Genomic DNA, 43,382 nt, shown 5'->3' on the forward strand with positions numbered 1-43,382 from the left:
GGACAGCCTTTTTAAATAAAATAGAGTTCTAGGGAACCTATTCAGTTTGCCTACAGTTTATTTCGTAGTTCCGGCAGCTTCCACAGGCAAACTGGGTAAGTGAGCAGCGAGTGCTAAAAACTTCAGCTTTTAGCACCGGTTATGTATGCGAGTTTGACGTGAGGCGCAAGCCTTACGCCAAACTCGAGGCGCAAAGGCAAAAGTAACCGACTTTTGCCGTGCGCAGGTTGCTGCCCGACGGGAGTCGGGTATGCCGGGCCGGCACAATCCCTCGTTTCAGGCCCAAAAAAGCGAAAAAAATCCTAAAATAGTGTTTAAAAGTTGAGATTTGAAGAAAAAGGCGTTACAATATTTAATGTGAAAGTCGCACAGCTTGTGTGAAATATAAACTCGGGAAACTAATAGGAAGTTTATTATTTTAAGTTCTTGAGCAAAGTTTTAATAAAGATTTCTCCTGACGGGGATAAGGTTGAAAAGCGGTTTGTACAAAGGAGAAAATTTCGTTTAGGTAACTGTTCATGCAGTTTTAGTTGGAGAATTTCTCCTTCATCGAGATATTGTTCTGCAAATATTTTTGCGACTAGACCTATTCCCAAATTAAACTTGACAAGATGTGGGATAAGGTCGGAAGACGATACTTCAATTTCCGGGGAAAGAACCATATCATAGCCTGCAAAGATAGTATCAATATATTTTCTGCCTGAAGTTCCGACACTCAAGGTAATGAACGGGTACCTATTAAGATCTTCAAGATATAATGTTTTTGCTTGTAGTTGCCGATATTTTTTCCCACAGATCAGGATATTCTCATGAGATGTTAATTTTGTAATTTTCAGCAGAGGATGTTTTTCGATAGGGCCGGGTACTATTGCCATATCTGCAAGTCCTGCCTGTAGATTTGCGATGGCTTGTGCCGACGAGCCTGTTGCTAATTTGATTTTGGTATTCGGATTCTTTTCTTGAAATTTCTCGAGAATAGGTGGGAGTATCGTTTTGATTGTAAGTTGGCTTACCGCAATTGTAAGGTTTTGATTTGTTACACCTTTCCATATGTCAAGTTCGGATTCCGCCTTCTTGATATACTCTAGTCCCTTTGAAATATAGTCAAACAAGATATGTCCTTCAGCTGTAAGCTTTACCCCCTGTTTTGATCGAATAAAAAGTTTCTTATTGGATTGTTTTTCAAGCAACATAATATATCTGCTGATTGAAGGTTGTGACATATTAAGTTTTTGTGCAGTATGTGTTATGTTCCCGTTGAGTGCAACTTGATAAAATATATTATAATATTCAAGATTCATAAGAACATTATATACGATATTTCCCTGTAAAATCAATAAATTTGATAGATAACGTAAAAAATAGTATTTTTCAATTTAATGATTATATGCGATAATAAATCAACAATTATATAGGAGGCGCTAAAAAATGAAAAAAAATGCCATATTAATTCTGATTTTTTTGGTTGTAGCAGGAGGCTGTTTTGCGGGAGGAAAGACAGACTCCTTTCAAGGAGAAAAGATACGGGTTGTATTTTGGCACAGGACCAGTGATAACTTTGAAAAGGAAATAGCTGCATTTGAAGCACTAAATCCTGATGTTACAATTGTTTCAGAAGCTGTAGGTACCAACTATGATGACCTTTATACAAAGTATATGACTGCGATTGCTTCGAATTCATTGCCCAATATAGGTATTGTTGGTCAACGACATGGTATTTCGCAGATGTATGAAAGCGGAAAATTACTGCCAATAGAGGACTTCCTTGAACCGGTTTTAATCAAAGATGTGATGCCCGGATATTGGGGACGATTTATTTATGATGGAAAGAAGGTGTGTGTTCCGTATTCGAGCAGTGTTCCCGTTTTGTATTATAATGCTGACTTGTTCGAACAGAATAAATTGATACCTCCTAAAAGGTTTTCCGAGATACCCGCTATTGCAAAGCAGCTAACACTGGATACCAACGGTGATGGTAAAACCGATGTGTACGGATTCAATTTTAATGCCGATACTCCTTGGTATCTTCAGGCATGGGTTTGGGATTGCGGTTTTCGGGTAACCCTTGCCGGAGATAAAGCTTCCGTCGATAGCGGCGGGTACAGACAGGTATTTGAAACGATTAGTAATATGGTACATGGTGATAAATCGATGCCTGCGAACCAGCACAGTACCAGTATCGATGATTTTATGAACGGCTACACTGCGATGTTCATTACTTCCAGTGCAAACCTGAAACAGCTTTCCGAAGGATGTGCGTTTAAGTTAGGTGTCGCTCCATTTCCCGGTAAAAATACCATCTTAGGCGGGAATTCTCTTGGGTTGTTTTCTGCTGATAAAAAAACAGTTGAGGCCAGTGTTCGGTTTATCAATTATTTATTATCTTTGGATGGAAGCCTAACAAATATTAAGAAGGGGTATCTGCCGATAAGAAACTCATTTTTACAATCCTCTGAGATAAAAGATTTACTCAAAAAGGAACCGGAGCGCAGGGTAAGTATTGACAGTGTAGCTCATTTATCTATGCAAAGTGTAAACGTTGCCGACTCGACGATTTGGATGGAAACAAAGGAAATTGTCAGTGAAGTAGAGGCAAACAGCAAAGCCGATATTCCGGCATTGCTTGCTGAATTCCAAAAGACCGTAAATCGGTTTTATGCAGACTACTATCGCTGAGAGGAAAAATGCTGAATTATGCACATCGAGGGGCATCTTCATATGCCCCTGAAAATACATGGCCGGCGTTTGAACTGGGAATTGAACTGAATGCTAATGGGATTGAAACGGACGTCAGGAAAACAAAGGATGGAGTACTGGTACTGTTTCATGATGATAGTCTGAAGCGAATTGTCGAAGTTGAAGGAGGCGTTGAAGACTATACCTATGGACAGTTGTTGGAATTTGATTTTGGGCTATTTAAGGGAGAACAGTATAGGGGTGAAAAAATTGTTTCCATGGAAGGCTTTTTGTCCCGTTACGCACGAAAGGATCTTAGTCTGGCTATTGAGTTAAAAGAGAAGGGGATAGAGCTTGATGTTTGCAGGATGCTTGAGGATAAACGAGTTCCGAGCTATATTGTTACATCATTCGATTATTCCCAGTTGCTCGAAGTACGGAGAAACGATAGCAGTATCAAAATAGGATATCTAACCGACTGTTTTTCCCGCGAGATGGTTGATAAGCTTGTAAGAGACAAAGTGAATGAAATTTGTCCTAAAGCTGAATTGCTGATTCCATCGATGTGCACATATGCGCATAAAAGCGGATTGAGCATCCGTGCGTGGGGCGTTAAAGATTACGATCTTATGGTACATTGTTGCCTGTGTGGGGTTGATGGTATGACTGTGAATTTTCCCGATCTGCTTGATGCATATCTAAAAAGATTATGCTGATCCGGATAGGTTAAAGAGGGCTGTATGTTAAAACGGAACAACATAATAAATAACCTTACAGGATACTTATTTATATTGCCGGCTTCTCTCCTGTTGCTCATTTTCGTAGTTTATCCATTGGCTGCAAACATATACAACAGCTTTCATTCATGGAATCTTATCAGTTCAGCAAAGTTCATAGGGGCCAGAAATTTTATAACACTTTTCCAGTCATCAGAGTTTTATATAACTCTTAAAAATACGCTTTTGTATCCGCTTATAATTATTCCATCAGTATTGGTGACAGGCTTTATTTTGGCTTATTTTATTCAAAGACCGGGAAAACTGAATGTGTTATATCGAACTGTTTATTTTATCCCCAGAGTAACTTCTATGGTTGCCATGTCGTCCGTATGGCTGTTTTTATACAATCCGCAATACGGGTTTTTAAATACACTGCTTATTCATTTAGGCTTATCTGGTGTCAGATGGCTTAACGAACCTTCGTCTGCATTAGTTTCGGTGGCTATCATTATTATATGGAGAACTATAGGATATGCAACGGTTCTTTTTCTGACCGGCTTGCAAAATATTCCATCTTCCGTAATCGAGGCTGCGGAATTGGATGGGATTTCCGGTATGCGGAGGGTTTTATGCATAGAATTGCCGTTGGTATCGCCAACATCTTTTATGTTATTAATTCTGACTACGATTGATTCTCTAAAATTGTTTACAACGATTGATGTCATGACGCAGGGAGGCCCTGCAGGCAGTACGCAAAATCTTGTTGTAATGTTATATAAATACGGATTTTTGAAGTATCAGATCGGTTACGCCAGTACGGTTTCTATCGTATTATTTTTAATTATTTTTGCTGTCAATCTTATTCAAATGAGGCTTGAAAAGAAAGTTGTCTATGATTAATAAGATTTCCAAGTGTATATGGACACTGTTAAAGCATTTATTTTTGATTTTTATGAGTATAGTGATAAGTTTTCCGTTCATTTGGATGCTTATATCTTCTTTCAAAAGTAATAGTGAAGTGTTCAATAATACAATATTCTTTCCAACTACTTGGCGCTTTGCAAATTATCCGGAAGCTTTATCTTTGGCTCCGTTTGGAATCTTTTTTAAAAACAGCATCCTTGTCACATTCATATGCGTCTTTTTTCAGTTGATTACCTGTTCTCTGGCGGGGTTTGCATTTGCAAAGATTACATTTAAATTTAAAAATGCCATTTTTATCATGTTTCTTGCCTGTATGATGATTCCAAAGGAAGCGACGGTTATTTCAAACTATATCACCGTCTTTAAAATGGGATTTATGAATACATATATCGGATTAGTGATTACGTCATTAACGAGTATTTTCGGAATTTTTCTGCTTAGACAGTATTATATGACCGTTCCAAATGAATTTATGGAGGCTGCAAGTCTTGATGGGTGCGGGAAATTTCGTACCTTTCTGTATGTGTTTTTGCCTATGGGTAAAAGCGCTCTTGCTGCAGTTGGCGTATTCGGCATGATTCAGAGTTGGAATGATTATATGTGGCCTTTAATTATTACAAATAGTACAAAATACAAAACGGTTCAAACCGGCATCAGATATCTTATTTCAGAAGATGTGGGATCTCAATGGGGATATATTATGGCCATATCGACTGTAATTATTTTTCCGATTGTTGTAATATTTATCTTTCTTCAAAAGTATTTTATTCAAGGTATTACCAAGGTCGGTTTAAAATAAACGAATCCGGAGAATCGATAATAAGGACACAATGCTTTTGTCATAAGCTGTGTGTTCGTATCTTTACTGTATTGACATTTGCGTTTTTTTTTATTTAGATTAAATAAATGACTATGATTCGCCGTTTTTCCCTGTACGGCTTTTTGAAAAACTTCGATTTTTCCGAACCCTTTATTATTTTGTTTTATCTTTCGCTGGGCTTAAGCTATGTTCAAATCGGGGTGTTGACGGCCTTTTTGCATATTGTTATCAATATAACCGAAATACCGAGCGGAGCCTTTGCCGATTTATACGGAAAAAAAACGGCTATGCTGGTGTCGCTTTCATCCTATATTGCAGCCTTTGCTTTTTTTTCGCTTGCCCGCTCCTTTGCGCTTTTGATTCCCGCAGTCTTTTTTTATGCGGTAGGCGATTCGTTCAGGACGGGAACGCATAAGGCAATTATCTTCGATTGGCTTAAAATACAGGACCGCCTTGATGAAAAAACGCGGGTTTACGGTTATACACGTTCATGGTCGAATTACGGGAGCGCTTTTTCGGTGATTATCGCGGCCTTCATCGTCGCCTTTACCGACAATTACCGCTTTGTGTTTGTGTTTTCACTGATTCCCGCCGTTGTAGGCTTGTGGAATATGTTCCGTTATCCCGATGAACTGAACTGTTGCTCGCAAAATCGTCCGGGACTTGGAGAGGTGTTTCGGCACAGTGTGCAGACTGTTAAGAGCGCTTTTACCGATAAGGATATACGGCATCTTATTATACAAAATACCGGCTTTGAAGGCTGTTTTAACGTATCGAAAGACTTTTTGCAGCCGCTCTTAAAAGCACAGGCTGCTCTGGCTGCGGCCGCTTTTTCGGTTTCGGATAAAAATGCCCTTGCGCTCATTGTCGCTTCGGTTTATTTTGTGCTGTATATATTGTCGGCCCTTTCCTCGCGCAAATCCCATAGCGTTGCATCCCTGTTTAAATCCGAAAAAAGCGCACTTATTTTTTTGCTCTTTATAAGTGCGGCTCTGTTGAATCTTTCCTGCTTTGCCGTTTATTTTAAACTTTTTTACCTTGCCATAGGCGTTTTTATGCTTTTATTTATAGTAAAAAATATCTGGGTACCGATTAATATTGCCCAATATGATAATTATTCAACCTCCTCCGATCAAGCAACGATTTTATCGATTGCCTCTCAGGCAAAGGCTGTAGGCATAAGTGTGCTTGCGCCTCTTGCCGGTTTGTGCGCCGACCGTTTCGGCATTTATGCCGCCCTGCTTTTTTTAAGCATCGTTTTAGGGGCGACGGCAGTCTATTCGCTTTACAGACGTTAAAATCGTATTGTCTTTGATTATGCCTGCCGCAATTCGAGCTTCGGTTCTTTAAATATTGACTTTTGATTTGAAACCCGATAGAATTTTAACCGATTAATTAAAGCGATACGAAGCTGCTCCAAACTTAAAATAATTTTTTTATTTCGTATCGCATAGGAGTTTTTATGAAAAAAATTACAGTAGCCGTTTTTGCCGCCCTCTTGGTATTTTCAGGGTGCGTGGCGGGAAAATCGAACCCGAACAAAAAAGTGAGCGGCACTTTCCGCGGAACGGCGCAGGGAATGCGTGCCCCGATTGTCGTCGATGTAACGGTTGAAAAAGGAGAAATAAAATCCGTAACCGTTGTACAAAATGAAGACAGTCCCGTAATCAGCGATGTTGCCGTCAACTCTATTCCGCAAAGAATCTGTGCTCAGCAAAATATCGAAGTCGACAAAGTAAGCGGCGCAACGATAACAAGCTTTGCAATAAAAACAGCCGTTGCAAACGCATTGACCGAAGCGGGTGCGGTGCTCGATCCGTATAAAAAAGGAAGCGATGCGGTTAAAAAAACGGAAAAAAGCGCGGCTGAAAGCGTTGACGTTGCCATTGTCGGAGGCGGCCTTGCCGGCGTGAGCGCCGCAATCGAGTTTGCACGCAACAGCAATTTATCCGTCGTTGTGTTGGAAAAAGAAGCGTATACGGGCGGTTCGGCGCGCGTGTGCGGCGGCGGTATGTGGGTTGTCAATTCGGAAATGAACAAAAAGGTAAAGCTTGACAGCACTAAAGAAGAGCTGATTGCCTTTTACGAAAAACGCAGCAAGGGCGCCCCGGTAAACAAAAAATTGATTGCCGCTATTTACGATAAATCGGCCGGCGTGTTCGATTATTTCCTTGAAGGCGGACTTCCCGTCTCCGAAGAGCGCTGGTATTTGGCGCACCCCGACAGTAAACTGCCCGTTCTTGAATCACGCCATGAGGGAAGATATGCGTGGAGAGTCGGAGAAAGTCAAATGTTCGATGCGGTTGAAAAAATAGCCGAAGGTTTGGGAGTTAAAATCCGTTTAAACAGCAAGGTAACCGAACTTATTACGGAAAACGGCGCCGTTACGGGAGTAAAGGTTGAAGACGAAACTTCAAAATACACGCTGAATGCCCAAAAAGTGATTTTAGCTTCCGGCGGTTTTTCGCGTAACCCGGAACTCGTAAAAAAATATGCGCCCGACTATACAAAGGCCATTCCCTTTACCTGTGCCGGCAGCACCGGAGACGGTTTTATGTTGACTGAAAAGCTCGGCGTTCAAATTGTCGGAAGCGGCATGATGGGAATCCGCGGAACAACGCCTTTTTACGGTTATTACGGCCGTATCGGAAACCTTGTATTCAGTGCAAAAACCGTTGTAAACAAAGAAGGTAAAGATTTCGGCTTGAAAAAAGCCTTTTATGCCGACGGGTTAAAATTGATTTTGGACCAAACCGATTCGATGGGTATAAGTATCTATGACGAAACAAACGCAAAATTGGCCGACCGTTTGGAAGAAGCCGTAGCTGCCGGAGTTGCAAAAAAAGCCAACACGCTTGAAGCTTTAGCCGCTTCTTACGGTATCAATGAGGCGGAGTTCAAACGCACTGCCGAAGCAAACGGCATTAAAAACGGACCCTTTTACGGCCTTGTTACCAATCCCGTGTTAATAGGTTCAATTCCCGGTATAAAGGTTGACGAAAACTGCCGCGTATTGAATGCAGAAGATAAAGCCATACAAAATCTGTTTGCCTGCGGCGAATTGATTTTCGGAAACGTCTTTTCAGGTGCCTATGCTTCTTCGGGAAGCGGAGTCGGTATCAGTGCCTATACGGGTGCGATTGCAGCCGATGCGGTAATAGAAGAACTTAAATAAAACAGGACTGCCGGAGCCGATACGCTTCGGCAGTCTTTTTGTTTACTGTTCGGCCAAGCGCGCATGGCCTTTAAATCGCCGGCGGCCAAGACCTTTAAATCGCAAGGCTGCCCATCGGATCCCATGGGGCGAGTTCAATCGGTTTTTGTTCAAGCATATCGCGCTGTTTTTTTGTCAAATACTTTTTATTGATAACAACCTGATAGGTAAACTCGCTGAACCATTCGTCGCTCATTACCCAATAACCTTCTTTACCGACATCCTTACCCCAGCTGTTTTCAACACGCCAGCGGTTGGGCTTTCCGTCGTCTGCGATATTTACGCCCGTAAAGGTCATCGCGTGGGTCATTAAGCTTTCGCGGTAATCAAGGCGCTGTTCTTTTGTAAGCGGGAATACGGTATCGAATAAAAGGTCGGGACGCACCGCCTTTATCGACAAGAGGCCTTCGGTTTTTAAAAACCATTGCTGAACATCGCTTCCGAACCACACCGATTCTCCTGCCGAAAGCTGAGCGCATGCGGCTTTTTTTAACTCATCGATAGGAAGGTTTAAATACCGAACGGGTTTTCCGCCGGCAATATTTCCCAGAAAACGGACGGTGTAGGTTTTATAAAAGGGCTTGTCCTTGGTCGGCGCATTGATGAGGCTTACGTAATCGTCGAGCTTCATCCCCACATATTTTTTGAAAAACTCCTGCGGAGTGGATGTGATACGGATAAACTTGTCGTCTTTGTCGCGGGTTTCCCATGTAAAAGCGGCCGGCGGTTTTCCCAGCGATATGCACAAGATACGGTAGATTTCGTTCATCATGCCGTTTTTCAAAAGACGCAGTTCGGCGGCGCTTTTGCCTTGTGCGTGTTCACCTCGTAAACGCATCGCACCTTCGCGCAGTTTTAAAGTTATGTATTTTGTTAAATCCTTTGTCGCAGAAGAATCGAAACTTTCGGGCATTGCTTCCTGCGGAATAACGCCGTATTTTTGTACCAAATCGGCAAACATATCCCACTGGCCGCCGTCGGCAACGGGGTCTGCCAAAAGGTGGTGCATGATTCTTCCTTCAAGCGGTTCGTCGAGGGTGGATAGAATATTCTCCAAAAACCAGTTCGATTTTTCCAGTTTATCCCAAAACAGGGGATAGCTTTGTGAAAGCTCCATGTTTTTTAATTTGAACTTTTTCATTACCCGCTGCCGCATTGTATTCAGCGCCGCAAACATCCAGCAGCGCCCCGACTGTTTTTGATTTGTTACTTCTCCGGCATCCAACGAAACCGAAAAATTATTTTGACAAAAGCGTGTTTCTTCATAATCGATACAGCTTGCACCGATACCGTTTTTTACCGCCGCATTCATCGCCGATGCATAAGCGCTTTTGCAGCTAAAATCCTGTTCGAATTGTGTAAGCATAGCGGCCGTAAGACTCGGCGAAAGTTCGGCCGGTACGGTTGCCGGGACCCGCGCCGGTTTTTCATTTTTCTTTTTTTGTTCTGTACTCATGCGCTTTATAATAGTGAGCGGCCGTATAATGGTCAATACATTCAATTTGTATAATTTTTCGGAAAAAGTCTTAAAAAAAATGCAAACCTATGCAAATTTAAAAAAGTATGTTAGAATTAACATAATCGGTTTGAGCTTAAACGCCGCAGGCATTAAAGAGGTTGACTGTCTTCCGGAGTTCCAAAAATAATTTATATCAGGGGAGGGACGTATGCACCCGTACTATAAAAAAAGCGAACAAAAGCTGAAAAAAGAGGCAAACGCTTATTTGAAATTGATTGCCGGCGAAATCGAAAGAATATTTCAAAAACCCTATAAGAAAGCTTTCGAAGAGATATGGCGGATTTACTCGGCCGACCTTATGGAAAAGTTTCCGTACATCGGCGGCAGTAGGGTGAGCGGCACTTCCAATCTTACGGGAGCCTATATTTTTGTAGCATTCGGCGAAGCGGCTAAAAAATACGGCCTTTCCTTGGACGAGTGGGGACAGTTGACCACAATTTGTTTTGAAAAATATTTTGACGCCATGCCCGCCCTTGTTAAAAATCTGAAAATTGCCGTATTCAAGCGCCCGAAACTCGTAAATAAAATGCTCAAAAAAAAGGATGCGCAAAATCGCAAAAACGCTTTGAAAAATCCGGGCAGCTTTGAAACGCTCACCCAAGAACCGACGGCGGAGTTCCCCATCAATTTTCACACCCTCGTGTGCCCCTTGTATAATTTCGCAAAAGCAAACGGCTATATGGACTACATGCCCTACTTGTGCAATTTGGATTACGTTATGTTCGGAAAAATGGGAGTATCGCTGTACCGTGAAAACACTTGCGCTTGCGGAGACGGCTATTGCGACTTTAAAATGAAAAAGAACGCACCGATTCCCGCCTTTTGGCCTCCCCATATTTTGGATAAAAACGACCCGTTAAAGTAAAATAAAAAGGCGTGCAAGCGGATAATTGGTAATTGATAACAGGCAGCGGGCGGTTAAGGAAACTTGTCTAATTCCCTCTTTATAGTTAGGCCTTCATAATTAATCAAGCTTTGATTTTTTATGCAGTTTTAAATTTCCTTCATAATCCAAATCACCGTCCAAACCGAAAGCTTTGAAAATTGAATTCTTATCTTTTTTGTTGGCGGGATTATTGAGGCCGCCGCCGGTTGCCGGATAAAGGGGGGCGTTTGATTTTGCTTTTATACATTCTTCCAATTTTTCTATGTTTAAAGAAAAGCCTATTGATTCTGCCCGGTAATTTTTATGATACCATTCTTCGTCTTTGTACAGAGCGTATTCTTTTAAAGACATTTCTTTATATATCAAGCCGTATTGGAGATAAGCAATATCCTTGTCTTGATGATTTATACTCTTGCTTGTCGATATTGGAGCATCATTTAAGTCGTGGTAAGTAACTTTTTTGTTTCCGATAATTTTGTATTCGCCGTAATAGATATTGTTGTCCATGATGGGCTGTGCGGGGAGGGAAGGGCATTGTTCCAATTCGTCAAAATTGATGTTTATGCCGGTGCTGATTTTATGGTATACCTTTACAATTAAAGCAGTCCCCATGAGGTTGTTAAGACCGTAGTTTTTATTCTTTTTAAATTCCGGATTTTTTCTTAACTTGACAATATCGATTACAATTTTTCCGAAACCGTATTGCCGTCTTCCTATTTTAAAAGCAAAGATGTCTCCTTCTTTATATTTTTGGTGAGCTCTTTTTTCGTTTTTAAAATTTTCCAAATCGGCTAAATCTTCTTTTGATGTTTCTTTTATCCATTTTTCAATCCAAGAATTGAGAGCCGAAGCCTTGCTTTCTTTTAAGTTTTCCGAATAGTAGGTTTTTTGTGTGGTGTAGTTTCCGATAAGCACATGTTCGCTTCCGAATGAAAAATACACTCCGATTCCTTTAAATGATTGAGTTGCCGTAAAGTTTAATTTTTTAGGCTTTCCTTTTTCTGTTTTGGGGAGCACAACGGTTTTGTTCTCGGCAGTTTGAATATCAAGTTCGCTTTCTTTATAGTAAAAAGCATCTCCTTCATAGTCAGATACTGAAATTTCTTTTTTGATAGTATCTCCGTCAAAGTAATAGAGGCTGCCCTTTATATCCATCTCTTCCCAGTGATCCTCAATCGGATTTAAGCCCAGATACTTTCTTTGTTCGTTGGTTAAGATAAATTGTTTAGTCAATTTTCTATAAGTTCTCATTTGTTAATCTTTGCAAATCGGGATTTATCTTCTTAAAAATCCGACAAGCAAAGCTTGGGCCGCCGATATAATCGGTATAAGTAAAAAAGGAAATCCTAAAAAATGTTCCGCAATTGCCAGATGTTTCATCCAATTCTTAAATTCATAATCCTCGTGTCCCTCTGTTCCGGGAATGACAACTTTTTGCTTATATTTTCCCTGAAATAACAGGCAGTCCAACAATAAAAAATCTCCTAAGTTTAATAAGCTCCACTGAATATATCCTGTCCAAAACAAGTTCCAAAAACCGACGGTTCCCGTATGTAAAAGGCTCGCTGTCGAATAAACGAAACAAATCCCGACAATGATAACGGTTAATATCTTATTTATTTTTTTCTCTTCTTTTGTCATTTGTTCGGGCGCAGCCTTTTGAATGGCTTTTGGGTAAGAATCAAAAAAGAACCGTGGATTAATGAGTACAAAAGCGGCCGCTGTCCCGTTAAAGATAGCAGCTATGGCAAGTCCGTCAAGAATCGCTTGGATTACATCCATAAAAACTCTCCTTTGTAAAAGTTTAATATATCTAACTGTTTTTCATTTTATTGTATCACTTTCCCCGTATTTTGATAAGAGCGATCTGTTAAAGAAAAATCCATATAATGATGTGCATATCATTCATAAGAGTTTGTTACCTTATTTATACAGCTTTTAATAGTATCACATTTTGGTAAAGTGATGATGCTCTGCAGAATTTTTAGAAAGCAGGTAAACACAATACTGATTCATGCTTATCCCTTCTTTTTTGGAATTTTCTGCAAGAGTTCTATGAAGTGTTTTGGGTAATCGCAGTTTAAACTGTCCGGAATAAGAAGCTGTGTCATCAGGTTCATTTATCGGAACTCCGTCTTTAATAGCCGCAAAAAGCCATTCCCTTTTAGCGTCTTCCGCATTTGCCGCAACAGCACTAAGAGATGAACCGCAGGTTATACAACCGGGAAGTTCCGGATAATAAGCGACAAACCCGCTATCTTCCTTGTCAGGAATAATTTCCAACTTATACGGGAGCTTCATGTATTCTTCCAATGTTTTCATTTCGATTCCTCTTGTGAATTATTTTCTTCGACTTCTACAATATCCCTTACTATTCGAACATAAGCTGTTTTTATCGGTTCATGTTTCGGAATCGTAATCGGATTCAAGCCCTTCTTTCTAAAAGTATAATGGCTGCTACCTGAGCGCGGAACAGTCATTATATATCCATAATTTTCTAAAACTTTTGCAAGTTCTGAAAAGCGCATATTGTTATCAAGAGATTTTATCTTTTTAAGCAGTTTGTCCCATTGACTCACAACAATATTATAAGTGGTGTTATATATGGTGTCAATATGGTATTTGTTTTATATTAAATAAGGTAACAATGATTTGCCAAGCTGTATTGACAACCTTTAAAATTCCGGAATAACTCCTTCATAGTTATGAGCCTTCTCAATTAACGGCCCCTTTGCACCCATCGTAAATGCAATGTTGCTGCTGCGGATAGCAAGCAGGTACATGCCGGGTTTGATGTCAAGAAAATCCATCGTCTCTTTTTTTAAATGAATAATTCCGGTTTCGGATATATCGAGCCAACAATAGAAACGGCCTTTGTATTTGATAAACTCACCGCAGCCGCAAGTGTAGTTTTGTAGGTTTGGGTTATCGGTTAAAATATGTCCAAGTGTTGAAGGTAGGAGCAAGCCTTTTCGGGTGATACAAAAGCCGCCGGTTTTTTTGCTTCCCGTAAAAAGGTATATTTTTGTATCGGCGGTAATGTCGTATTCTTCCATCGCCTGAGTAGGAAGCTGAACCGTTCTGTCTTGCCGCATCAGCGATTTTCCGAAAATAAATTTCCCGTCCTTGGTTATTTGCGGCATATCGTCTCCTTTAAATTCTTTTCTATTATTCTGATGGCTCCGGCACTGTGAATGCGCATTGTTTTACAGGTATCATTTAATTTTTCTTTTAATTTGTCTAATGACTGTGCGACTATTTCAGGTTTGTACTTTCCGATGACTCTAAAAATTTCGGGTGCTTCAGGCCGTACATATTTTTCATCAGGATCATCCAAGAGTTTTTCAAATATTCCGATATGATTTTTAAAAAGTTCCGCATCAGTATTGGCAATGTTTTCGCAGGCCCAAATCATGGACATACGTACCCTCGGTGCGGTATCGGTGTGCAGACTTAATATTTCATCAATTCTATTTACAACAATACCGATTTTTGCCCTTCCCGTCCGTCCGATTGCAAACAAAGCATTTTCGCGTACTTTTTCCGAAGCTGATTGCAAATCCGAAAAAGCCTGATCGATAAGTGCAGCAACCGCATTCGGGTTTACAATACCTATCTGCCCAATCGTCCAATAGGCATAAGAAATAATTTCATCATTGGCAGAAGTAAGACAGCCTTGTATGAATGCAATATCGTCCGTGCCGATTGCTGCAAGTGATTCTTTGGGTCTTCTGGATATTTCTTTTAAACGGAGAATGTTGGCGGCAGGCATGAGGTAGGACTAATCTTCTTCAAAGTAATCAGAATCAATTCGTTTTATAGTATAAATATCTTGTGTGCTCACACCAAGATCATTTTCTATCATTAATTCTGTTAACTGCCTACCGTCAAGCAGTATTATTTTTGCATCAATATCGGTAACATATTCTCTTGCTTCATTTGTAAAATTTGAAGTGGTAATAAATATGCCTTTTTTAGCTTTTTTACCTAGTAAAGCTCCTGCAAATTTTTGTATTTCCGGACGGCCGATATTTCCCTCCCATTTTTTTGCTTGAATATAAATAACATCAAGTCCTAATTTATCTTCTTTAATTATGCCGTCAATTCCTTCATCACCTGATTTTCCAACAACTGTAGCCGCTTCTTTTATTGAACCCCCGTACCCCATTTTTACCAATAAATCAACGACTAATTTTTCAAATCTTGACGAAGAAATATTTTTAATCATAGACAGTAGTTCACTTGATAATTCATTTTTTATACTTAAATAACCGCTTTCAAGTAGTTCATGCGGTGTTATATTTTGTTCCTCTTTATTTATTTTTTTGTCATAACCGGAGGTATCTTTTTCTTTTATAGACTGAAATTCATTAAATGAATCATAATCACTCAACATTTTAGTATTTATAAAATTAGGGTTTCTTTTTAAAAATTCTTTTCCTTCTTCCGATATCTGAAAATAGCCTCTTCTTGTTTTTAGCAATAACCCGGCCTTTGTTAAATATGTTCTTGCCCATCCAATTCTATTATTGATTACAAATGCAGAACCGCTGGGCAATAATTGTTGTTTTTCTTCATCAGTTAAATTGAACCGGGTTATTAATGTATCAATCGTTTCTTTAAATAAATGTTCTTTGCCGTCTTCTGCTATTTTCATTAATGGTAACATGCACTCTTCATATGTTGGAATTGCCATATTCTCTCCTAGTAACACCGGTGTATATAGCTTTAATGAGCTGATTCCTTACTTGCGATTATACCTCAATTACCCACTTTATCCAACTAGGCACTCCCACATTTTATATTTTCATTTTCAGAATAATCTATAAATGCAATAAAGGAAAAATATTGTAACCGAAGACCGTAAAACCGCCCCAATTCCTCATTAAGCATTCCTAATTAACTAAAATCACAACCTCCTCAACACCCTCTGCTGCATGATAAGACCGATAAGTATCATTGTAAAATCAACGGCAGGTTCCGCCCACCAGACGGCAAGGCTTCCGAAGATATGAGGTAAAATCAGCATTGCAGGCACAAAGAGAATGAGTTGGCGTAATAGGACAATCGCTCCGGCTTTTTTGGCATCTCCTATTGATTGAAAAAAGGTAAGCGTCATAATCATAATTCCGTATAAAATAAATGTGGAATAAAACAGTTTGAAATTGATACTGCCTGCTACAATAATTTCGGGGCGCACATTGAAGATTGATAGGAGGCTTTCTGAAAAAAGCATTGCAGGCACCCACGAGAGAGCTGCAAGAAAAGTTGCGCCGTACATAAAAAGTTTCATCGTTTCGCGCACTCTGCCGTACTGCCCTGCTCCGTAGTTCGCCCCGATAACCGGCTGTAAGCCCTGACTCATACCCCAAAGCGGAATAAACGAAAACATATAAAGGCGCATTGTGGCAGACATCAAAATCCCCCAGTTATCGCCGCCTGAGGTAAACGCCTGCTTGAACAAAACCGTTTGCTGCACCGCAAACAAAAGCTGCATAAGCATTGCCGAACTTCCGATACCGAACATTTCACGGTATATTTCTTTGTACTTTTTAATTTTGTGTATTTTGACAAAGGGGCTTTTTTTCGCAAAATAGTGCAGGGTTAAAACCGCCTGCACAATTTGCGAGATTACCGTAGCAATCGCAGCTCCCTCAATAGCATAGTCTCCCATAAGAAGCATAAAAATCGGATCCAGCACAATATTGAGCAATGCCCCCGCTCCCATAATGAACATAGATTGTTTTAAAGCACCTTCACCTCGCATGGTCATGTTTCCGGCTTGAGCAAAGTTTACGAACACCGAACCTAAAAATACAATCCGCAAATACCGCACGCCGAAATCTTTAATCGCTCCTTTTGCTCCCACCATTTCCAAAAAGTACGGAGCGGCAAGCACACCCGCCGCCGTAATCACTGCCGAAAAAAGCAGCACCCAATAACACACATTGCCGAAAATTTTATCTACCGTTTCCGTATCACCTTTGCCGATTGCCCGCGACAAAATGGACGCACTTCCGACCCCGAGCAGTGCAGACACCGCCCCGTTTATCAGCGTCAGCGACATCGAGATACTGATTGCAGACATCGCATAATCGCCGATAATCCTTCCGGCAAATACCCCGTCCATAAACGGGTACAGCCCGATAACAACCATACCGACTATTCCGGGAACCGCAAGCTTAACAAGCAGCCCCCTCAAGTCTTGTGTCAATAACCGTGTTTTCATATCTTGATTCTTTTTATTCCCCCTCATGATTTTTAGATAACATTGTATGCTGGCATTGTTATCTAAAACAGGAAAAAAGTCAAGAGGATGGAGGGACTTTGTAGTAGTAGAAATATTCGGCAATAAATGATATAATAATGTAGTTTGAAGAAACTTCCTTTGATATACTTAATTAGGGAGAAATATATGGTTTATGAAACATTAGTTGAACAAATAAAAACGGTTCCGCAAGAATGCCTTGCCGATATACAGAATTATGTCCAATATATTCTTTATAGATATAATCAATCAGCCGAAAAAGAAAAACATACGGATTTATCAAAATATTTCGGTTCACTAAAATTTCATCAAGATGCATTGAAAATACAGAAGGAAATGCGGAGTGAGTGGAACTGATTTTTTAGCTGATACAAATGCTTTAATTTATCTGCTTGCCGGTAATCCCTGTATGAAACCTTATATTTCCAAAAAAATCGGATTTTCAATAATTTCGGAAATGGAATGTTTATTTTAGCCGACACAATACTGTCGGCTAAAAACACTTCAAGTTTTGTCATGCGGCAAAACTTGTTTCATTGACGGCACTTTCTCAGGCTTCGCCTTGCGAAAGTGTAGCAAATAAGCAATCTCCTAATTTTGATAAATTACTCGATTGCTTATTTGATAAGAACTTTTGTCGTTTTCAGGAATAAGTCATCAAGAACAAAATAATATAAAAGCTTTTTTATCTGAATGTTCAGAGCTACAATTAACAAAAGAAGTCAAAGAAAAAACTATTGAAATCCGTAAACACTATAAAACAAAATTACCGGATGCAATTATTGCAGCAACGGCAATAGTAAATCAAATTCCGTTGATTACAGCAGATAAAGCTTTTGAACAAATTAAAGAATTAAATTTAGTTTTAATAAAACCTGTCATCATTTAAATATTTTTCCAATTCCCTTTTTCTATATCATCTTGGCTCTGCACTCATTACAAAATAAGGCAAAGTCGGTATTATGGTTTTCTTTTATGTACTTTGTAACAGCGGTGTTTTCGGCTTCGTTTTGCATATCTTTGAGGTAATAGTAATATCCCAATCTTCTTCCGACGGCAAAATTAAGTTTATCTTCCGCACTCATCGAAAGGTACTAAAAGATGTCAATTCAGAACCGCCATGGATGGCGGTGGAACTAAAAAGAAGCGATGTTTCGGCTTTGCCGAAACTCGCGTCAAAGAATTGACAAGGATGTCAATTCTTTGACAACTTCCAATAGTAAGTTTACAATATGCTCATTCACATAATAACTTGTAATATCGGTAAGCTGCTCGATAAAAAGCTATTAAAGACCTCTAAAAACTTCAGTTTTTAGAGGTCTTCCTTAAATTTAATTTGCGATGTTTTTAATAAGTAATTTATATATAAAAACTTATTAAAAACTCGTCGGGTAAGTCAAAAATTTAACAAAGTTTTTGACTTACCCTTTGCTCACAAACCATTTCCTCTTCCGATTGCAAATCGAACAAAGGCTTAAAATGAGCGTCTAAAATATCACCGCTCATTTTAATTTGAGTTTTGCCTTTTGAAATTTTTGACGCAAAACTCAAATTATTTACTGTGCTTTCTCACTTGTGTTACGAAAGCACGGAATTCATCAACCTCAACTTTTGATAAAGTTCTCGGTTGATGAATTTTAAGGAAACTTTTCGACATCCCGCCCCAATTTTGTATTCGGTTTAAATGCCGTGTGATGTACGCGGATAAATTCGGGATTAACTGCATTGATTGCTGGGCAACTGAAAAAACTCGATTAGATTTTTTCAGTTGCCCGACGAGTTTAAAATTAAGCCTTTGTATTACGCTGCCTTAATTTTAAACATCGCAATTTTAACTAAAGAAATCCGTTAAAAACTGAAGTTTTTAACGGCCTATTATTTTGCCGTTTCGATTGCATTTTCTTCGGAAAGAGATTTACCTCCGATTCCGAGCAAGGTAAATTCCGATAATGTCATGCCGGCTTTCTTAGCCGCCAAGCCCGATTTTACAATTTGCTCTGCGGTTATCCCCTTGTTGATTTTTTGTAATATCGTGTCCGAGCCCGTTTCAATTCCTCGGTACAAGTGATTTAAGCCCACCTCACAAAGAGCTTGTAATTCGGTTTCGGTCTTTTTCAAAATGCTGTCGCAACGGGCATAGGTAGTAACCGCTTGCAGTGCCGGAAAATACTTTTTAAGTGTATGCAATATCGAAAGCAAATCCTTTGCCGGAATATTAAAGGCATCTCCGTCCTGCAAAAAGCAGGATTTAAAAAAACTTGCGCGCTCCCCGTAATAAGCGGCATATTTTTTTATATCGCCTATAACCTCTTCGGTAGAACGCACCGAAAAGCGCATCCCCTTATACAGTCCGCAAAAAAAACATCTGTTCCAAGAACAGCCTCTTGTCAAACGCAACAAGAGGCTTTGATGTTCGGACGGCGGTCTTATAGGACCGAGTTCAACATCTATCATCTTGTTTTTCTAAAATGATGAGTATTGAACTATCATGTCCATCGGATTCCGCTCATCGTCATAGCGGTCAGGCGATTTTGTCGCTTCTTTTCCGTAACCGATAACCAAAATGTTTACCGGAATCAAATCATCGGGGATATTGAATTCGGCACGCACTACATCGGGCTTAAAATAAGTAATCCAGCAGCTTGAAAGCCCCATGTCTTGAGCGCACATCATCATGTGGCCGGCAGCGATACTCGCATCAATATCTGTCATGCTCGCCTTATCAAAGGGGCGAACCCACACCGCTTTTTTGTCGGCACATACCACAATGGCAAGCGGTGCCCCGTGCGGAGTACATGCTTTTTGCAGCTTACTCATTGCCGCCTCGTCATTTAAAACAAGAAAACGGCAGGGCTGCATATTTGCCGCCGTAGGAGCAATACGCCCCGCTTCCAAAATACTGTTGAGCTTTTCCGTCTCAACAGCTCTCCTTTCATAACTCCTCACCGAATGTCTGCTTTTGGCGAGTTCCAAAAATGTGTTCATACAACACCTCCTTATATAAAAGCATTTATGATAGCATTATATGCTAACAATGTTATCTAAGATAAGAAAAAAGTCAAGAGGATGGGAAAATGTTTTGTAGTAAAAATATCCTGTTTATCAAAATATTTCGGTTCAGTACAGTTTTCATCAAGATGGATTGAAAATTCAGAAAAAATGCGGAATGAGCGGAACTGATTTTTTAGCAGATAAAGCTTTTGAACAAATTGAAGAATTAAATTTAGTTTTAATAAGGTCTAACACCGTTTAAATGTTTTTCATAATTACGCATTAAACCCCATCAATCCTACACCCTTTGCAAAGTCTGCGGTTTTTGGACATAGGGAAAACGGTAATCGGATAGGCTGAACTCAAAGGTTTCTCTGTTTACTATGCCGAGCGGTTTGTCGCTGTCGTACAACTGCATAAGAAAATCTACCGCCTGAGCGCACGAGTGGTAGGTTCCGAATGCTTTGTCATAATCGTAGTCTGTGATGTCATTGGCGATATTGCCGAAGTTTGTTTTTGTGGCGGCGGGGGCAAAAACCTTTGCCTGCATTTTCGCGCCCGCTGCGCTCAATTCGCGGCTTAAGCCTTCGGTAAAGGAGGCGGCAAAAAATTTCGTTGCGCAATAGCTAACCGCAGACGGGACAATCGTATACCCGCCGACGGACGACACGTTGATAAGCTGCGTATTTTCTTTATTTGCAAAATCCCGCACATACAAAGCCGAAAAAAGCGCAACCGCTTCTACATTGAGCTTCAACATATCTTCCAGTTTTGCAAGGTTTTGATTTTCCACGCTGCAATAATCGCCGAAGCCTGCATTGTTGATCCATGTTTCGATATCCAGCTCCTTTACCGAATTGTATAGGGCATAGATATTTTCTTTTTCGGTAAGGTCGTACATCTTAATAATGATCTCCGCCGAAGCATTGCCGGCTCCGGCAATTTCGGTTTTCAGCTCTTCAAGTTTCTCTTTAGTGCGTGCAACGGCAATGATGTTTTTCCCGCGCTGCGCAAACCGCTTTGCCGCTTCGTATCCGATACCTGAACTTGCACCGGTGATAACTACGTATTTTTTCATCTTTTTACCTCTTTAGAGTTAATTTTTTATAGTATTCGATTTTTTCACGGATTTTTGCTAAGCCGCGGGTTTTGGTTTCAAGTTCCGCTAAAAGGCGCTTTTCGTGTTCTTGGAGCATTTTAAGCCGCTCGGGTGCGGTGCTCTCTCCCTTTTCACGAAGTTCGGCAAACTCGGCTATCTGCGCTATGGGCATACCGGTTGCTTTTAAGCGAAATACAAATTCCATCCAAGCGATATCCGTCTCCGTAAATTCCCGATACCCGTTTTTTCTTCTGCGAATGGGTTTTAACACGCCTATTCTTTCATAATAGCGGAGTGCCGAATCGCTTACGCCGAGTTTAGAGGCAAATTCTTTAATCGTCATGGCTGTTCCCTTCAAAGGTAATTTTATAGAGCGAATTATCTCCCCACGCTGCGATGTACAGTTCTTTTGAATCGGCTGCGGCGATGAGTCCGACGGGAGAAATAGGTTTATCGGTAAGCTGTTCGGTTTTTCCGTCCGTAAGCGAAATGCGGTAGAGCCCCTTGCCGCCGTAATCGACGGTCAAAACGGAATCAGGCTGAAACGGATCGGGAATGAGTCCCGCTGCGGGCGCATTCAGCGTTTTACTCAAAACGGTGAGCTCGGCATTTTTTGCTTGGTAGAGGTAGATTGTTCCGGTGATGTCGTTAATGACATAGCGGTCTTTGCCCGCCTGAATAGCCGCAACCGGAGTGCTCAAGCCCTTATCGGCAAGTACCGAGATTTTTCCTTCCGGCGATACGGAAAGAACTCTGCTTTTTCCCCGCTCCGCAACAAGCAAGTTGCCGTTATCATCAAAGGTTATACCGGCAACAACACTGAGCCCTGAAATAAAAGTGCTTTTTTTACCGTTTTGCACTTTGTAGATTACACCCCCGCTGTAGGTTGCTATGTATAAAGCGTCCTTGGTGTCGATTGCAAGACCGGAAGGAGAAGGAATATCTTTTATAACCGTTTCAATTTTTCCCGAGCGGTAGCGGTCAATTCGCCCTGCACTCCAGTTTGCAATGTACAAATAGCCCTTGCTGTCAAAAGCCATTCCGACAGGGGCGGAAAGAGATGAAGCTAATTTTTTTATCCCGATGTGCTCTTTTGCAAAAAGATTGCAGTGTGCCAAAACCGCCGTACCGATTAAAAAAACACCCATGTGAATTTTATTCATATTAAAACCTCCTATAAAAACTTTTTGCAAGGATTATTAAATCCTGAAAAAAGTTTTTTCAAGCGGTTTGTTTACAAACCGCATACAATAACGATAAACAGTGAGGCAGAATTTCTGCCGAGCTGTTTATCATGCCTCCTATAAAAACCTTTTAATAATATAAACCTTGCAGTTAGGTTCAAGGCAAGAGGTTTTGGGAAAATATTTTGAGGAAGAGGGGGAATTTTTGAAAGGATTCTATAAGTTTATAAAAGAGTGGTTCTAATTCTGAATACATATATTTCGGATTAGATTAAATAAATTCTTACGGATTTTCACCGATTATGTTATCAGCTAAACTTATCCTCTAATTTTCCCATTAACCAATGTATGAAAACGAGATTTCCTATCATTATAATGCAGCTCAATATTGAATAAAAAATTATTCTTGAAAAGATAAATTGCTTCCATATATTTACCAATATCGCTATGGATATTGGGGTACATATTAAGCTTGTAGCCAATGAAGGAATATATCTTTTTATAAATAGTGCCTGAAAAATATGAACAATCATATGTAAAACAAAGGCGATAAAACATCCGAGCCATAGATAATACCGATTAGTCAAAAAAGAAATAATACAGATAATCAGAATAAGTATATATTCTTCCGCAACGCCGAATGCAAATGCCGCCGTTGAGATTTTTTTCATGTGATTAATAACAGGTATAAATCTTGACGGTGCTATTGCTTGCAGATAGTTTTCGTTTTTTTGAATCCAATATTTAATGAAAATAATTTCTTCAAAATCGTGAAGTATAAAGAGTAAGGGAAAAGACCATATAATGATGTGCATGTTATTCATAATAGTTCGTTACTTTATTTATCCGGCTTTTAATACTATCACATTTTAGAATTCCTATAAATATCGAAGGTTTAAATAAATGATAAACTGATTTATTTGAAATAGGAAAAAACATATACAATTCATAACTACAGCGATTTTTGATTTTTTTAATACATTCATAATAACTGATACAATTGTTATAAAAGGAACTATAAGTAAAATGAATGCTCGCTGATTAAATGTAAGAAATCTGATTACATAAAACAAATATACATATGAATCGATATATATTTTTATAGGATTTTCATTTTTAAATTCTATCTTATTCCAGATAATAAAGGTGATAAAACCTAAAAGAAAACCGAGAACGGGTATCAATATATTTGTCTTATTAAGTCTTTTCATTTCTGATTTTTTCTCTGCGTTGGTGTCTTACACTCTATTTTGAATAGGTAGAAACGTGATGCTCTGCAGAATTTTTAGAAAGCAGGTAAACACAATACTGATTCATGCTTATCCCTTCTTTTTTGGAATTTTCTGCAAGAGTTCTATGAAGTGTTTTGGGTAATCGCAGTTTAAACTGTCCGGAATAAGAAGCTGTGTCATCAGGTTCATTTATCGGAACTCCGTCTTTAATAGCCGCAAAAAGCCATTCCCTTTTAGCATCTTCCGCATTTGCCGCAACAGCACTAAGAGATGAACCGCAGGTTATACAACCGGGAAGTTCCGGATAATAAGCGACAAACCCGTTATCTTCTTTATCAGGAATAATTTCCAACTTATACGGGAGCTTCATGTATTCTTCCAATGTTTTCATTTCGATTCCTCTTGTGAATTATTTTCTTCGACTTCTACAATATCCCTTACTATTCGAACATAAGCTGTTTTTATCGGTTCATGTTTCGGAATCGTAATCGGATTCAAGCCCTTCTTTCTAAAAGTATAATGGCTGCGCCTGAGCGCGGAACAGTCATTATATATCCATAATTTTCTAATACTTTTGCAAGTTCTGAAAAACGCATATTGTTATCAAGAGATTTTATCTTTTTAAGCAGTTTGTCCCATTGACTCACAACAATATTATAAGTGGTGTTATATATGGTGTCAATATGTTATTTGTTTTATATTATAAATAAGGTAATAATGATTTTCCAAGTTGCATTGACAACCTTTAAAATTCCGGAATAACCCCTTTGTAGTTATGAGCCTTCTCAATTAACGGCCCCTTTGCACCCATCGTAAATGCAATATTGCTGCTGCGGATAGCAAGCAGGTACATACCGGGTTTGATGTCAAGAAAGTCCATCACCTCTTTTGTTAAATGAATAATTCCGGTTTCGGATATATCGAGCCAACAGTAGAAACGCCCTTTGTATTTGATAAACTCACCGCAGTCGCAAGTGTAGTTTTGCAAACTCGGGTTATCGGTTAAAATGTGTCCGAGTGTTGAAGGCTCAAGCAAGCCTTTTCGGGTGATACAAAAGCCGCCGGTTTTTTTGCTTCCCGTAAAAAGGTATATTTTTGTATCGGCGGTGATGTTGTATTCTTCCACCGCCTGAGTAGGAATCTGAACCGTTCCGTCTTGTTTTATCAGCGATTTTCCGAAAATAAACTTTCCGCCCTTGGTTATTTGCGGCATACCGCCTCCTTTAAATTTTCTTCAATTGTTCTGATTGCTCCGGTACTGTGAATACGCATTGTTTTACAGCTGTTATTCAATTAATTTTTTTTGTCTATTCTGCTTGCTTCTACGTCTGCGGCGGTGAGCAACTCTTTTATGCTTGTGCCGGAGCGGATAAATGATTTATTTTCTCCTCATATACACTCAAGAGCGGTTTCAAACATCGGTTCGAGGGCGCTCATGCGCTCCGAATCGGCAAGTCCTTTTCCGGTTACGCAGGAATCGGTGTGCGTTAAAATCGACAAAGCTTTTTTGCCCAAGCGCGCCGCCGTACAGTAGAGGGCGTAGGTTTCCATATCCTGAGCAAGAGCGCCCATCGCCGCCCAGCCCTGCCATGACTCGACCGCTCCGATTGCGTTGTAGTCCGAAAACATATCCGACGAAAAAATCTGTCCTGCATGATAGCGGAACCCCTTGCTTTCGGCTGCCGCTGCGGCTTTTTGTAAAAGTTCGAAGTCGGCACAGGGATTAAAGGTTCCCGGAAGCCTGAATTGATACGCGTAGTTGGAGTCGGTGGAAGCGCTTATCGCAAAAACCAAATCGCCGACCTGTAAAAAGGGCTGCAATCCGCCTGCGGTTCCGATTCGTATAATACGTTCGGCCCCGTAAGACGAATACAGTTCGTATGCGTAAATGCCCGCCGAGGGGCCGCCCATACCCGAAGCCATAACGCTCACGGGTTTTCCCCGAAATGTTCCTGTAAAGCCGAGTACGTTGCGCACGGCGGTTACTTGGCGCGGATTGTCGAAATAGTGCTCGGCAACGTATTGTGCGCGTAAGGGGTCGCCGGGTAAAAGCACCGAGGGTGCAATGTCGCCTTTTGAGGCGCTGTTATGAGGTGTAGCCATAAGGAAATTATAGCACTAAAGAGCTAAAATGTGTATACTTGGATTATGATTCATTTGCGCGCCGAACATGTAAGTTTTATATACCCCGACCGCAGCATTCACGCTTTAAAAGACGTATCGTTTACGGTTGAACGGGGCGAATACATTGCCGTTTTGGGCGCAAACGGTTCGGGAAAAAGTACGCTTGCCCGCCTTATTGCAGGCTTTTTGCCCTGCACATCCGGCAGGATTGAATTGTATACCGCATCGGCTGAAAGTCCGCCGCTTCAAAACGAGCCGCGTGTAAGCGTGCCGCCCTTAACCGTACCTACAGGCATTGTGTTTCAAAACGTGCAAAACCAAATTATCGGAGAAACCGCGGCCGCCGATACGGCATTCGGCCCTGAAAATCTGGGCTTGGATAAGCCTGTAATAGAAAAACGCTGTTTTGAAAGTTTAAGCCTTGTCGGCCTCTTTGATTCCCGTTTTGAAAAAACCGCCTCGCTTTCTCAGGGGCAAAAACAAAAACTGGTGCTTGCCGGAATTGCGGCCATGCATCCCGAACTGATGATTTTGGATGAGGCTTTGGCGATGACCGATCCTTCCATGCGCGAAACCGTCCTCGATTTTTTGGACGAACGGCATAAAGAAGGACTTACTCTGATTCACGTTACGCACGACCTCGATGAAGCGTTGAGGGCCGAGCGCATTATCGTGCTGGACGACGGTGTGCTGAGTTTCGACGGCAGCGTTGCCGAACTGAAACGTAAACGGAACTTTATTAAAACGCTGTTTCCGCCCCTTGTGCGCGAAAATGTTTCGGGTGCGCAAAAAAAGGGAAACGCCCCCTGTGCTCTGCGCTTTTCTTCCGTCGATTTTTCGTATACCGCGAACACTAAATCGGCTTCGGATAGGACATCGAAGGCGGCAGATTCATCGGCAGGGAAAGCGGCTGCCGATTTGTCGGCCGATTTTTCGGCAGTGTTTAAAAACTTTTCGCTCGATATCCGCGCGGGAGAACTTACCGCAATTACGGGGCCTTCGGGTTCGGGTAAATCGACCCTGTTTGAGCTTGCCTGCGGGCTTCTAAAGCCCGACGGCGGAAACATAGATGCAAGGGGAAGGCCGGTGCTGGCCCTTCAGTTAAGCGAAAGCGCTTTATTCGAAGAATTTGCCGCCGACGATGCTGCATTCGGCCCGCAAAACCGGGGACTTTCCGGCGAAACATTGCGCGGCCGGGTACAAGAGGCGATGAACATGTGCGGTCTTCCTTTTAAAGACTTTGCCGACCGCAGGATTCACACGCTTTCCGGCGGCGAAAAACGTAAACTTGCCCTTGCGGGTATCATCGCCCTTGAAAGCGAGGTGTATCTTTTTGACGAGCCGACCGCAGGTCTTGACCCCAAGTCGCGGCTTCAAGTGATGAATATCTTAGCCGCTCTTGCCGAATCGGGTAAGGCGGTGGTATTTTCAACCCACCGTATGGACGAAGCCGCCTTTGCCGAGCGCCGCATAGATATCGGGCGCGTGAAAAAGGAAGGCTTTGCGTCTGCCGTCCGTTCTTCTGCGGGCGTCCGTTCTTCGGCTGCCCCTCGTTCTTCGGGCACTGCCGGTTCTTCCGCAGAAAAAAACTCCGCTCAGGATAAAGGGCTGCAGCCCGTAGAGGAAGCGGACACTTCCCTGCTTGACGGTTTACGGCGTACCTCGTCGGGCTTGTACACAAAGGTTTCAAGCCCGCTTCACAAACTGCCGCCTCCTGCAAAAATTCTTCTTTTTTTAAGCCTATTTATCGCTTCCCTGTGTATACAACATATAGGGGCTTTGGCGGTTTGTACGCTTATAGCCCTTATCTATGCCCGCATTGCCCGTTTTTCGCTTTTACGGCTCGGCGGCCTCTTTTTAAAGTTTGTTCCCTGGCTTATACTGTTTGCCCTGTTTCAGTGCATTTTTTTTCCCGCCGCGGAAGGTGAAGCGGTATATGCTGCGTTTAAAGGCATAAGCCTTACACCGTCAAAACTGCGCCTTTCGGCTGCAACGATTTTACACGCGGCAGCCGCCCTTCCTTTATTGACGGGCTTTATGTATTCGTGCGAAAGCGGAGAACTGCTTGAAGGATTTAAAAAACTGCTTGTGCCCCTGGATAAGCTCGGCATAAAAACAAAGTATCTTTCTTTTACCTTTGTGCTCGTATTCCGTTTTTTGCCGATTTTAGCCGATACCGCATCTCAAATCATCAAAACCCAGCTTATACGGGGCGGTCTTAATAGTGATGAGCGCCGCGGTCTAAAAACCGCCGGCCGCAGCAGCTTAAAAAAATCGGGGCGGGGCACAAAAAAACGTAAGCGGCCTTTCAGCCGCCTGCGCTCAATGCTGCCCCTGTTTGTTCCGCTTATAAGCCAAACCCTGCGCCGTGCCGAAGCTTTCGGCGAAACACTCGACGCCCGCTATTTTTAAGAGGTGTCACTCGCGCTTAGGCGGTGCTGTACGCACTTAAGCGAACAAAAGCAAACTCACCGCCATCACAATCATACCGGCAATAAGGCCGCCGATAGCGATGTGGTGTTCGCCGTATTCTTCTGCGGTCGGAAGCAGTTCATCGATTGAAATGTAGACCATAATACCCGCAACGGCCGCGAATACCAAGCCGAAGGTTAAGTCGTTAAAAAAGGGGCGCAGAATAAAAAAGCCCAACAAGGCCCCGACCGGTTCGGACAATCCCGATGCAAACGAAAGCCAAAAGGCTTTTTTGCGGTTTTTGGTTGCGTAATAAATGGGTGCCGACACCGCCAAACCTTCGGGAATATTGTGAATCGCGATTGCCGCCGCAATGCTGATACCCAAGGCGGGATCGGTTAAACCGCTCATAAAGGTTGCCAATCCTTCGGGGAAGTTGTGAATTGCAATCGCCAGCGCCGAAAAAATACCCATACGCATAAGGCGCTTGGATTCTTCGGTTTGGCGCTCGGATATTTTACAGTGAGCGCCCTCGCTGTATGTTTTGACGATTTTCATTTCGTGGGGGTTTTCGGCATCGGGAATCACCTTATCTATAATTGCGATAAGGGCAACACCTGCAAAAAAGGCTATAACCGTGCCGACATAGCCGCCTTTTGCGCCCAATACCCCTTCCAAAGAATCGCGTGCTTTTAAGAAAATTTCGACAAAGGAAACATAAATCATCACCCCCGCCGAAAAACCGAGCGCTCCGGCTAAAAACTTCGGATTGAACTTTTTGGACATAAAGCCCAAAAGACTTCCGATACCGGTTGAAAGGCCTGCAAACAGGGTCAAGCCGAATGCAAACAATACGTTGTGTAATGAAATATCCATAGCCCTAGTATAATCTTTTTTTTATCGTTATACTAGTGTTATGAATGCCGTAAACCGATTCGACTTTTGCCCGCACTGCGCTTCAGCTGAAATTGCATATATAGACGGGCGTAAATGGCGCTGCCCTTCCTGCGGTTTTACGCTTTACAACAACACGGCTTCGGCGGTAGGACTGATTATAAGCGTCCGCGAAAAAGATAAAACCTGTGTGCTGTGCATAAAACGCGGCAAAGAACCGCGCAAGGGATTTTACGCCCTGCCCGGCGGTTTTTGCGACCCCGGCGAAACTGCCGAAGAGGCGTGCATACGCGAGTGCCGCGAAGAAACGGGATTGATGCCGCTTTCCCTCCGCTATATTTGCAGCGCTCCCAACACTTACGAATATAAAAACATCGTGTATAAAACATGCGACCTTTTTTTTGAAGCCCGCATAAACCTTGCCGAAGGCGGCAGCCTCTACAAAAAGCTTTCGGCACAAGACGGCGAAGAAATAACGGGCTACAAGCTTTTCCCCGTTTTTGACGCCGAATCGGTTGACGCAATTCCCCTTGCTTTTCCGTCCGCCGCCTTTGCCCTTAAAACGTGGCTGGCACAGCTTTCTGCGGTTAATTGAAAAAATTCTAGGTTTTTCATGGTATCGTGTGATCCCGTTTTTTTTATGTTTTTCCTCTCAATCTTGTTTTATACGGAAAAGCAGGTTATAATATTTTAAACAGAAAAATGCAAAACCTAAACCTGTTAATAAAAGAACTGATTTCTCTGCCAACAGAAACGGAATGGCTTGAATTAAAACATAACAATTTTGATCCGCAGATGATTGGTTCCGATATAAGCGCGTTGGCAAATTCTGCTGCTTATCGAGGTAAAAACAAAGCTTACATGATTTGGGGAATTAACAATGAAAACCATGATATTGTAGGTACAAATTATAATAGGTTTTCAAAACGGGTTCATGGTCAAGAAATTGAAAGCTGGCTCAAAAATGCTGTTTCTAAAAATGCAGACTTTGATTTTTTTTGACACGGAAATAAACGGTAAAAAGATTGTTGTGCTTATTATTCAAAAAGCGTCCGGACAGCCTGTAACATTCAAAAAAGAACCTTTTATTAGAATAGGCTCATACACAAAACCTTTGCGAGATTATCCTGCAATGGAAGTTCGGCTTTGGGATAAACTGCGTCTTACAAACTTTGAAAAACTTGCTGCAAAAACAGATTTACAAAAGGTTGAGGTCTTTAAACTATTGGATTTTGCCTGTTATTTTGATTTGCAGAATATTACTTTACCTTCAAATCAGGAAGGGATGCTCCATTATGTTTTGGAAGACGAAATTGTCATAAAACAAGATAACGGACTTTTCACAATCACGAATCTCGGGGCAATTCTATTTGCAAAGAAAATCTCGGATTTTCCTACAGTTGCAAGAAAAGCAATTCGTATTGTCCAATATGAGGATGATACAAAACTAAAAATGCTAAAGGAATATAATGGAACAAAAGGTTATGCCGTAGGTTTTGAGGGGCTTTTAGATTTTTTGGGAGGACTTTTGCCTTCGCAAGAAGTTATCACAGAAACGGTACGCAAAACAGTAACAAAATATCCTATGATTGCTCTCCGTGAAATTATTGCGAATGCTTTGATTCATCAGGATTTTACAGTTTCCGGTTCAAGCCCCTTAGTTGAGATTTTCCGGTCACGAATTGAAGTTACAAACCCGGGAACCCCATTGGTTGATATTAACCGCTTTATTGATAATCCTCCAAAATCAAGAAATGAAGCTCTTTCTTCATTGATGCGCCGTTTAAAAATGTGTGAGGAACTGGGATCAGGTTGGGATAGGATTGCTTTAGAATGTGAATTAAATCATTTACCTGCTCCAAAAATCATGCTTTACGAGGAAAATACAAAAGTTATATTATTTGCAAAATTGGCATTTGCAAATATACCTCATGAAGAAAAACTCTGGTCATGTTATCTTCATGCATGTATAAAATATCTTACTCATGAAGGGCTTACAAACAGTTCTTTGAGGCAGCGTTTTGGATTGGAAGATACAGCTTCTGCCCAAATTTCACGATTAATAAAAGACGCGGTTTCAAAAGGCTTTATTAAACCTTTTGATGCAGAGACTTCACAACGTTATATGAAATATGTTCCTTCATGGGCATAATTCTTATTTGCTCGCCATTTGCTTCAAATGGCATAATTTTCATTTTCTAGTGCTATTTTAAGATGAAATATCAAAAAATAACACTAGATATGAATAAATATTACTATTTAGATTGCCGACAAGCTGATTCTTATTTGCTTCTCAGTTGCTTATAATGTCCTTAAAATTGCAACCTTTATTGTACAGTATCTAAAGGAAGAAGCACATCTTTTGCTATAAGATAAAATGCCTCGGCTCTATCCCATTTGTTAATTCCCCCTATCTTCCGTAGGGAAGGCCAGTTAAAAGTTCGCACACCGCCTTGGTCGTTTCCGGGGCATCTTCTTTTTTGCCGGGGCGAGGGGGTGCCGGAAAAGCTTGTTCGGGATAGCTGAAATCCGATTGCGTTTTTACGATTCCGAACGCTTTTGAAGGCAGGGGAGCCGGGTAGTCTAAAAAGAAGATTCCTTTTTAGACTACCCGACGAGTTTACAATTAAGTTTTTTATCGGGGTGACTTAATTGTAAACATCGCACTAAAATAAAAAAGGCTGTCCGAATATTTCAGTTTTCGGACAGCCTTACGCCTTTACCGGGTTTTTTAACCTGCGGTTATGGCAATCGTGCGGGGTTTGACTTGGGCTCTGCGCGGGATGCGTACCGTTAACAGGCCGTTTTTAAATCCTGCGCACACTTTTTCGCTGTCGATATCTTCGGGCAGCGTAAAGCTTCGCGAAAAGCCGCTGGAAACGCGCTCTTTGATAAGCCATTCGCCGTCAACCTTTTCTTCTTTTTTTTGCTCTTTGGCGGAGCTGATAGAAAGGATGCGGTCTTTCAAATTGATTTCGACGTCTTTGTCGGTTGAGCCGGGAAGTTCCATATCGAGCAAGTATTCGGCTTCGGTTTCGCGGACGTCTACGCGCGGCAGGCTGCACTTTGAAGCGCTTTGCGTGCCGGAAAAGTTGCGGTCGATTACATCGAATAAATCGGATGTAAATCTCGGATTAAAAAAAGATAGGGTATTCATTGTATGCCTCCTGCATTAAAAGTAATATTCGGTGCATGCCGGCTGTGCCGTTTTATGCATCACTTATTATAAAGCAATAAGCGTGCCAACTTTTGATACTATTCTATTTCATTATAATACAATAAAATACGGTTTTTTCTCCGGCGATGTGTCAAAAGAACTCTTTTTGATAGTATTGTTTTGACACACTTTGTTTTTTTAACGTGAATTTTGAGGCTTTTAGTACACAAAGTTTCACCTTTTTTGATTTTTATGATATAATATTGCTATGTTTAAAGGAGATTTTCCGCATGAAGCTATAAATGCTTTTTTGCGGATGCATACCGCCGCTTTTACTCCCAAATTTTTGCAGCGTTATTTGTTGCAGCAAGGGATTCGTGTGCCGGCGCGCGAAATACCCGATTATCTTGATATGCACCCTTTGGTATTCGAGTTGAGCGGAAACGAATATGTAAGCCGCGCAGGTCTTTTTACCGCTGCATACTTTAGTATAAAACCGTCGGCCTTTGAGCTTAGAGAAGGAATTTTGGTTATAGGACATCGGTGCATGCCCTTTGCGGATCCTGAAATGCTGCCGCACGAGCTACAATTTTTTAGCGGAAAGTACGCCATATCGAAAAAATGTATGGAAGTTTTTTCCGACGATGTTTTGGATATGTACCGTTTATTCGGGGAGGAGTATGTCCCCCAATATCTTGCCCTTGATCCGGGAAACGAGCAGCGCGATTTTGCCGGAAACGATTATGAAATTCCGAATCGCATCAATATGACCGTGTGCGATATGCAGCCGTACTACGAGCGCTGGGATTTTTCTTCGGACGATCGGCTGCTTGCACGTGTTGCGGATTGGCATAAAGGGCTTATAGAAATTGTTCCCCTAAAACAAAAACGTTCTCATCGGTTTGAATCGACCCCCGATGACGAGAGGCGCCGGTTTTGGTACCGCTGTATGGATTCGTGTTTGCAAACGGCAATACGTACATACGGTCCGTGCGGAAGTATTGAAGAGCAGCTTGCTTTTGCGTATTTGGGAAATACGGGGCTTTTATGCCGGCCGGACTGCGGTTCTATAGAAGAATATCTTGCGCAAACCGAAAGTATCGATTTTGCCGAATACGGAGTTGAAACACGGTTATGGAAAAAAGGGGAAGAAGTGTATGCTTCGCCTTTGTGGAAGGGGCACATGCAGGCGGAATTCGATTTTTCCGATACCTTATTTGCGGAAATAGGTATTCCCATACCGGAGTTTATGCTTGATGCCTATATCTTTGATTCTTTGTATCGAAAAGACAAAACCGTAAAAAATGTGTATAAACGAATTGTTCCCGAAACCTGTGTTTTGGACGAGTGGCAAGTAAAAACCTTTTTGTTGCATCTTGAATCCAGATATGCTATACTTTCCGAAACGTATAACAGGTTTACCGATTTTACCAAAGCAGAGGTACGCCGTTCTGCCTTGGAGTTGTACTCCGCCCTTGTAAAACTTATGTGTGAGCTCGATTCATGCGGCCTAAGCGTGGATGCTTTTCCCCAGCAGGATTTGGTTATTTTATCTCAATTATTCGCCCATACCGGCAGGCTTATAGAAGTTATTGTATACCAGGAAAATTTGACGGATTCCGATATCGTTTCGGCTTCCGTATCGTTGGAGGGTATGGTCGGCAGTTTTGAAGATATAGAAGAAGTTTTGATTGCCGTTATGCATAGTAAAAAAAAGGATGCTTTTTCGATTATAAAGTAAAAACGGTAAAGTCGTTTTAAACAGTTTTTGTTATAATAAGGAGAATTAAATGATGAATGTAAAAGCGCTCGAAGCTGCCGCTCTTTCCGTGCGCAGCCTTGCGATGGATGCAATCCAAAAAGCTAATTCGGGACACCCCGGTTTGCCCTTGGGTTGTGCCGAACTTGCCGCCGTGTTGTACGGCGAAATTATGAAGCATAACCCGGCCGATTCGCGCTGGGCCGATCGCGACCGTTTTATTTTATCGGCGGGTCACGGCTCCATGCTCGACTATGCCGTTTTGCATTTAAGCGGCTATAAAGTTAAATTAAACGATATAAAAAAATTCCGCCAGCTCGGTTCGGTGTGTGCAGGGCATCCGGAGTACGGTGTTACCGACGGCGTTGAAGCGACAACCGGCCCCTTAGGGCAGGGTATTGCGATGGCTGTGGGTATGGCGCTGGCCGAAAGCATTTTGGCGGCAAAATTCAATACGGCTAAACACAAGGTGGTAGACCATTATACCTATACGCTGGTCGGCGAAGGCTGTCTTATGGAAGGCGTTTCGTCCGAAGCTTCGAGTTTTGCCGGCAGTATGAAGCTGGGAAAACTGATCGCCTTTTACGATAAAAACAAAATAACTATTGACGGCGGAACCGATACGGTTTTTGCCGAGGATGTTGCCAAGCGCTATGAAGCTTACGGCTGGCAGGTTTTGTCCGGTTCGATGTACGATATGGAAAACATTGTGCGTTTGGTTGCCGAAGCAAAACGCGACGAGCGCCCCTCGCTTATTATTTTGGATTCGGTTATCGGAAAGGGCGCTCCTACGGTTGCGGGAAGCGCAAAGGCTCACGGAGCACCGCTGGGAGCGGAGGGTATTGCGGCTGCAAAAAAAGAGCTGGGCCTTCCCCTCGATAAGGAATTTTACGTTGTGCCGGAAGCTTACGATTATTTTGAATCGAAGCGTGAAAACTGGGCGAAAAAAGAAGCCGAATGGAAGGCGGTCTTCACTGAGTGGGCCGAAGAAAATCCGGAACTTGCAAAAGAATGGAAGCGCTTTTTTGCAGGCAAACCCGCTAAAAAGCCTTCAATGACCGCTTATAAAGCCGGCGATTCTCTTGCTACGCGCAATGCATCCGGTGCCGCCCTGCTTGATTTAAGCAAGGTGTATACGAACATTGTCGGAGGCTCTGCGGACTTGCAGGGACCCAACTGTACAAAGTTGGCCGACACTCAAGCTTATTCGCCTTCTTCGCGCTCCGGGCGCTATATTCACTACGGGATACGCGAGTTTGCAATGGCGGCTATATCGAACGGTATTGCACTTCACGGCGGCCTTATTCCCTTTTGCGCAACCTTTTTGGTGTTTGCCGACTACCTTCGCCCCGCTTTGCGCTTGTCCGCTTTAATGCGCAAAAACGTTATCCATGTATTAACCCACGATTCAATCTTTGTCGGCGAAGACGGCCCGACCCACCAGCCCATAGAAACCCTTTCTTCTTTGCGCGTTATTCCGAACGTGCAGGTACTGCGCCCCGGTGATGCCGAAGAAACGGCCGAAGCGTGGAAAATGGCAGTCGCCTCAAAAGAAACCCCCGTTTGTATTGCTTTGAGCAGACAAAATCTTCCCGTATACACAAAAGATGATCCGGATTGGCGCAATACGATGCTGTGCGGGGCCTATATCGTAAAAAAAGGCAGTGCAAAACCCGATGTAACCGTGCTTGCAACCGGTTCGGAAGTTTCTCTTGCGCTTAAGGCTGCGGAGCTTGTTAAGGGTAAAAAGGTTCGTGTTGTTTCGGTTATAGACCGCGAATTGTTCCGCCGCCAGCCTAAAGAAATAAAAGAAGCGATTACGGGTAAAAGCCCGCGCCGTATCGTTGCCGAAGCTGCAAGTCCGATGGGCTGGGAAGGTTTTGCTTCCAGTGAAAAAGATTTGTTTTGCTTAACAACTTTCGGCGAATCGGCTCCGGGCGCAAAGGTAGCCGAACACTTCGGTTACACCGCCGAAAATTTGGCCAAATTGATTGAAGGCTGATATCCGGATATCGGTTTGTTGAACGAGGGGCTGTCTTGTGGCAAATGCTTTAGGACAGTCCCTTTTATTTACAGTCTGCTATCATGCCGGAGTTAAAAACTGTTTCTGTATGAATTTTGGAGATGTCATACGCTCCTCATTCTCGTCTATCCTCCCTAAAAATAATTTAGATATCTGACACCGCAAAAGCCGTAACGGATGCGGTACTTTAACCGCCGTTTATGCCGCGCTTTTTCCTTGACAAGGGGTAAAAACGGGGTATAGAATGGAAGTATCGATTGAATAAAACATCTGTTTTATTGTTTCGTACACTTCTTTTTTGTTTAACTCCTTAAAAAAACAGAGCTGTTTTTATCGATAAAAGGAGTGACATCTGTTTAAAAGCACAGGAAAAAATAGCGGAGTTGCATCCGTACCTCCCGATAAAAAAGTGATAAATTCCTATGAACAACTTTTACAAGTTATAGAACCCGTTTGGTAAAAAGGAGGTATTAGGGTGAAATGCTTATTGGCGGTATGTGTGTTCGGGATGTTTTTTTTCGCCGGCTGTGATAAAACAGCAGAGCCGAATACACAAAGCACTGTGAATCAAAGCGAAGTTTCGGACAGTGCAGTTTTGCAAGCACCGGAAAAAAGCGAATTACCGGGTCGGGAAGTCGGTTTTGAAAAATCACAGTATAAGCTTTCCATGCTTACGCGCTTGCTTCAGTACAGTACGGCACAAGAAGGGACTGTCACCTTTAAAAAGATAGGAAACGGCATATATCAATATACATATAAGGATGATTGCGTGTCGATACGAATCAACAGTTCTCCTAAACAGGATCATGAGTACCTTTTGTTTTATCCGAAAAAACCGGCTATGCCGTTTTTAGGTATAACACCGGGTATGAGTGAAGATGAAGTACGTGCGGTGTTGGGAGAGCCTGCCGGCTACGGTCCTATGGCTGACGGCAATACGGATTATTTTTATCGGGCGACAGGCGGACATTTATTATATTTAATTTTTTCCGAAGGTAAATTGACGCAGATTTCTTTCGGTCCGAATTATTGAAAAGGAACTTTTTGTAGGCTACTATACAGCACAGAATATGGCAAGGAACTTTCATTGAATAAAGGAGGAAACATGCCGTGGTGAGAATAAAATATACAGTAGTATGCAGCACATTGTTTTTTTGTTGTGCGATACTATCGGTCATTTATGCAGCCGATATAAAAGAAGAGAAGGTATCGCTTCCCGTTGTGTATCAAATGCCGTCAGCTTCTGAAATGAGATATATGTTTACCATATCAAATAAAGCGGTCACTTTAGAAAACAATAACTATACCGAAAGAGTTCCCGTATTTACTCAATTAGATGATTATCAAATAAAATGCGAACATAAAATACCGTTTTTATGCGATAGCGCAGGAGAAAAAATATTCCTCATATTGAAGAGTGAGGAAGTATGCTTTCTTTTTAAGAACAACAATGCTTCGCAGTATATGGCGGCGGGAGAACACGTGTTCGGTGCTCTGGAAAAAACACAGCAAACAATATATGAACTTTCGACTCGCCGTACCTTTTCCGACGTGAGTGCCACTTCTTTTCTAAAAGAAGAAGCAACGGAAACGCGGCCGCGCATGAGTTATGAGGCAAGCAATCTTATTAGGTTCAGTTTGGATGCCCCCTGGGTTGAAAATGCGCCGGGGCAGGGTATCGGAGAAAAAATCCGGTTTTCAACCTATGACGAGGAAGAAGGCGACGTTCCTGCCGGTAAAGCGGTGGGTTTTTATGTGTGCAACGGCTTTATTTCTTTTGTGCGCCCGGACTTATACGAAAAAAACTCCCGGGTAAAAGAGTTTAAAGTAACGGATGTAAAAACGCAAAAAAGTAAATCGGTATATCTTGAAGATACGCCGAATCCGCAGTTTATAGATATCAGCGAATTTAAAGGAACGGATGTTGAATTGGAAATCAAAGATGTGTATCCGGGCACGCGCTGGCAGGACACGTGTGTTGCAGGCATTGTATTAAAACGCTTGCGTACGTACACGGACGAGGGAAAAGCCGTAAAAGGAGCGAGACTGCCGAAAAAAGAATAAGCTTTGCGGAATATCGTTTTATTGATAAAAGGAGTGACGTCTGTTTAAGAGTACATATCGAAAACCGCTCAAAGCGGCTTCCGCCATGGATGCGTGAGTTCTTGGATTATTACGATAAGCTGTATATATCGGTGCAAAATCTGTTCGATATGAAACTTCCGCTTAACACAACCGCTTTTTATACACAGGCACATTTAAATATCCTCGATAAGGCGGGGAGTGACGGAACAAAACTGAGCACGGCGAACAAGGGAACACAACTGCGGATTCTTGAACTTGGAGCAAAAGAAAAAATAGACGGCATAACGGCTTCTTGGGTGAAAGTGCGTTTACAGGACGGCACGGAAGGCTGGTGCTTTTCTAGGTATCTGACACCGCAAAAGCCGTAACGGATGCGGTACTTTAACCGGCACGAGGTAATCGATTGTATAAAGGAGGCTTTGTCTATGTTAAATAAAAGAATTGTTAGTTACGTTATTTTTATTGCAATGATGACCTGTGTATTTAAAGTAAGATGAGCGGGTACCGCTTTTTGACGAAGTTTGAGAGGAAGGGCAGTTTATAAGGAGCCGGTAAGGAGGTTGTTACATGCATACACGGCGTTTTATACAAATTTTCTGTGCGGTATTGTTGTTTTTTTTCAGCATGTACACGGCCTGCACTGCAGCAGGAAGCGGGAATTATATTTTCTACTGATGATTGCTGCCCTGCACAGTTATGGATAGACGGTAAAGAAGGGGATATAACGGCGTTACAACGTTATCCTGACAGATGGAAAAGCGTATATTGTTATTTTGATTGGAAAACAAACAAGGTATGGGCAAAAACCGTATCGAGCGGCCGAGACGTATTTTTTTTTGCGGATGTAACGGGCGGTACCTACGATGCAGCCAAAGAGGTTGTGATAAAAAAACGTCAGGGAGAAAGGCCTGCGGCGTTCTATATCTATAATGATGAAATAGTCCTTGATTATTATAAAGAAGAAGATACGATATACTATCCGGGATTATACGCTATAACGGATTTAAAAACGGGCACGGAGCGTATTATTGATATACGTGATATGTTCGCTTCAATGAAAATTACCCGAAATTTTCTTATCGGGTACGACGGCAAGCGGCTGTTTTTCGACAAAGGCCGGTATGATATGGAAAACGGACAATATTATCCTTATCCGTCGGACAAACATTCTTTTATTAGCAACCATGCGAAGGTTTCAGGTATGCCGTGGATTATTGAAGTTCACGGCAGCGATCATTTTATACGGATATATGATATACAAAGCGGGACATACAGGGGAGATGATATAAACTTACAAAAAATAAAAAAGCCGTGGAGTATGCGCTGGTATGCGGAAAAAGATCGTATTTTTATTACGATGTGTACGGATGCGGACTGGATTCGTCCGGGCAGGATATGTAAAGGAAGAACATTTAAATACGATATACACAATAAAACTTTAACGGAAATCGCAATGCCGCATGTGTATGCCCGAGTCGTCGGCCGTATAAGAGAGTAATAGCATGAAAGAATCCGTTATCGTTGTTTAGTTTTCTTAATTTTAGGAGGGTAACATGAAATCAATTCCGTTTTATGTATATATGTTATTATGTGTATGTATATATGCGGAAAATCCTGTTATCGGGCAAAACGACATACATTTTCTTGCACCCGAAGTAGCGGTACAAAAAGCCGAGCGGTATGCGTATAAAACGTATGATGTACATGTCAGTGACATACCCGATAAAGTTCGTAATAATTTTTTCGCAACTGCGGTGTTTGTTGAGCAAACGGAAAAAAACGGCCTGCAGCTGCGTAACGCATATAATGCGCAAGGCTATGTTTCAAGGGAAGAATTGTTTTTATGTCTAAATGATGTAACACAGGGTGAATATGTTCTTTTTGATGATCGTAAAGATGTGCATGACAAGATACAGTTTTTGCTGCATAGAAAACTGCGGTATAACGATAAGATTATCGGAGAATGTGCGGTAGGTTTTTTGTATCAAAAAAATGCTCCGTATCCGTCTGATTATTGGATAGAATGTGCTTTTTTGAACGGAGAAGACCGCATTTCTTTTATCAAACTGTACGGTAATGATTCGGATATAGTATCTTTTGTTTCGAAGACGGGGAAGGAGCGCTTTGCGGCATTGCTTGAAACTCGTTCGGAAAACGTGCCGACACGGATACGTGCATTTTCGGATTTGTACGACAAGCTCTATATATCGGTGCAAAATCTGTTCGATATGAAACTTCCGCTTAGAACAACCGCTTTTTACACGCAAGCTAATTTAAATATCCGGGATAAGGCAGGGACGGACGGTACAAAATTGCGTACGGTCAATAAGGGCACGAAGCTGAAAATCGTCGAAATCGGCGCAAAAGAAAAAATAGACGGCATAACGGCGCCTTGGGTACGGGTACGCTTGGAGGACGGCACGGAAGGCTGGTGCTTTTCGGGGTATCTTACTGCAAAAAGAATATATAAAGCCGTCCTTGATATGGAAACGCCTGTGATGGATGTACGGGAGAATCGCATTACTCCGCTTAATACGGTAGATAGAATTACGATTAATAACGTTACCATAAGGATAGGAGATAAAAAACCGGAAAACTTGATTTCCGATATTTTACTGGAAACTCCGTTTTTAGAACTTTATAAATTCGGCGATTTACCCGGTTGCGAAAAGGACGGAACCGTTTTTGCATGGAACAACATGAACAGCATTATATTTATTACAACCGTTAATCCTGCTGCGGTAACTCCTTTGGGCATTACAATCGGTTCAACTAAAGAAGATGTACTTCGCGCGTACGGAAAACCGTTTTTGACTACTAAAAACAGAATAGAATACAATAATTCCGACTATGAATTGGTCGGTATGATTTTTTATTTTGAAAACGACAAAGTGGTACGGATAACCTGTTTTACGCATATTTAAAAAGAGCGGCACATTTTTTGTTCCGCGCCGTTTACAGAATATTACCCGCCGTTTATGCCGCGCTTTTTCCTTGACAAGGGGTAAAAACGGGGTATAGAATGGAAGTATCGATTGAATAAAACATCTGTTTTATTGTTTCGTACACTTCTTTTTTTGTTTAACTCCTTAAAAAAACAGAGCTGTTTTTATCGATAAAAGGAGTGACGTCTGTTTAAAAGCACAGGAAAAAATAGCGGAGTACCGTCCGTTCCTCCCGTACAAAACGAATCGGACATTACACAACAGGCGGCAAGTGCACAAAACCCCGTTCCGCAAGTGCCCGCAGCGGCGGAGCCGGAAGAAAAAAAAGGTCTTTTTACGGGATTAAAGGATTGGGGAAAACGGAAGCTGGACAGCATAGGACAAGGGATTGTAGGCGGTGCTGTTTATGCAATGGATGCCAGGCTGAGAGTACAAAACGAAGTGATAGGAATGGGAAAGGTACAAAACGGTATAAAAGACGGTGCAGGCGAATGGCGGAACGGACTGGCGGGACAAGAAAATTTAGAAGAACTAGCTCAAAGCGAAATGATGTGGAGACAGGCACTGGAAGCTTCTAACGGTTTTAATTTGGAAGGACATAATTGTGATACATATTGTACTGAAGTTCTTTCTAAGGGAAATAAAAAACCGGCGGACTGGCCGGATCCTAATCAAACTATTGTTGCGGAAACTAAGAAACGAAAAGGTGCTAATTATTTGGACTACTATAAAGATGATTTAGTGACATCTCCTCAAGATGGGTGGAATGCTATGATGATGCAAGGAGGTAGTTTCCCCGAGACACCGCATATGGCACTTGTCTATAAAAAAGATAATGGTAGTTTCTCTCTATCACATTATTCAAGTAATAGAGTTGAGTCACATGAATTCGATAGTATTGAAGCTCTTCAAAACTTTTTCGGATACAATGAATTTGCATATTTGCCGTTTGGACAATAAGAGGTATTGCAATGCAAAAAAAGTTCACTTTTATTTGTATCATTATACTTTTGGCAACAGTCTTTTTTAGCTGCAAACCGACGATTAATGAACAAAATACGGAGTTTCGTTCAGCAAAAAATTTGATAACTTTCCGGATGGAGGAGCAAGGAGATTTCGTAAGCGGGCTTTTTAATGAAAATAAAAAGGTTGTTTTTTGCTCCAAAGATTACTATGTTAAAACGGATTTTTCCGATGGCTATGCTTTGATCGGTCAAACCTATGATCCCGAAAAAGATGAGCCGCTTTTTTGCTCCGTTGTCGATGTAAGCGGGAAAACTATATTTCAATACAGAGATTCCGGTCCGGTATATAGAATACATATATCGGAACAAATGTTCCAATATATGCTCTACGACAAAGACACCGAAATTGATGAACATGGTTTTTATGATATACATGGTAATAAAGCGGTTTACTGTGACAGGCGTGCTGCTTATTTTTCAGGAGGATTTCACGAAGGTTACGTCGTATATCATGATCTCAAAAAACATAAAGCGTTCTTTATGGATAAGCATGGTACGTTCTTAAAGGAGCGGTTCAATTTTCCCGTCAGTGCCGATATCTTAAATAGATTTTCCGAAGGTTATGCCGTTTTCGGAGAAAAGCACGGCAATCCTGATTTGCATACGCGAAGCATGAGCTTATGGGGAATTATGGATAAAAAGGGACGTAAGCTGCTTTCCGCAAAATATGCCTATTTGGGGGAGTGTGTAATAAACGGTTTTATACCGGCAGCCTCCGTTTATTATGATAACGAAGAAGAACTCACCGCCGCAACGGGGTTGATTGACGTAGCGGGAAACTGGAAAATAAAGCCGAAATATTACGAAGTTAAAAATTATTCCGGCAGCGTCTGTGCGGTGCGATACATACCGGTAAGCGCCGATCGCAAGGTGCGGAATGCTTTCGGATACAGAGCTTCCGGTTGGAAATTGATCGATATACGAGATAATGATGTTTTTATTCTTCCTCAGGATTATACATTAGACGGCGACTTTAACGACGGACATATTATATACGGTAAACCTGTCGGGGAAAGGCAATGGAAATGGGGGCTTATGAATGAGCGGGGCGAGTTTGCGACACAGCCCGTCTTCGATAAAATATTGTATTCATCGTGCGGTTATTGGATTGTTTTATACAATGACGAATACATGTTGTATTCGGATAAAGACGGCCTTGTGCGTCCGAAAGAATATCTTGACTTCAGCAAGATACCGTAAAACGGCGGTTGACAAAGACTTAGGTTCCTATAGGTTGAAAAGAGAGGAGCCGCAAAGCGCATGTTTTTTATACATCCGACCGTTCCGCTTTACTTATTTACTTACCGAATAGGTAAAACCCCATAAGAGGTTTGGCGTTTATATGAAAGTTTATAACAAGCGGTTTCATAAAGTTACGATATTGACTTTCTGTTGTAAATGCGGAAGTGTTGGATAAAATGAGAAG

Annotated in this window: 45 protein-coding genes; 22 read left to right on the forward strand and 23 right to left on the reverse strand. The window is 41.7% G+C overall.

The features are described from left to right. Positions 1-413: 413 nt before the first annotated feature. Positions 414-1,301 (reverse strand): LysR family transcriptional regulator, encoded by an 888-nt coding sequence (locus H0R92_RS12405; protein WP_432965379.1) that lies wholly within the window; start codon positions 1,299-1,301, stop codon positions 414-416. 127 nt (positions 1,302-1,428) lie between these two features. Here H0R92_RS12405 and H0R92_RS12410 point away from each other — a divergent pair, with 127 nt between their 5' ends. The 6 genes from H0R92_RS12410 (at position 1,429) to H0R92_RS12435 (ending at position 8,314) form a co-directional block, all read left to right on the forward strand. Next, on the forward strand, positions 1,429-2,676 hold the full coding sequence (locus tag H0R92_RS12410; RefSeq protein WP_432965382.1) for an extracellular solute-binding protein: 1,248 nt from the start codon (positions 1,429-1,431) through the stop codon (positions 2,674-2,676). A gap of 8 nt (positions 2,677-2,684) precedes the next feature. After that, a complete protein-coding gene (locus H0R92_RS12415; protein ID WP_432965385.1) occupies positions 2,685-3,392 on the forward strand; it encodes a glycerophosphodiester phosphodiesterase in 708 nt (235 codons plus the stop codon). A gap of 24 nt (positions 3,393-3,416) precedes the next feature. Continuing rightward, complete coding sequence (locus tag H0R92_RS12420; RefSeq protein WP_432965388.1) at positions 3,417-4,295, forward strand: carbohydrate ABC transporter permease; 879 nt, start codon at positions 3,417-3,419, stop codon at positions 4,293-4,295. Between the two features lie 52 nt (positions 4,296-4,347). Next, on the forward strand, positions 4,348-5,118 hold the full coding sequence (locus H0R92_RS12425) for a carbohydrate ABC transporter permease (protein ID WP_432965391.1): 771 nt from the start codon (positions 4,348-4,350) through the stop codon (positions 5,116-5,118). A 107-nt stretch (positions 5,119-5,225) separates the two neighbouring features. Further along, complete coding sequence (locus H0R92_RS12430; protein WP_432965394.1) at positions 5,226-6,437, forward strand: MFS transporter; 1,212 nt, start codon at positions 5,226-5,228, stop codon at positions 6,435-6,437. A gap of 164 nt (positions 6,438-6,601) precedes the next feature. Then, the gene (locus H0R92_RS12435; protein WP_432965397.1) at positions 6,602-8,314 is read left to right on the forward strand and encodes an FAD-dependent oxidoreductase; all 1,713 of its coding nucleotides are present in this window, start codon (positions 6,602-6,604) and stop codon (positions 8,312-8,314) included. Between the two features lie 94 nt (positions 8,315-8,408). On the opposite strand, the gene H0R92_RS12440 is transcribed toward H0R92_RS12435, so the two are convergent. Beyond that, entirely contained in the window at positions 8,409-9,809 is a 1,401-nt protein-coding gene (locus H0R92_RS12440; protein ID WP_432965400.1) for an aminopeptidase C, read from the reverse strand. A 211-nt stretch (positions 9,810-10,020) separates the two neighbouring features. Here H0R92_RS12440 and H0R92_RS12445 point away from each other — a divergent pair, with 211 nt between their 5' ends. Next, a complete protein-coding gene (locus tag H0R92_RS12445; protein ID WP_432965403.1) occupies positions 10,021-10,737 on the forward strand; it encodes an L-2-amino-thiazoline-4-carboxylic acid hydrolase in 717 nt (238 codons plus the stop codon). A 99-nt stretch (positions 10,738-10,836) separates the two neighbouring features. Here the strand turns inward: H0R92_RS12445 and H0R92_RS12450 are convergent, their stop codons facing one another. The 8 genes from H0R92_RS12450 to H0R92_RS12485 all read right to left on the reverse strand — a co-directional run bounded on the left by H0R92_RS12450 (position 10,837) and on the right by H0R92_RS12485 (position 16,987). Then, a complete protein-coding gene (locus H0R92_RS12450; protein ID WP_432965406.1) occupies positions 10,837-11,991 on the reverse strand; it encodes an immunity 26/phosphotriesterase HocA family protein in 1,155 nt (384 codons plus the stop codon). A gap of 42 nt (positions 11,992-12,033) precedes the next feature. After that, the gene (locus tag H0R92_RS12455) at positions 12,034-12,540 is read right to left on the reverse strand and encodes a hypothetical protein (RefSeq protein WP_432965409.1); all 507 of its coding nucleotides are present in this window, start codon (positions 12,538-12,540) and stop codon (positions 12,034-12,036) included. Positions 12,541-12,705: 165 nt separating this feature from the next. Next, complete coding sequence (locus tag H0R92_RS12460) at positions 12,706-13,080, reverse strand: toxin-antitoxin system HicB family antitoxin (RefSeq protein WP_432965412.1); 375 nt, start codon at positions 13,078-13,080, stop codon at positions 12,706-12,708. Continuing rightward, a complete protein-coding gene (locus H0R92_RS12465) occupies positions 13,077-13,337 on the reverse strand; it encodes a type II toxin-antitoxin system HicA family toxin (protein WP_432965415.1) in 261 nt (86 codons plus the stop codon). The genes H0R92_RS12460 and H0R92_RS12465 overlap by 4 nt, the downstream gene beginning before the upstream one ends. A 96-nt stretch (positions 13,338-13,433) precedes the next feature. Further along, positions 13,434-13,901: a hypothetical protein gene (locus tag H0R92_RS12470; protein ID WP_432965418.1), complete on the reverse strand. Its 468-nt coding sequence runs from the start codon at positions 13,899-13,901 to the stop codon at positions 13,434-13,436. After that, positions 13,889-14,530 carry a HEAT repeat domain-containing protein gene (locus H0R92_RS12475; protein ID WP_432965421.1) on the reverse strand — a complete coding sequence of 214 codons (642 nt, stop codon included), beginning with the start codon at positions 14,528-14,530 and terminating at the stop codon, positions 13,889-13,891. Before H0R92_RS12475 ends, H0R92_RS12470 begins: the two co-directional genes overlap by 13 nt. A gap of 9 nt (positions 14,531-14,539) precedes the next feature. After that, positions 14,540-15,454, reverse strand: coding sequence for a restriction endonuclease (locus H0R92_RS12480; RefSeq protein WP_432965424.1), 915 nt, complete (start codon positions 15,452-15,454; stop codon positions 14,540-14,542). 213 nt (positions 15,455-15,667) lie between these two features. Further along, positions 15,668-16,987, reverse strand: a complete 1,320-nt coding sequence (locus H0R92_RS12485; RefSeq protein ID WP_432965427.1) for an MATE family efflux transporter — start codon at positions 16,985-16,987, stop codon at positions 15,668-15,670. Between the two features lie 186 nt (positions 16,988-17,173). On the opposite strand from H0R92_RS12485, the gene H0R92_RS12490 reads away from it, so the two are divergent. Beyond that, positions 17,174-17,383, forward strand: coding sequence for a hypothetical protein (locus H0R92_RS12490; RefSeq protein ID WP_432965430.1), 210 nt, complete (start codon positions 17,174-17,176; stop codon positions 17,381-17,383). Between the two features lie 277 nt (positions 17,384-17,660). Further along, complete coding sequence (locus H0R92_RS12495) at positions 17,661-17,915, forward strand: PIN domain-containing protein (protein WP_432965433.1); 255 nt, start codon at positions 17,661-17,663, stop codon at positions 17,913-17,915. A gap of 22 nt (positions 17,916-17,937) precedes the next feature. On the opposite strand, the gene H0R92_RS12500 is transcribed toward H0R92_RS12495, so the two are convergent. The 11 genes from H0R92_RS12500 to H0R92_RS12550 form a co-directional block, all read right to left on the reverse strand. Further along, a complete protein-coding gene (locus H0R92_RS12500; protein WP_432965436.1) occupies positions 17,938-18,111 on the reverse strand; it encodes a hypothetical protein in 174 nt (57 codons plus the stop codon). Positions 18,112-18,901: 790 nt separating this feature from the next. Then, positions 18,902-19,480, reverse strand: a complete 579-nt coding sequence (locus H0R92_RS12505) for a radical SAM protein (protein ID WP_432965439.1) — start codon at positions 19,478-19,480, stop codon at positions 18,902-18,904. 9 nt (positions 19,481-19,489) lie between these two features. After that, positions 19,490-20,011: a nitroreductase family protein gene (locus H0R92_RS12510; protein WP_432965442.1), complete on the reverse strand. Its 522-nt coding sequence runs from the start codon at positions 20,009-20,011 to the stop codon at positions 19,490-19,492. A 304-nt stretch (positions 20,012-20,315) separates the two neighbouring features. Next, positions 20,316-21,095 carry an SDR family NAD(P)-dependent oxidoreductase gene (locus H0R92_RS12515; RefSeq protein WP_432965445.1) on the reverse strand — a complete coding sequence of 260 codons (780 nt, stop codon included), beginning with the start codon at positions 21,093-21,095 and terminating at the stop codon, positions 20,316-20,318. Between the two features lie 4 nt (positions 21,096-21,099). Beyond that, positions 21,100-21,459 (reverse strand): MerR family transcriptional regulator, encoded by a 360-nt coding sequence (locus H0R92_RS12520; protein WP_253692616.1) that lies wholly within the window; start codon positions 21,457-21,459, stop codon positions 21,100-21,102. Beyond that, a complete protein-coding gene (locus tag H0R92_RS12525) occupies positions 21,449-22,279 on the reverse strand; it encodes a Vgb family protein (RefSeq protein WP_432965449.1) in 831 nt (276 codons plus the stop codon). The genes H0R92_RS12520 and H0R92_RS12525 overlap by 11 nt, the downstream gene beginning before the upstream one ends. A 329-nt stretch (positions 22,280-22,608) precedes the next feature. Continuing rightward, entirely contained in the window at positions 22,609-23,124 is a 516-nt protein-coding gene (locus H0R92_RS12530) for an HXXEE domain-containing protein (RefSeq protein ID WP_432965452.1), read from the reverse strand. 421 nt (positions 23,125-23,545) lie between these two features. After that, the gene (locus H0R92_RS12535) at positions 23,546-23,923 is read right to left on the reverse strand and encodes a toxin-antitoxin system HicB family antitoxin (RefSeq protein ID WP_432965455.1); all 378 of its coding nucleotides are present in this window, start codon (positions 23,921-23,923) and stop codon (positions 23,546-23,548) included. A gap of 103 nt (positions 23,924-24,026) precedes the next feature. Next, positions 24,027-24,179 (reverse strand): hypothetical protein, encoded by a 153-nt coding sequence (locus H0R92_RS12540; protein WP_432965458.1) that lies wholly within the window; start codon positions 24,177-24,179, stop codon positions 24,027-24,029. Positions 24,180-24,277: 98 nt separating this feature from the next. Beyond that, positions 24,278-24,745, reverse strand: coding sequence for a hypothetical protein (locus H0R92_RS12545; protein ID WP_432965461.1), 468 nt, complete (start codon positions 24,743-24,745; stop codon positions 24,278-24,280). 176 nt (positions 24,746-24,921) lie between these two features. Further along, on the reverse strand, positions 24,922-25,635 hold the full coding sequence (locus H0R92_RS12550) for a purine-nucleoside phosphorylase (RefSeq protein ID WP_432965464.1): 714 nt from the start codon (positions 25,633-25,635) through the stop codon (positions 24,922-24,924). 45 nt (positions 25,636-25,680) lie between these two features. Here H0R92_RS12550 and H0R92_RS12555 point away from each other — a divergent pair, with 45 nt between their 5' ends. Beyond that, positions 25,681-28,068: an ATP-binding cassette domain-containing protein gene (locus H0R92_RS12555; protein ID WP_432965467.1), complete on the forward strand. Its 2,388-nt coding sequence runs from the start codon at positions 25,681-25,683 to the stop codon at positions 28,066-28,068. A gap of 36 nt (positions 28,069-28,104) precedes the next feature. Here H0R92_RS12555 and zupT read toward each other — a convergent pair whose 3' ends face one another. Then, positions 28,105-28,944, reverse strand: a complete 840-nt coding sequence (gene zupT / locus H0R92_RS12560) for a zinc transporter ZupT (RefSeq protein WP_428770604.1) — start codon at positions 28,942-28,944, stop codon at positions 28,105-28,107. A 40-nt stretch (positions 28,945-28,984) separates the two neighbouring features. Here zupT and H0R92_RS12565 point away from each other — a divergent pair, with 40 nt between their 5' ends. The 3 genes from H0R92_RS12565 (at position 28,985) to H0R92_RS12575 (ending at position 31,114) form a co-directional block, all read left to right on the forward strand. Continuing rightward, positions 28,985-29,557, forward strand: coding sequence for an NUDIX hydrolase (locus H0R92_RS12565; protein ID WP_432965471.1), 573 nt, complete (start codon positions 28,985-28,987; stop codon positions 29,555-29,557). Between the two features lie 107 nt (positions 29,558-29,664). Beyond that, positions 29,665-29,964: an AlbA family DNA-binding domain-containing protein gene (locus H0R92_RS12570; protein ID WP_432965474.1), complete on the forward strand. Its 300-nt coding sequence runs from the start codon at positions 29,665-29,667 to the stop codon at positions 29,962-29,964. After that, positions 29,897-31,114, forward strand: a complete 1,218-nt coding sequence (locus H0R92_RS12575) for an ATP-binding protein (protein ID WP_432965477.1) — start codon at positions 29,897-29,899, stop codon at positions 31,112-31,114. Before H0R92_RS12570 ends, H0R92_RS12575 begins: the two co-directional genes overlap by 68 nt. A gap of 579 nt (positions 31,115-31,693) precedes the next feature. Here H0R92_RS12575 and H0R92_RS12580 read toward each other — a convergent pair. After that, positions 31,694-32,119 (reverse strand): Hsp20/alpha crystallin family protein, encoded by a 426-nt coding sequence (locus H0R92_RS12580; RefSeq protein ID WP_432965480.1) that lies wholly within the window; start codon positions 32,117-32,119, stop codon positions 31,694-31,696. A 268-nt stretch (positions 32,120-32,387) separates the two neighbouring features. On the opposite strand from H0R92_RS12580, the gene H0R92_RS12585 reads away from it, so the two are divergent. The 9 genes from H0R92_RS12585 to H0R92_RS12625 all read left to right on the forward strand — a co-directional run bounded on the left by H0R92_RS12585 (position 32,388) and on the right by H0R92_RS12625 (position 43,156). Next, positions 32,388-33,860 carry a hypothetical protein gene (locus H0R92_RS12585; protein ID WP_432965483.1) on the forward strand — a complete coding sequence of 491 codons (1,473 nt, stop codon included), beginning with the start codon at positions 32,388-32,390 and terminating at the stop codon, positions 33,858-33,860. Between the two features lie 52 nt (positions 33,861-33,912). Then, entirely contained in the window at positions 33,913-35,880 is a 1,968-nt protein-coding gene (gene tkt, locus H0R92_RS12590; protein ID WP_432965507.1) for a transketolase, read from the forward strand. Between the two features lie 583 nt (positions 35,881-36,463). Further along, a complete protein-coding gene (gene bamE, locus H0R92_RS12595) occupies positions 36,464-36,934 on the forward strand; it encodes an outer membrane protein assembly factor BamE domain-containing protein (protein WP_432965486.1) in 471 nt (156 codons plus the stop codon). 77 nt (positions 36,935-37,011) lie between these two features. Continuing rightward, positions 37,012-37,965 (forward strand): NADase-type glycan-binding domain-containing protein, encoded by a 954-nt coding sequence (locus H0R92_RS12600; protein ID WP_432965489.1) that lies wholly within the window; start codon positions 37,012-37,014, stop codon positions 37,963-37,965. 89 nt (positions 37,966-38,054) lie between these two features. After that, complete coding sequence (locus H0R92_RS12605) at positions 38,055-38,354, forward strand: SH3 domain-containing protein (protein WP_432965492.1); 300 nt, start codon at positions 38,055-38,057, stop codon at positions 38,352-38,354. Positions 38,355-38,584: 230 nt separating this feature from the next. Further along, on the forward strand, positions 38,585-39,484 hold the full coding sequence (locus H0R92_RS12610; RefSeq protein WP_432965495.1) for a hypothetical protein: 900 nt from the start codon (positions 38,585-38,587) through the stop codon (positions 39,482-39,484). A gap of 55 nt (positions 39,485-39,539) precedes the next feature. Then, positions 39,540-40,910: an SH3 domain-containing protein gene (locus H0R92_RS12615; RefSeq protein WP_432965498.1), complete on the forward strand. Its 1,371-nt coding sequence runs from the start codon at positions 39,540-39,542 to the stop codon at positions 40,908-40,910. 315 nt (positions 40,911-41,225) lie between these two features. Continuing rightward, the gene (locus H0R92_RS12620; RefSeq protein ID WP_432965501.1) at positions 41,226-41,891 is read left to right on the forward strand and encodes a hypothetical protein; all 666 of its coding nucleotides are present in this window, start codon (positions 41,226-41,228) and stop codon (positions 41,889-41,891) included. Between the two features lie 137 nt (positions 41,892-42,028). Beyond that, on the forward strand, positions 42,029-43,156 hold the full coding sequence (locus tag H0R92_RS12625; RefSeq protein WP_432965504.1) for a WG repeat-containing protein: 1,128 nt from the start codon (positions 42,029-42,031) through the stop codon (positions 43,154-43,156). The last annotated feature ends 226 nt before the right edge of the window (positions 43,157-43,382 follow it).

Origin of the sequence: Treponema sp. OMZ 840 (assembly GCF_050937815.1) — a bacterium.
Classification (GTDB): domain Bacteria; phylum Spirochaetota; class Spirochaetia; order Treponematales; family Treponemataceae; genus Treponema_C.

Bases quoted from the DNA above. Each gene is read 5' to 3' on its own strand.
- H0R92_RS12425 (WP_432965391.1), top strand. From the start codon at position 4,348: ATGAGTATAGTGATAAGTTTTCCGTTCATTTGGATGCTTATATCTTCT.
- H0R92_RS12525 (WP_432965449.1), bottom strand. From the start codon at position 22,279: ATGAATAAAATTCACATGGGTGTTTTTTTAATCGGTACGGCGGTTTTG.
- H0R92_RS12615 (WP_432965498.1), top strand. From the start codon at position 39,540: ATGAAATCAATTCCGTTTTATGTATATATGTTATTATGTGTATGTATA.
- H0R92_RS12445 (WP_432965403.1), top strand. From the start codon at position 10,021: ATGCACCCGTACTATAAAAAAAGCGAACAAAAGCTGAAAAAAGAGGCA.
- H0R92_RS12410 (WP_432965382.1), top strand. From the start codon at position 1,429: ATGAAAAAAAATGCCATATTAATTCTGATTTTTTTGGTTGTAGCAGGA.
- H0R92_RS12435 (WP_432965397.1), top strand. From the start codon at position 6,602: ATGAAAAAAATTACAGTAGCCGTTTTTGCCGCCCTCTTGGTATTTTCA.
- H0R92_RS12520 (WP_253692616.1), bottom strand. From the start codon at position 21,459: ATGACGATTAAAGAATTTGCCTCTAAACTCGGCGTAAGCGATTCGGCA.
- H0R92_RS12480 (WP_432965424.1), bottom strand. From the start codon at position 15,454: ATGGCAATTCCAACATATGAAGAGTGCATGTTACCATTAATGAAAATA.
- H0R92_RS12550 (WP_432965464.1), bottom strand. From the start codon at position 25,635: ATGGCTACACCTCATAACAGCGCCTCAAAAGGCGACATTGCACCCTCG.
- H0R92_RS12460 (WP_432965412.1), bottom strand. From the start codon at position 13,080: ATGAAAACATTGGAAGAATACATGAAGCTCCCGTATAAGTTGGAAATT.
- H0R92_RS12415 (WP_432965385.1), top strand. From the start codon at position 2,685: ATGCTGAATTATGCACATCGAGGGGCATCTTCATATGCCCCTGAAAAT.
- H0R92_RS12440 (WP_432965400.1), bottom strand. From the start codon at position 9,809: ATGAGTACAGAACAAAAAAAGAAAAATGAAAAACCGGCGCGGGTCCCG.
- H0R92_RS12510 (WP_432965442.1), bottom strand. From the start codon at position 20,011: ATGAACACATTTTTGGAACTCGCCAAAAGCAGACATTCGGTGAGGAGT.
- H0R92_RS12585 (WP_432965483.1), top strand. From the start codon at position 32,388: ATGTTTAAAGGAGATTTTCCGCATGAAGCTATAAATGCTTTTTTGCGG.
- tkt (WP_432965507.1), top strand. From the start codon at position 33,913: ATGAATGTAAAAGCGCTCGAAGCTGCCGCTCTTTCCGTGCGCAGCCTT.
- H0R92_RS12475 (WP_432965421.1), bottom strand. From the start codon at position 14,530: ATGCCTGCCGCCAACATTCTCCGTTTAAAAGAAATATCCAGAAGACCC.
- H0R92_RS12565 (WP_432965471.1), top strand. From the start codon at position 28,985: ATGAATGCCGTAAACCGATTCGACTTTTGCCCGCACTGCGCTTCAGCT.
- H0R92_RS12535 (WP_432965455.1), bottom strand. From the start codon at position 23,923: ATGAAAACATTGGAAGAATACATGAAGCTCCCGTATAAGTTGGAAATT.
- H0R92_RS12505 (WP_432965439.1), bottom strand. From the start codon at position 19,480: ATGATAGATGTTGAACTCGGTCCTATAAGACCGCCGTCCGAACATCAA.
- H0R92_RS12570 (WP_432965474.1), top strand. From the start codon at position 29,665: ATGCAAAACCTAAACCTGTTAATAAAAGAACTGATTTCTCTGCCAACA.
- H0R92_RS12555 (WP_432965467.1), top strand. From the start codon at position 25,681: ATGATTCATTTGCGCGCCGAACATGTAAGTTTTATATACCCCGACCGC.
- H0R92_RS12485 (WP_432965427.1), bottom strand. From the start codon at position 16,987: ATGAAAACACGGTTATTGACACAAGACTTGAGGGGGCTGCTTGTTAAG.
- H0R92_RS12515 (WP_432965445.1), bottom strand. From the start codon at position 21,095: ATGAAAAAATACGTAGTTATCACCGGTGCAAGTTCAGGTATCGGATAC.
- H0R92_RS12545 (WP_432965461.1), bottom strand. From the start codon at position 24,745: ATGCCGCAAATAACCAAGGGCGGAAAGTTTATTTTCGGAAAATCGCTG.
- zupT (WP_428770604.1), bottom strand. From the start codon at position 28,944: ATGGATATTTCATTACACAACGTATTGTTTGCATTCGGCTTGACCCTG.
- H0R92_RS12490 (WP_432965430.1), top strand. From the start codon at position 17,174: ATGGTTTATGAAACATTAGTTGAACAAATAAAAACGGTTCCGCAAGAA.
- H0R92_RS12605 (WP_432965492.1), top strand. From the start codon at position 38,055: ATGCGTGAGTTCTTGGATTATTACGATAAGCTGTATATATCGGTGCAA.
- H0R92_RS12430 (WP_432965394.1), top strand. From the start codon at position 5,226: ATGACTATGATTCGCCGTTTTTCCCTGTACGGCTTTTTGAAAAACTTC.
- H0R92_RS12420 (WP_432965388.1), top strand. From the start codon at position 3,417: ATGTTAAAACGGAACAACATAATAAATAACCTTACAGGATACTTATTT.
- H0R92_RS12580 (WP_432965480.1), bottom strand. From the start codon at position 32,119: ATGAATACCCTATCTTTTTTTAATCCGAGATTTACATCCGATTTATTC.
- H0R92_RS12455 (WP_432965409.1), bottom strand. From the start codon at position 12,540: ATGGATGTAATCCAAGCGATTCTTGACGGACTTGCCATAGCTGCTATC.
- H0R92_RS12470 (WP_432965418.1), bottom strand. From the start codon at position 13,901: ATGCCGCAAATAACCAAGGACGGGAAATTTATTTTCGGAAAATCGCTG.
- H0R92_RS12530 (WP_432965452.1), bottom strand. From the start codon at position 23,124: ATGAATAACATGCACATCATTATATGGTCTTTTCCCTTACTCTTTATA.
- H0R92_RS12500 (WP_432965436.1), bottom strand. From the start codon at position 18,111: ATGAGTGCGGAAGATAAACTTAATTTTGCCGTCGGAAGAAGATTGGGA.
- H0R92_RS12405 (WP_432965379.1), bottom strand. From the start codon at position 1,301: ATGAATCTTGAATATTATAATATATTTTATCAAGTTGCACTCAACGGG.
- H0R92_RS12575 (WP_432965477.1), top strand. From the start codon at position 29,897: ATGGTCAAGAAATTGAAAGCTGGCTCAAAAATGCTGTTTCTAAAAATG.
- H0R92_RS12625 (WP_432965504.1), top strand. From the start codon at position 42,029: ATGGAGGAGCAAGGAGATTTCGTAAGCGGGCTTTTTAATGAAAATAAA.